The sequence below is a fragment of the Micromonospora sp. NPDC051924 genome (assembly GCF_055586005.1).
Genome location: NZ_JBVJJA010000008.1, coordinates 170,825 through 214,111, shown reverse-complemented (window position 1 = coordinate 214,111; position 43,287 = coordinate 170,825). Strand labels below are relative to the sequence as shown.

Here is a 43,287-nt window from a genome sequence, read left to right as displayed (position 1 = left end):
CCCTCTCCCGGCTCTCCCCCCCCCCCCCCCCCCCCCCCCCCCCCACCCCCCCCCCCCCCCCCCCCCCCCCCCCCCCCCCCCCCCCCCCCCCCCACTACCGCCGTGTTCGAGGACGATCATCCCGTGCGGGCGGCCTCGTCAGCGCGGCGCCGGTTGGTGGCTGGCCAGCAGGGCGCGGACGCCGGCGAGATAGGTGGACCGGTCCGGGGAGCCGGTGAGGATGCGCTGCATGAAGTAGCCCGGAACCAGGCCGAACAGGGCCGTGCCGACCGCCTCCGGGTCGGCGTCCGGGGGCAGCTCGCCCGCGTCCCAGGCGCGGCGGGCGATCGCCACGAAGTGGTTGCGGAAGCGGGTGTACGTCGCCGCGACGAACTCGGCGAGCGCCGGATCCCGCTGTGCCTCGCTCCAGACCTGGATCGCCAACGGCAGGATCCCGTCGGGGCCGGTCTGGGCGTCGATGTACGTCAGCGCCCGGTCCAGTGCCCCGGCCAGCGGCAGGGGCGGCTCGGCGGCGGCCAGCTCGGCGAAGACGCCCTCCGCGCCGCCGATGACGGCCTGGGCGATCGCCGTGATCAGCTCGTTCTTGCTCGGGAAGTAGCGGTAGACCGCGCCGACCGAGAGCCCGGCCTCGGCGATCACGTCCTGCATCGAGGTGTTGTGGAAGCCGTCGCGCAGGAAGCAGCGGCGGGCCGCGTCGAGGATCTGCTGCCGGCGGGCCGCCCGGTGTTCTTCCGATACGCGTGGCACGCCACACATTGTAAAGCGAACGTTCGTTCTTGACTCCAGGCCGCCCGGGGCGCAGTCTCAACCTAAAGAGAACGAGCGTTCGTTTTAGGAGCGATGATGTCGTCCCGGATCCGATCCCCCTGGTCACTCGCCGTCCTGCTGGCCGTCCTGGCGGTCGGTGTGCAAGCGCTGCTCGTGCCGCTCTTCGCGGCCCCGGCGGCCCACCTCGCCCCGCGTGACCTGCCGGTCGCCGTCGCCGGGCCGGCCCCGGTCGCGACCCAGCTCGCCGGTCGGCTCGCCGCCGCCCGCCCCGGCGCGTTCGACGTGCGTACCCTCCCGGACGGCGCGGCCGCCGACCGGGCGTTGCGTGACCGGGAGGTGTACGCCGCCTTCGTCGCCGGCCCGGACGGTGTCGCTCTGCACACCGCCCCCGCGGCCAGCCCGACGGTCGCCGTGCTGCTCACCGAGGCCTCGGCCCAGCTCTCCGCCGGACGTCCGGTGCCGGTGGTGCAGGTCGTCCCGACCGACCCGGACGACCCGCGCGGTGCCGGGTTCGCCGCCGGCTTCCTGCCGCTCGCGCTGACCAGCATGTTGGCCGGGGCGTTGCTCGTCCTGCTGGTCGCCCGCCGGAGCGCCCGGCTGGTCGGGCTGTTCGGCTACGCCGCGCTCGCCGGCCTGGTCGGGGTGGCGGTGCTGCACGGCTGGCTCGGTGTCCTGGACGGTGACCTCTGGCGCGAGGCGGGGGCGATCGGCGTGTTCGCGCTCGCCGCCGCGGGCACGGTGGCCGGCCTCGGGGCGCTGCTCGGCGGCCCCGGCATCGGGCTCGGCGCGCTGCTGGTCTTCCTGGTCGGCAACCCGCTCTCCGCGGTCGGTGCCGCGCCCGAGCTGCTGCCCCAGCCGTGGGGCACGGTGGGACAGTTCCTGCCGGTCGGGGCCGGCGGCACGCTGCTGCGGTCGGCCGCCTTCTTCGACGGGGCCGGCGGCACCCGGTCCCTCGTCGTGCTGGCCGGATACGCGGTGGTCGGGCTGCTGCTGGTGCTGCTGGGGCGGTTCCGGTCGGCGCCGACCGCCGGCCCGACGACGGTCACGGAGCGGCCGGCTGAGATCACGGTATGACGGCAGCTCGGCGGGCCGTCTACTACGAATCGTCGTTGATAGGGGAGGATGGCCGCCATGGAAGCACTTCGGCTGATACTTCTCTACGTCCACCTGATCGGGTTCGCGCTGCTGCTCGGCGGCGGGATCGCCCAGTACGCCAGCGGCCGGCTGCGGATCAACGCGGCCATGCTCTGGGGGGCGATCATCCAGGTGCTCTCCGGGCTCGGGTTGTCCGCCCCGCTGCGCGAGCCGGACGATGAGCCGGCGCCGGCGAAACTTGTTACCAAGTTGGTAATCGCCCTGCTGATCTTCGTCATGGTGTTCTTCGCGCGGAAGCGGGAGTCCGTGAACCGCGGCCACTTCCTTGCGATCATCGGGTTGACCCTGCTCAACGCGGCGGTGGCGGTCTTCTGGCGATAGCTCCGGGAGCAGGGGAGCCGCCCGGCAAAACGGACGTTCGCGGCACCGCTTGAGGAGGGCTGGCGGCACGGAAAGTGACGTGCCCCACGCAAGGGTTACGTAGGGGTAACGGACACTCAACAGTCGTGCACGATTGTCGGCCGGTGGGTGGGCGCGGGCGTACGCTCCCGTCCGTAACGTGGGACGCCGGCGGCACACCGCAGGCCGGCGCAAGGGCTGCCACCGCGCACGACGCGGTGTGCAATGGGAAGGAGACGTCTTGCGCTCTGTGCGTGGGATGCGGATCGCCTCCGCGATCGTGGCGGGTGGCCTCGTGCTGGGTGCCGCCGCTTGTGGCGAGGCCCCCAAGGACGACAAGAACGCCGGCGGCAACGGCGGCAAGAAGTTCAGCGCCTGCATGGTGACCGACGTCGGTGGCATCGACGACAAGTCCTTCAACACCTCGGCCTGGAAGGGCCTCCAGGAGGCGAAGAAGGAGAACGGCAACATCGACATCAAGAACGTCCAGTCGAAGGCTGAGGCGGACTACGAGGTCAACCTGACCGGGTTCGTCAACCAGAAGTGCGACTTCATCCTGGCCGTCGGTGGCCTGATGTCGGACGCCACCAAGAAGGCCGCCCAGGCGAACCCGAACCAGCAGTTCGCCATCGTCGACTCGAACCCGGGTCTGGACAACATCTACCCGATGCAGTTCGACACCGCGCAGGCCGCCTTCCAGGCCGGTTACCTGGCCGCCGGGATGAGCAAGACCGGCAAGGTCGGCACCTACGGTGGTCTGCCGATCCCGCCGGTCACCATCTTCATGGACGGCTTCGCCGACGGTGTGGCGTACTACAACAAGGCCAAGGGCAAGAACGTCCAGGTCCTCGGCTGGGACAAGGCCACCCAGAAGGGCTCCTTCACCAACGACTTCGTCAAGCAGGACGAGGGCAAGAAGGTCTCCGACGCGCTGGTCGCCCAGGGCGCGGACATCATCATGCCGGTCGCCGGTGGCTCCGGCCTCGGCACCACCGCCGCCGCCCAGGCCTCGGGCGGCAAGTACTCGGTGATCTGGGTGGACGTCGACGGCTGCGAGAGCACCCCGAACTGCCCGGCGCTGGTGACCACGGTCGTCAAGAACATCCCGGACGCCGTCAAGGAGGCCGTGCTCAAGGCCGCCGGTGGCGAGAAGCTCCAGGCCAAGCCGGGCTTCGTCGGCACCCTGGCCAACAACGGCGTCTCGATCGCGCCGTACCACGACTTCGACAGCAAGGTCCCGGCGGACCTGAAGGCCGAGGTCGACAAGATCAAGGCGGACATCGCCGCCGGCACCATCACGGTCACCTCGAAGGCCCAGCCGACCAAGTGACCGCTCCGCCGGCCGCCGCGGTGAGATCATCGGCAGCGGGGGCCGGCGGGCACCAGGTCTGACGATCCGGCCGCCTCGGCGTACGCGGGGAACACCCGTGCTGCCGGGGCGGCCGGTCCACCTTCATCCCCCATCGACCCCCACCCGCGCGGTGGCCGGCGCGGCAGCCGCTACGCTGCACCATCGCTCGCACTCCAGGAGGTTGCGCTGAGACTCGAACTGCGCGGCATCACCAAACGGTTCGGTGATCTGGTCGCCAACGACCACATCGACCTGACGGTGGAGCCTGGAGAGATCCATGCCCTGCTCGGCGAGAACGGCGCCGGCAAGTCGACCCTGATGAACGTGCTCTACGGGCTCTACCAGCCCGACGAGGGCGAGATCCTGGTCGACGGCAAGCCGCTGAAGCTGAGGGGTCCGTCCGACGCCATCGCCGCCGGGATCGGCATGGTGCACCAGCACTTCATGCTGGTGCCCGTCTTCACCGTGGCCGAGAACGTCATGCTCGGCGCCGAGCAGGTCAAGGGGAGCTTCACCGGCTTCCTCGACCGGCGGCGGGCCCGACGCGAGGTCGCCGAGGTCTCCGAGCGGTACAACCTGCGGGTCGACCCGGACGCGGTGATCGAGGACCTGCCGGTCGGCATCCAGCAGCGGGTGGAGATCGTCAAGGCGCTCACCCGCGACGTCGACCTGCTGATCCTCGACGAGCCGACGGCCGTGCTGACCCCGCAGGAGACCGAGGAGTTGCTCGCGGTCATGCGGTCGCTCAAGGAAGCCGGCAAGTCGATCGTGTTCATCACCCACAAGCTGGGCGAGGTGAAGGCGATCGCCGACCGGATCACCGTGATCCGACGCGGCAAGACCGTGGGCACCGCCGAGCCGACCGCCAGCCGGGACGAACTGGCCGCGCTGATGGTGGGCCGCAGCGTCCGACTGACCGTCGACAAGAAGGCGGCCAACCCCGGCAAGCCGATCCTGGAGGTCACCGGCCTGGTCGTCGACGACGACCGGCAGGTACGCGCGGTCGACGGCGTCGACCTGACCGTGCACGCCGGTGAGGTGCTCGGCATCGCGGGCGTGCAGGGCAACGGGCAGACCGAGCTGATCGAGGCGATCATGGGCCTGCGCCCGACGCTCGCCGGCACCGTCACCCTCGACGGCGAGGCCGTGCACGGCTGGCCGACCAAGAAGGTGCTCCGCGCCGGGGTCGGCTACGTGCCGGAGGACCGCAGCGTGGACGGCCTGGTCAAGGAGTTCTCCGTGGCGGAGAACCTGGTCCTGGACATCTACGACCGGCCGCCCTTCGCCAAGGGCCTCTCACTCAAGCCGGACGCCATCGCCAAGTCGGCGAAGGAGCGGATCGAGCAGTTCGACGTCCGCACCTCGTCGGCCGACGCGCCGGTCGGCACCCTCTCCGGCGGCAACCAGCAGAAGGTGATCGTGGCCCGGGAGTTGTCCCGGCCGCTGAAGCTCTTCATCGCCGCCCAGCCCACTCGCGGCGTCGACGTCGGCTCGATCGAGTTCATCCACAGCCGGGTCATCCGCGAGCGGGACATCGGCACCGCCGTCATGGTGGTCTCCAGCGAGCTGGACGAGGTCATCGGCCTGGCCGACCGGATCGCCGTGATGTACCGCGGCCGGATCATCGGCATGGTCGGCCCGGACACCCCGCGCGAGGAGATCGGCCTGCTGATGGCCGGTATCACCCCGGACACCGCCACCACGACCCCGGCCGATGGCGGCACCGGTACGCCCGGTGCGGCGGCCCCGGCCCCCGAGGGCCCTGGCAGCGAGGACGACGCATGACGAACCCGAACCCGGTGTCGGGCTCCCCGGACAAGGAGCCGGCGACCGAGGCGCAGGAGGCGCGGAGCGAGGCGCGGGCGACCCCCGCCACGCCCGCCGGCGACACCGAGCGCGCGGTCCCCGCCGCCGCGACGAAGCAGCCCGCGGCCGAGGAGCGCCGCCCCTCGCTGGGCCGGCTGTTCCTGGAGAACCTCTGGGCGGCCAACACGGTCACCGTCACCGTGCTGGCGGTGCTGCTGGCGCTGCTGGTCGGCGCGGTGCTGATCATCGTCTCCGACCCGGAGGTGCTGGCCACCTACAGCTACATCACCGCCCGGCCGACGGACGCGATCAACTCCAGCTGGACCGTCGTCAGCGAGGCGTACGCGAACCTGTTCAAGGGCGCCATCTTCGACCCGGAGGCGACCGGCTTCACCGCCGCGCTCGGCCCGATCTCGGAGACGCTGACGTACGCCGCGCCGCTGGTCTTCACCGGCCTGTCGGTGGCGCTCGCCTTCCGCGGCGGCCTGTTCAACATCGGCTCCCAGGGTCAGGCGACCATCGGTGTCATCCTCTCCGCCCTCGTCGGCTTCGCACTGCCGCTGCCGCCCGGGGTGCACCTGCTGGTCGCGCTGATCGCCGGCGCGGCCGGCGGCGCGCTCTGGGGCTTCATCCCGGGCATCCTCAAGGCGCGGACCGGCGCCCACGAGGTGATCAACACGATCATGCTCAACTACGTCGCGGTCTACTTCCTGTCCTGGATCATCGTGCAGAGCGGGGTGCAGAACCCGAACCGGTCGGACGCGATCAGCAAGCCGGTCGAATCGTCCGCCCAGCTGCCCCGGCTGCTCGGCGACAACCTGCGGGTGCACGCCGGCATCCTGCTCGCGGTGCTGGTCACCTGGTTCATCGCCTGGCTGCTGAACCGCTCGACGCTCGGTTTCGAGCTGCGCGCGGTCGGCGAGAACCCGGACGCCGCCCGGACCGCCGGCATCAGCGTCGCCAAGACGTACGTGCTGGTCATGGTGATCTCGGGGCTGCTGGCCGGTCTCGGCGGGTCGAACATGGTGCTCGGCTCGACCGCGAACGCGCTGACCCCGCTGGTGATCGCGCAGATCGGCTTCGACGGCATCCTGGTCGCGCTGCTCGGCCGGGTCAAGCCGTGGGGCGTGCTGCTGGCCGCGCTGCTGTTCGGCGCGCTCCAGGCCGGTGGCAACCGGATGCAGTCGTACTCCGGGATCTCGCTGGAGCTGGTCACCGTGCTCCAGGCGCTCATCGTCATCTTCATCGCCGCGCCGGCCCTGGTGAAGGCGATCTTCCAGCTCCGGGCGGCCCGCGCGGCCCGGCTGCAGACGAGCCTCGCGAAGGGCTGGTGAGCATGTCCACCACCGCTGTCCCCGAGGTCGCCGTGACCGCGGTCGACGAGGGCTTCTGGACGCGCGTCCGCAAGACCGGAGCCGTCCTGCTGGCGTTGGGCGTGCTCGCGGCGGTGCTGTTCGGTGCGCTCGCCACCGGCCAGCAAGCCCGCTTCACGCTCAGCGAGACCGAGGGCGGCGCCGCCCTCGAGATCAACGGCACGGTCGGCGCGATCCTGTTCGGGGTCATCGCCGCCGCGGCGGGCGCCGCCCTGCTCGCCGGGGTGCCGAAGCGCTGGTTCACGCTGCTGCTCGGCATCGGGCTGGTCGCCTTCGTGCTGAGCTTCCTCTGCTGGCAGGTCTCCGCCGCCCCCGAGGGCCGCAACTTCATGCCGCTGGTGAACATCGTCCGGGGCACGTTCATCCTGGCCCTGCCGCTGATCTTCGGCGCGCTGGCCGGCGTGCTCTGCGAGCGATCCGGCGTCGTCAACGTGGCGATCGAGGGCCAGCTGCTGATGGGCGCCTTCTCCGGCGCGCTCTTCGGCAGCATCACCGGCAGCGTCTGGGTCGGCCTGGTCGCCGCCGCCATCGGCGGCGCCCTGATCTCCCTGCTGCTCGCCGTGTTCGCCATCCGCTACCTGGTCGACCAGGTGGTCATGGGCATCGTGCTCAACCTGCTGGCGGTCGGCGTCACCGGCTTCCTCTACGAGCGGCTGATGCAGACCGACGCGACGAAGTACAACAGCGCGCCGCGGTTCAGCAACTGGGAGATCCCGCTGCTCAAGGACATCCCGCTGATCGGTCCGGCGCTGTTCCGGGGCAACATCTTCCTCTACCTCGGTCTGCTGCTGGTGCTGGTCATCCACCTCGCCCTGTTCCGTACCCGGTGGGGCCTGCGGACCCGTTCGGTGGGCGAGCACCCGACCGCCGCCGACACCCTGGGCGTGAAGGTGCTGCGGCTGCGCTACCGCAACGTGATCATGGCTGGCCTGGTGGCCGGCGTGGGTGGCGCCTCGTACACCCTGGCGCTCTACTCCTTCACCAAGAACATGATCGGCGGTAAGGGCTTCATCGCCCTGGCCGCGCTGATCTTCGGCCGGTGGAGCCCGACCGGCGCGCTGCTCGCGGCGCTCTTCTTCGGCTTCGCCGACCAACTCGCCACCTATCTGGGCGCCATCGGCAGCAGCATCCCCAGCCAGTTCCTGGCGATGCTGCCGTACCTGGCGACCATCCTGGCCGTGGCTGGGCTGGTCGGCAAGGTCCGGGCCCCGGCCGCCGACGGCAAGCCGTACATCAAGGGCTGACCCCGACGTCACCACGCCCGTGCCCGGTGGAGTGATCCACCGGGCACGGGCGTTTCCGGCTGTCCCGGGCCGCCCCGCCCCGCCGGCTCCGGCCAGGCCTCGCCGCACGGGCGGAGCACCCGGAGCCCGGGCGGCGGCCACTGTGCGTGGAAGCGTCGGCGGCTAAGACGCGGATGAATGGAGCGCGGCAGTCGGCGTGGGGCCGGCCGGGGTCACGTACCGTCACCCCCCACCGACGGTTCGGCCACCACCCCTCCGACGTCGGGTCTTGACGGGTCGACGCTGTGCCAGCAGGATATGGCCCAGTTGGTCACACGGGGGAAAAATTGGATTACCGAATTCTCGGACCCGTCAAGGTGCGGGCCCGATACGGCTACTGTTCGGTCTCGGGTTCTCGGCACCGAAAGATCCTGGCGACCATGATTGTCGACGCCAATCGCTTCGTCTCCACTCAGCGTCTGGTCGATGTGCTGTGGGGTGAACTCCCGCCGAGAACGGCGGTGCAACAGGTGCAGAATTGCGTGGGCACGCTCCGCCAACGATTGGCGGAAATTGGTCTGCCCGTGGAACTGAAGCGTTCACCCGGCGATTATCTCCTTCTCGCTCCCGCCGACAAAATTGACGCGAGCGAGTTCACGCGAATGTGCGTGAAGGCGGATTCCTCGGCTCAGCGTGGGCATGTCGAAGAGGCGTCGCGGACGTTGCGGCATGCCCTCGATCTCTGGTTCGGCGAGCCGCTCCAGGACGTTGTCTCGGAAGCGTTGATTCCGGCCGTCGTCGAGCTGCAGGAAGCGCGGGTGCGGGCCGTCGAGCGGCTCGCCCAGGTCGAAATTGCCCGCGGCAACCACTCCGGCGTTCTGGCGGAGTTGTCCCGGTGGGTGTGCCGGTATCCCTACCACGAGGGACTGCACGGTTATCTCGCCGTGGCGCTGCACCGGTCGGGTCGCACCGCGGACGGACTGCAGGTGCTGCACGCCCTGCGTGCGCGGCTCTGGGACGAACTGGGTATCGAGAGTGGCCCGTTCATCGAGAAGACCCAGCGGGAGCTGTTGGGGGTGGACGCGCGCACCGGTGCCCGCGACCCGTACCCCATGACGGACGACGACGTGCTCCACCTCGTCCGATCGGCGCTCGATCAACTGGCGACGGCGGTGGAACTGCTCTCGGCGCGGGGGCAGTTGCCCGGCCCGGCGACGCTCCGCCGTGGCGACGTGCCGTTGGGTGCGGTCCGTCACCATCCGGGCAGTCCGGCCCTCCGGGCCAGCTGACCGCCGCGGACGCGCTGGTCGAGCCCGGTCCCGGCGCCCCGGGCGGTTGAGACAGAATCGGGTGGTGAACATTGACTGGGAGCGGCTGCGGGCCGCCGCCACCGAGGTGATGCGGCACGCGTACGTGCCGTACTCGAAGTTCCCGGTCGGGGCGGCCGCCCTGGTCGACGACGGCCGGGTGGTGGTCGGCTGCAACGTGGAGAACGCCGCGTACGGAGTGGTCCTCTGCGCCGAGTGCGGGGTGGTCTCCTCGCTGCACGCCACCGGCGGCGGCCGGATCGTCGCGCTCTCCTGCGTCGACGCCACCGGCGAGCCGCTGATGCCCTGCGGCCGGTGTCGGCAGCTCCTCTGGGAGCAGGGCGGGCCGGAGTGCCTGATCGAGGCGAAGGGCGGCCCGCTGCGGATGGCCGAGCTGCTGCCGCACGCCTTCGACGTGGCCGACCTGGACGCGGTGACCGGCGAGCACCCGGTGCCGGTGGTGCCGGACCGGCTGGCGGCGTGGCGTGGCCGGGGCACCGTCTTCGTGCACCCGGACCTCTCCGCCGGGCAGCAGGTCTGGACGGCCTACTGGGAGCGGTCGGCCGGGGACACCGAGGGCGCCGAGACCGGCGTGCTGGAGGAGGGCCCGACCTGGGACGACCCGGCCGAGGCGATCAGCTGGGGGTTGGCCCGTACGCCGCGCGTGGTGGTGGTGGACGCGTCGGGCAGCATCTTCTGGGCCGGTGAGGGTGAGCCTCCGCTGGAGATCCCGGTTCGGTGGTCCGGCGCTTGAGCTCGAGGTGATCGGTGGTTGACCTTCGTCGTGAGGGTGCAGCCGGTGCCCGACGCCCGTATTGATCTATGGATAGGAAAACTCAAAGGTGAGTGCTTTCACGGCGGTTGACGTCATCCGGACCAAGCGGGACGGGGGTGTGCTGAGCGACGGGCAGATCGACTGGGTCGTCGACGCGTACACCAAGGGGCTGGTGGCCGACGAGCAGATGTCGGCCCTGGCCATGGCGATCCTGCTGCGCGGCATGAGCGCGCCGGAGATCGCCCGGTGGACCGCGGCGATGATCGCCAGCGGGGAGCGGCTGGACCTCTCCCCGGTGTCCCGGCCGACCGTGGACAAGCACTCCACCGGTGGCGTCGGCGACAAGATCACCCTTCCGCTCACCCCACTCGTCGCCGCCTGCGACGCCGCCGTGCCGCAGCTCTCCGGGCGTGGCCTCGGGCACACCGGCGGCACCCTGGACAAGCTGGAGTCGATCCCGGGCTGGCGGGCGGCGCTGAGCAACGACGAGTTCATCGCCCAGCTCCGTGACGTCGGCGCGGTGATCTGCGCGGCCGGCGAGGGGCTCGCCCCCGCCGACCGCAAGCTGTACGCGCTGCGCGACGTCACCGGCACGGTCGAGGCGATCCCGCTGATCGCCAGCTCGATCATGAGCAAGAAGATCGCCGAGGGGACCGGCGCCCTGGTGCTCGACGTGAAGGTGGGCTCGGGCGCGTTCATGAAGAACGTCGACGACGCCCGCGAGCTGGCCCGGACCATGGTCGAGCTGGGTGGGGCGCACGGTGTGCGGACGGTCGCCCTGCTCACCGACATGTCCACCCCGCTCGGCCTGGCCGTCGGCAACGCGGTCGAGGTGACCGAGTCGCTCGAGGTGCTGGCCGGCGGCGGCCCCGCCGACGTGGTGGAGCTGACCCTGGCGCTGGCCGGGGAGATGCTGGCGGCGGCCGGCCTGCCGGACGCCGACCCGGCGGCGGCGCTGCGGGACGGCCGGGCGATGGACGCCTGGCGGGCGATGATCCGCGCGCAGGGCGGCGACCCGGACGCTCCGATGCCGACCGCCAACGAGGTCGAGGTGGTCCGCGCGACCGAGGACGGTTACGTCGCCGGAATCGACGCGTACGCCATCGGGGTGGCCGCGTGGCGGCTGGGCGCCGGGCGGGCCCGCAAGGAGGACCCGGTGAGCATCCCGGCCGGCGTGGTGCTGCACAAGCGCCCCGGCGACCCGGTGCGCGCCGGCGAGCCCCTGTACGAGCTGCGTGCCGAGCACGCCGAGCGGATCCCGGCCGCGCTCGCCGAGGCGGAGCGGGCGGTGCGGATCGCGCCGGACGCCCCGGCCGGGACGCCGCTGGTCATCGAGCGGATCAGTTGATCTTTCCGCCCGGGTGGGCCATGGTGCCCGGCCCGCCCGGGCCGCTATCCTGCCTGGCCAGGGGGGACGACCGGCGATGAGCCGATGTGAGCAGACAGGGACCTGAGCCGTGCGCGTACCCGCCCCCGACCCCCGGGCCGTCCGTGAGGCGAGCCTCGACGAGCTGTCCCGGCTGGGCCTTCCGCTGCCGCCGCCACAGTTTCCGCTGGTCTGGGAGCCCGGGGACGAGATCGAGCTGCGACCCACCGCCGAGATCGAGGCCCGGATCGCGGTGCTGCACCTGATCCTGGCCCGGTGCTTCGGGATGCCCCCGCAGGCGGCGATGAGCTGGTTGCTGGAGTCGCATCTGGTCGAGACGGTCACCCCGCCGGAGTGGCAGTTCGTGATGGGCGGCAAGGGTGACCACCGCTCCTTCGTGCTGCACCACGACGCGCTCTTCTCGCTGGCCTGGGTGCTCGGGCTGGCCAAGGAGCTGGATCCCACGGTGCCGGTGGACGCGCGGCTGGTCGAGCGGATGCCGAACCTCGTCGCCGGGGAGACCTTCCCGCAGTGGCGGGCCCGCATCCTGGCCGCCCCGCAGCACCCGGGCGACGCCGCTGCCCTGCTCGACCTGCACTACTGCCTGGACTGGGCGTACCTGGAGTCGGAGCAGGCCGGGCGGGCGCTGCCCGGGCTGGTGGACGCGAATGCCATCGGGCAGCGCCGGTGGGCGCTGGAGTGGGCGGTGGTGCTGCGCGGGCCGTACCACGACGAGCCACCGGGCTGGGAAGAGGTCGACCTCTCCACCTAGCTAGTTCGGCCGGTGCACGCCGAGCCGGACGGCGACGGTCACCGGCACCGGCTCGGGCAGCGCGGCGATCCGCTCGGCGAGCCGGGCCGGGTCGGTGTGCCAGGCGCTGGGGCCCATCCCGACCAGGGTGGCCACCTCGGTACGGGTCAGCGCCAGCCGGGCGCGGTGCACGCTGGTCGACTCCTCGGTGAAGTGCCCGCCCAGGCTGCCGGCGACCCGGTCCGCCTTGGCCGGGTCCACCCGCAGCAGGTCGAGTGCGTCGACCAGCTCGGCGAGATGGTCCTCGGCGGGGATGACCACCAGCAGCGCGCCCGCCGGGTCGAGGACCCGGTGGAACTCCGCGCCGTTGCGCGGTGCGAAGACGTTGAGCAGCACGGCGGCGGAGTGGTCGGCCAGCGGGAGGCGTTGCCAGGTGTCGGCCAGGGCCGCCGCCGCGCGCGGGTGGGCCCGGGCCGCGCGGCGCAACGCCGGCTTGGAGACGTCCAGGGCCAGACCGACGGCGTCCGGCAGCGCCGCCAGCACCGCCGCGAGGTACCAGCCGGTGCCCGCGCCGGCGTCCACCACCAGCGGGTACGTCGTGCCCCCGCCGGCTGCCGTCGCGGCGGTGGCGAGGGCGGCGGCGACGGTGGCGTAGTGGCCGGCGGCGAGGAAGTCGGCGCGGGCGGCGACCATCTCGGCGGTGTCCCCGGTGTGCGGGGCACGGCCGGCGAGCAGGTTGACGTACCCCTGACGGGCGATGTCGAAGCTGTGTCGGCGCGGGCAGCGCAGCGCCTGGGCGGTGCCGGCGGTGGCCTCGGCCAGCGGCTCGCCGCAGACCGGGCAGCGCAGCCGGGCCAGGATCCGGGGGTCCATCTCAGCCCGCCGCCCGGCCGCGCCGCCGGTCGTCGCCGGCGAGGTGGTCGACCACCCGGTGGGTCAGCGCGCCGAGCGCCTCGATCTCCTCGGGGGTGAGCAAATCGATCAGGTGTCGGCGGACGGCGGCGACGTGACCGGGGGCGGCCGCCTCGATGGCCCGCCGGCCGGCCGGGGTGAGCGCGACGATCGACCCCCGGCCGTCGGAGGCGCACTCCTCGCGGGTGACCAGGCCGCGCTGCTGCATCCGGGACAGGTGGTGGGACAGCCGGCTGCGCGACCAGAGCATCCGGTCGGCCAGCTCGCTGAGCCGCAGCCGCTGGTCGGGGGTCTCGGAGAGATCGGAGAGCACGTCGTAGTCCGGCTCGGAGAGACCGGCGTCCTGCATCAGCTCCCGGGCCAGCTCCAGGTCGAGCAGGCGGCGCATCCGGCGGTAGCCGCGCCAGGCCCGGTTCTCCCGCTCGTCCAGCCAGCGTGGTGCGTCCATGACCCGATCCTAACCGAGTGGTTGACATGTCATCAAAGCCGCTCTACGGTCGATGACATGTCAACCACATTGCCGGTGCGGCTGGGCCGGCTCTTCGCCGGCCTGGCCCTCTTCGGCGCGAGCGTCGCCCTGATGGTCCGGGCGGATCTCGGGCTCGGGTCGTGGGACGTGCTGCACCAGGGCCTCGCCGCCCGCACCGGGCTGCCGATGGGGGTGCTGGTCAACGGCGTCGCGCTGGTGGTCCTGCTGCTGTGGGTGCCGCTGCGGCAGCGTCCCGGTGTCGGCACGGTGGCCAACGTCGCGCTGGTCGGCCTGGCCCTGGACGCGGTGCTGGCGGTGCTGCCGCCGGTCGGGTCGCTCGCCGTTCGCATCGCCCTGCTGTTCGCCGGGATCCTGCTCAACGGGATCGCCACCGCCCTCTACCTCGGTGCCCGGCTGGGCCCCGGCCCGCGGGACGGCCTGATGACCGGCCTGGCCGCCCTCGGCCTGCCGATCGGCCGCGCCCGCACCCTGATCGAGCTGGGCGTGCTCGCCGTCGGCTGGCTGCTCGGCGGCACCGTCGGCCCCGGCACCGTGCTCTACGCGCTCGCCATCGGGCCGCTCGCCCAGTTCCTCATTCCCCGACTCGCCGTGCCGGCTCCGGCCCGGCCCGCCCCGACAGGAGTGACCCCGCCATGCCCCGCCTGAACGTGATCGTCGCCAGCACCCGTCCCGGCCGGGTGGGCCGGCGGATCGGTGACTGGTTCACCGCGACCGCCGTCCGCCACGGTGGCTTCGACGACGTACGCCTGGTCGACCTCGCCGAGGTCGCGCTCCCGTTCCACGACGAGCCGCACCACCCCTCGGAAGGGAACTACCTGCACCGGCACACCCGGGTGTGGAGCGACACGACCGCCGCCGCGGACGCCTTCGTCTTCGTGATGCCGGAGTACAACTACGGCTTCAGCGCGCCGCTCAAGAACGCGATCGACTACCTCTACCACGAGTGGCGGCACAAGCCGGTCGGGTTCGTCAGCTACGGCATGACCTCCGGTGGCCTGCGCGCGGTGCAGATGATCAAGCAGGTGGTCACCACGCTGAACATGGTCCCGGTCAACGAGGCGGTGACGGTGTTCCTGCGCCAGGCCCTGGCCGAGACCGGCGAGCTGCTGCCGGACCCGGGCCGCGAGGCCGCCGCGGACCTGATGCTCGACCAGCTCGCCCGGCTGGCCGCCGCGCTCGCGCCGCTGCGGGTGGCGGCGTGAGCGAGCGGAGCGAGCGGCTGTGGGAGCTGTTCGGGGCGCGGGGTCGGGGGGTGCTGGTCACCCTGCGCCGGGACGGCCGCCCGCAGCTGTCGAACCTGGACTACCTGGCGGAGCCGGGCCTGATCCGCTGCTCCACCACCGGCGACCGGGCGAAGGTGCGCAACCTGCGCCGCGACCCGCGCGCCAGCCTCCACGTCACCACTCCTGACGGCGGGGCCTACGCGGTGGCCGAGGGCGTGGTGACCCTCACCCCGGCGGCGGCAAGCACCGACGACGCCACGGTCGACGAGCTGGTCGAGGTCTACCAGCGGATCCGCGGCGAGCACCCGGACTGGGCGGACTACCGGGCGGCCATGGTGGCCGACGGCCGGCTCGTCCTCCGCCTCGCGGTCGACCGGGTGTACGGCTGGCGGCCCTGACCGGTCCCGTGCCGCGCCGTGACCGGCGGTGACTAGGGTCTGAGCATGGTCGCAATCTCGTACGAGGACATCGTCAAGGTCCCGAAGGCGTTGCTCCACGATCACCTCGACGGCGGTCTGCGGCCCGCGACGATCGTGGAGCTGGCCGCCGAGGTCGGCCACGACCTGCCCACCACCGACGCGGAGGCGCTGGGCCGGTGGTTCGTCGAGGCGGCGAACTCCGGTTCGCTGGAGCGCTACCTGGAGACCTTCGCGCACACCGTGGCGGTGATGCAGACCGCGCCGGCACTGCGCCGGGTCGCCCGCGAGTGCGCCCTCGACCTGGCCGCCGACGGCGTGGTCTACGCCGAGGTGCGGTTCGCCCCCGAGCAGCACCTGGAGCAGAACCTCACCCTCGACGAGGTGGTCGAGGCGGTGGTCACCGGTTTCCGGGAGGGGAGCGCGTTGGCCGCCGAGGCGGGCAACCCGATCCGGGTCGGCACGCTGCTGACCGCGATGCGGCACGCGGCCCGATCCCAGGAGATCGCCGAGCTGGCCGTCCGGCACCGGGACACCGGAGTGGTCGGCTTCGACATCGCCGGGGCGGAGGCGGGTTTCCCGCCCACCCGCCACCTGGACGCCTTCGAGTACCTGCAGCGGGAGAACTTCCACTTCACCATCCACGCCGGCGAGGCGTTCGGGCTGCCGTCGATCTGGCAGGCGATCCAGTGGTGCGGCGCGGACCGGCTCGGCCACGGCGTCCGCATCGTCGACGACATCACCCCGGGGAACCCGCCCGTGCTGGGCCGGCTGGCCGCGTACGTCCGGGACAAGCGGATCCCGCTGGAGCTGTGCCCGTCGTCGAACGTGCAGACCGGGGCGGCGGCGTCGATCGCCGACCACCCGATCGGGCTGCTCCGCGACCTGCGCTTCCGGGTGACGGTCAACACCGACAACCGGCTGATGAGCGGCACCTCGATGTCCCGCGAGATGGCCCTGCTGGTGGACGCCTTCGGCTACGGCTGGAAGGAACTCCAGTGGTTCACCATCAACGCGATGAAGAGCGCCTTCATCCCGTTCGACGAGCGCCTGCGGATCATCGACGAGGTGATCAAGCCGGCGTACGCCAAGGTGATCGGCTGATCAGGAGTGCGGGTGCGGGTGGCCGGCGAGCAGGGCCGCCACCCGGCGCAGCACCTGGCGGGCCCGGGCCGCCTCCGCGCCCAGCCCGGTCTGCCGGCGCAGCACCGCCGGCTCGGCGCGCAGCAGCGCCACCCCGCGGCGGATCAGCACCCGGGGCGCCTTGCGCTGCTCGGTGAGATCCCGGGCCAGCCGGCGGACGAAGGTCGCCCCGCGCGGCCGGCGCAGCGCGTACGCCCCGGCGAGCAGGCCGCGGCGCCGGCACTCGGCGACGATCTCGGCCGCGAAGATCCCTTCGGCGACGAAAAATGGCGAACCGGCGACATCGAATGGCCGGGTGGCCACCCTCCGGTCTGCGCCGATCGCATAAACCGGCACTTCGGCCTTGCCGTCCCGGGCCAGTCGGGCAATCGTGTCCACCGCCGAGTTCGCGTCCCAGGACAGCGGGGACTCCCAGTCCACCTGTCCGTTTCGGCGCGGACACGTAGGGTCATCGCCGTTCTTGTAGAAGTCGTCCAGACAGAGCACCGGGAGTCCGGTTCGGTGGGCAATGTACGACTTTCCGGAGCCGGAAGGCCCGGCGAGCAGGACGACGCGGTGACGGTGTGCCATTACTTTGAGTGACTCCGGCCAGACGGATTGCTATCAAATTGCATCAACATCTCATCACACCGCTCTCGAGGGACAACCTGGGCTTTCTCTTTGCCGGGCGGCGTGATGGAATCTCGGAGGTCCGACCCGCCGGGTCGGTCGCTCGGCGTTGCCCAGAGGCGACGTCCGTACGCGGTAATGCGAGGGCGGTGACGTGAGCAAACGGCCAACGACGGCGGGCTCCTTCCTGTCGCGTCTACGCCGGCCAGCCAGCCGGCTCCGCGACATGCCGATCTGGTCCAAGCTCGGTCTGATCATGATCGTGCCGACCATCGCCACGGTCGTGGTCGGCACCAGCGGTCTGGTCGACCACCTGCAGACGCTCAACAATGCCAACCGGGCCGGCAATCTGGCCAACCTCATCGGATACTCCGGTGACCTGGTTGACACACTGCAGGACGAGCGGGTCGCGGCGGTGCTGTGGCTGGGTGCCAACAGCGGCACCACCAACGCGCAGAGGACGCAGCAGAACGCCCAGTACCAGGAGGCCTACAGCCGGGCCAACCAGCGGGTGGACCAGGCGAAGACGCCGTACTCCCAGCAGCGGCTCGACCTCGACAACCTGCCGCGAAACTTCGAGGCGCTGCTCGACGAGATCGACCAGAGTCTCTCCGACATGCCGGGCACCCGCAGCCAGGTGCTCAACGGCAAGCTGACGATCAGCGACGCGGAGAAGCTCTACCAGGGTCTGATCAACGACCTGCTCTCGATCCGTGACTCGGCGACCCAGCTGGCCGGCAACAACGACCTGAGCGACCGGATGCGGGCCGCCGCCGCGGTCGCGCGGCAGAAGGAGTACCTCTCCCAGCGCCGGGTGGTCGTCCACCAGGCCCTGGTGCAGAAGAATCTCAATCCGGTCCTGCGCGACGACTTCATCGCCACCGGCACCGGCCAGACCCAGGCGCTGCAGAGCTTCAAGGCGGTCGCCAACCAGACCGACGCCGAGTACTACGACCAGGTCGTCTCCGGCCCGGACCTGCGCGAGTCGACGGCCTACCAGGACGAGATCAAGAACCGGACCAGCATCACCGGCAGCCTGGCCGGGCTGAAGTTCGGCCCGGACCAGTGGGACGCCGCCATGGTGGCCAACGCCAAGCTGATCCGGACGGTCGAGTCGCGGCTGGACGGCAACGTGGTCCGGCATGCCGAGGACCTGCGGAGCGCCACGCAGCGGCAGGTCTTCCTGGAGACCGGCCTGCTGCTGACCATGCTGCTGCTGGCGATCCTCTTCGCGTACCTGGTCGCCCGCTCGATGGCCCGCTCGCTGCGCGACCTGCGCCAGGGCGCCCTCTCGGTGGCCCAGTACGGCCTGCCGCAGGCGGTGGCCCGGCTGCGGGACCCGCAGGTCACCGGTCAGCTCTCCCCGGTGCAGCTGGCCAACCAGATCGCCGAGCCGCTCCCGGTCCGCAGCAAGGACGAGTTCGGCCAGGTGACCGAGGCGTTCAACGCCGTCCACCTGGAGGCGGTCCGGACCGCAGCCGAGCAGGCCGCCCTCCGGGCGTCCGTCGCGACCATGTTCGTCAACCTGGCCCGCCGGTCGCAGATCCTGGTCGACCGCCTGATCGGTCACCTCGACCGGCTGGAGCGCGGCGAGGAGGACCCGGACCGGCTGGCCGAGCTCTTCCAGCTCGACCACCTGGCCACCCGGATGCGCCGCAACGACGAGAACCTGCTGGTCCTCGCCGGTGCGGACTCCACCCGCGTGCAGCGTGAGCCGGCCGCCCTGATCGACGTGCTCCGCGCCGCCCAGTCCGAGGTCGAGCACTACACCCGGATCGAGTTCGGCGTGATCGACCGGGATATCGAGATCGCCGCGCACGCGGTCAACGACCTCGTGCACCTGGTCGCCGAGCTGTTCGACAACGCCACCGCCTTCTCCCCGCCGGACTCGCACGTCATGGTCGAGGCCCGGCGGGTGGGCGACCGCGCCTCCCTCTACGTGGAGGACCGGGGCATCGGTATCGGCCTGGAGCAGCTGCGCGAGTTGAACGAGCGGCTCGCCACGCCGCCGCAGGTGGACGTGGCGGTCTCCCGGATGATGGGTCTGGTCGTGGTCGCCCGGCTGTCGTCCCGGCACGGTGTCAAGGTCGAGCTCCGGCCCGGCGCCGACCGGGGTACGGTCGCCGATGTCACCCTGCCCCCGTCGGTCCTGGTGCCGCGCGCCCTCTCCGGCCGGGGCCCGCAGGCCGCGCCGGCCCTCCCGGCCGCGAACACCGGCCCGCAGCAGGGCGGTCCGGCCCCGACGTTCGGCGCCCTCGCCGCCCTCGGCAACGGCCCGCACAACCCGGGGACGCCGCCGGCCCCGCGCCCCGGCGCGTCCGGCAATCAGGTCACCCTCGGTGGCCGCGCGTTCGACCCGGCGCCGCGCAACGGCTCCGGCACCCCGGCCACGCCGGGCGGCCCGCGCTCGATGCCGGCCTGGTCCGACCTCACCGGGGCCGGCACCCTCGCCGGCGGCGACGGTTTCACCCCGCGGCCGTCGAACGGCCAGCCGATCGACCCGTTGCCGCAGCGGCGCCACCCGGCCGAGGCCGACCCGGCCACCACTGGCCAGCAGCCGCCCATCCCGCGGCAGCTGCCGAGCAGCCCGGAGGCGCGGCCGTACAACCCGCCGCCGGTATCCGCGCCGCCCGTGCCGCCGGTCTCGGCTCCGCCGCTGCCGCCGGTCTCCGGTGCCCCGGTATCCGCCTCGCCGATCTCCGGTCAGCCGGTCTCCAGCCAGCCGTACTCCGGTCAGCCGTACTCCGGTCAGCCCTACTCCGGTCAGCCCTACTCCGGTCAGCCCTACTCCGGTCAGCCCTACTCCGGTCAGCCCTACTCCGGTCAGCCGTACTCCGGTCAGCCGGTGTCGGCCTCGCCCGCCCCGGGACAGCCGGTCTCCGTGCCGCCGGTGAGCCAGGTGCCGCCGCGTCCGGTCCCGCAGGCCGGGCCGCCGAGCGTCGGTGCCCCGCCGGTCTGGCCGCCGGTCGCCTCGCCCGACCCCGCTGCCCCGGCGGTGCCGGAGCGCCTCGCGGCCGGCCTGGACATGACCACCGAGCTGCCGCGGGTGGCCCGGCCGGAAACCCCGCCGGCCGCCATGCCGCCGGCCGTCAGCCGGCCGGCGCCCGCGCCCACGCCGCGGCCGACCCCGCAGCAGGCGGGCAACCGCCAGCGGTACGCGGACGAGACGATGGAGCTGCCGATCTTCCGGGAGCTGGAGTCGAACTGGTTCCGTACCCGCCGGCCGGGGCCGAACGAGGAGGCCACCGCGGCCCAGGCCGCGCCTGCGAGCGGGGCGGCGACCCAGCAGTTCGCCAAGGTCGACGCCACCGGTCGGGCCGTCCAGCAGCCAACACCCGCAACGACAGGTAACACGCCGATGGCACACACCCCGGCGGCCGGCGGAGCGCCGCGCGACAACGGAGCGGCGAACGGGGGTGGCCGTCCCGGCTACGCCGAGGCGCTGCCCAACCGGCGGGCACAGCAGCAGTCGCCCAGCTGGCAGAGCGCCGCCGACGACGGCTGGCGGGCCGCCTCGGCCGCCACCGAGGTCCCGGTCGCCGAGACCACCCAGAAGGGCCTGCCCAAGCGGACCCCGATGGCGCAGCTCGTGCCGGGTGGCATCGACAAGCCTTCCACGTCGGTGCAGCGCCGGACGCCGGAGGGCGTCCGGGGCCTGCTGTCGGCCTACCATCGGGGCGTGCAGCGGGGGCGTAACAACCCGTCCGACAGCAACTCGGCCGGCCCGGAGGCGACTCCGGGCGGTCAGCAGTCCTCGCAGTCTGGCTCAGGCCCGGTGGCCGGGAGCGGGCAGAAGGAGCAAGAAGGATGACAAGTACGCAGGATCTCGGATGGCTGCTCGCCAACTTCGCCGACCGGGTGCCCGGGGTGGCGCACGCGGTCGCGGTCTCCGCCGACGGCCTGCTCCTCGCTTCGTCCCGTGACCTTCCTCGGGACCGCGCGGACCAGCTCGCGGCGATCGCGTCCGGCCTGGTCAGCCTGACCCAGGGCGCGGCCCGCTGCTTCGAGGGCGGGGCGGTGCTGCAGACCGTCGTCGAGATGGACAACGGCTTCCTGTTCCTGATGTCCATCTCGGACGGCTCGTCGTTCGCGGTCCTCGCCGCGCGCAGCTGCGACGTCGGGCAGGTCGGGTACGAGATGGCCCTGCTCGTCGACCGGGTGGGCGACGCCCTTACCCCACAGCCGCGTACGGCTGTGGGGATGATGGGCTGAACGACTCGCTGACCGGTGGGTCAGGAGCGGCAACAACTACGACATCGACGAATGCCACCGGGTCGAGCCGGTGCCGGGTACGAGGGAGGTGAGCGGCGACATGGCCGATCGTGACGAACCGACCGGAGCGTTAGTCCGTCCATACGCCGTGACCCGCGGTCGTACCCGCCCCCGGCTCGAGATCGCCCTGGAGGCACTCGTCGAGACGACGGTGCGCGGCCGCGCCGTTGCCACTGGCAACGGCGGTCAGGGCCGTGAACACCAGTACATCGCCGCGCTGTGTGACGGACGCGTGCAGTCGCTCGCCGAGATCGCGGCGCGCATGCAGCTTCCGCTCGGCGTGGCCCGGGTGCTCATCGCCGACATGGCGACGGACGGCCTGGTCGCGGTCCACGAGCCGACCATCCTGGACGACTCCGACGACGCGGTGGGCACTGAACTGCTGGAGAGGGTGCTGAGTGGACTTCGCAGGCTCTGACATGTCGCACCGGCCGCCGGCCGCGAGCGGGCGCGTGACCTCGGCGAAGATCGTTATCGCCGGTGGATTCGGCGTCGGCAAGACGACGCTGGTCGGCTCGGTCTCGGAGATCACGCCGCTGACCACCGAGGCGATCATGACCTCCGCCGGTGTGGGCGTCGACGACACCCGGCAGGTGCCGGGCAAGACGACGACCACGGTGGCGATGGACTTCGGTCGTATCTCGATCGACCGCGACCTGATCCTGTACCTGTTCGGTACGCCGGGTCAGACCCGGTTCTGGTTCATGTGGGACGAGCTGGTGCGCGGTGCCATCGGCGCCGTCGTGCTGGTCGACACCCGTCGACTGGCGGACTGCTTCGCCGCCATCGACTTCTTCGAGCACCGGCGGCTGCCGTACCTGGTGGCCATCAACTGCTTCGACGGGATGCAGTACCACGACCCGCAGGACGTCCGGGACGCGCTGGCGATCTCGAGCGACATCCCGGTGGTGGCCTGCGACGCCCGGAACCGGGAGTCGACCAAGCACGTGCTGATCTCCCTGGTCGAGTACGTGCTCACCATGCGGCGTTCGCGGGCGGTCGCGCCCGCCTGACCGGCGACGTGAAGCGCCCGGCGGCCACTGGCCACCGGGCGCTTCATTCTGTCCGCATCCCGATCCCGGCGCCCCCGGAACGACGACGGCCGCCCGCAGGCGGGAGTGTTCGCTGCGGACGGCCGGGGTGGACGGTCAGGACCAGGGCGCCCAGCTGCCCCGGTTGACCACGTAGACGCCGAGCGAGTCGGGTTCCATGCCACCGTGCCGGATCGGGGCGAACGCGTACCCGCCGGCGATGCCCTCGGTCACTTGGGTCTGCAGGTACGCCCGCAGCCGTCCACGGTCGACACTGCTCGCCATCCGCGCCGCCGAGGCGAGGAGCTGGAGCGCGTCCGAGGCGTACGGGGCGAAGCCGCTGAACGTGCCGTGGCGCTGGAGGTAGCGGAACGTGAAGTCCCGACGGGCCATCTCCGCCGTGGTGGTGGTGGTCAACGTGGATCCGGCCAGGCACGCCGGGTGCACGGCGTACGCCCCCTCGACCGCGGCGGCGTTCGGCGGGGCGAGGGTGTCCTCGGCGACCGCACCCGAGTCGAAGAAGAGCGGTCCACGGTAGCCGGCGCGGCGCAGCTCCCGGGCCGCGTTGCCCGAGTCCGGTGCGGTGCCCCAGATGATGACCCCGTCCGGCTCGGCGGCCGCCGCCCGCCGGGTGGCGTAGGCGACGCCCCGCCCGCTGACGGAGAGCCGTACCGTCCGCCTCAGCTCCACACCGACGGCGCGCAGCGCGCCCCGTACGGCCCGCACGCCCGAGTCACCGTGCGGGCCCTCGACGGCCAGCAGCGCGACCCGCCGTACCCGCTGCGACTCGATCAGCTGCGCCATCCGGCGGGCCACGTCACCGGCGTCCGGCGTGAGCTTGTAGATGTACGTCCGCTGGGCCAGTGGCAGCACGATGTCGTCGCCGTCGCCCAGGGAGAGGAACGGCACCTGGAGCTTCTGGGCCACCTCGACGATGGCCATGGACGTCTCGGCGAGGGTGCCGCCGACCAGGGCGTGCACCTGGTCCCGCCGGGTCAGCTCGGTGGCCTGCCGGGCGGCCAGCCGAGGGTCGCTGCCGTTGTCCCGGATCTCCAGCCGCACCGTACGCCGCAGGTTGCCGACCGGGAAACCGGAGACGTTCATCGACTCGGCGGTGATCTCCAGGGCACGCCGCTGGAGCACACCCAACGCGGCGCCCCTGCCGGTCAGCTCGAGGCTGACGCCCACCACCAGTTCCTGGCCGCCCGGTGCGGTGGTGCTCACCGCCGCGTCGTCCGGTCGCTGGCCCGGCCGGCCGCACGCGGTCAACAGCAGGGTGCTCGCCGCCGCGGCGAGCACGCCGCGACGGGTCAGCACGGAGGAGTCGAATGCCGGTGTCGCCAATGGAGTCGCCTTCCCACCCCGGCGACGCCCGCCGCCGGCTGTTCCGCCGGGTATGCTCCCGGCCGGCCCGACCCGGCGTCAAATTATCCCGGTGTGGGCAGAAACACGCAGGTGGAAGGGTGAACGACTCCGATCAGGACCGGTAACCGGCGGAACGGAACTCGTACTCGCGGTCGTCGTCGCGGTCGCCGGTGTCCCGGCTGAAGTCCCAGCCGCCGGCCGCTTCCCGGCCGGGGCGGCCGCCGACGGCGAAGCCGCCGATCTCCTGTCCGCGCCGCCAACCCCGGAAGTAGCCGGTGGTGTTCTCGGCGAGGCTGGCCGCGTTCCGGACGATCCGCAGTGGACGCTCCTCGCGCAGCGGCGAGCCCGGCACCAGGTTGGCCTGCGGCACCCGCTTCGGCAGGCCGGCTCTGGTCTCCGAGCCCACCGACGGGCGGGCCGCCTGCGAGGCCGCCTGCCAGCCGCTGTCCGCGGTGCTCGACCACTCGAGGTCGGCGTCCTCGCCGTGCCCGACGAACCAGGCGGACTTCGCCTGCGCGAAGATCAGCAGGTCGCCGTCGCCCTCGTCGGAGACCGGCGGCGGCCGGTGCTCCTTCGGCGCGGGACGTCGCTCCAGCGGGGTGGGCGCCTCGGCGCGGGGCGCGGGCCGGCCGGACCGGTCGACGCCGCCCCGGTCGACCAGCCGCAGCGACCGAGCCTCCAGGCCCGGGTCGGTCGGCGGGTCGAGCTCCTCGCGCAGGGCCCGGTCGGCCAGCGGCGGCGGCTCCACCAGCCGCAGCATCGGCGGCTCCTGCGGCAGGTCGTCCGCGAGCCACGGCGGGGTGACCCGGCCCGGGTCGCTAGGCGCGTCCACGCCGCGGCCGCCGTACCCGTAGCTCGCCGGCGCCTCCGTGGCCCGGTCGTCCTGCTCGTCGGCGTTGTTGACCAGCGGCCAGTTGGCCCGGGAGCCCGGGGGAGCGGACTCCTGGCCGGGCCGGGGCGCCGGCACCGGGATGCTCAGGTCGGTGGCGCTGAAGCCACCGGTCGGCGGCTCCGGCGGGGTGGTCTTGGGCCGCGGCGGGATGATCGTCCGCTGCCGCTCGGCCCGGGCGCTGTTGATCGCGGCCGTGGTGAGCGTGGGGCGGAACGGCTCGCCGGCCTCGGCCGGCGGCACGTTGCCGCGCTGCGCCGGGGCGATCGGGGTGATCCCGGGCGGCGGCGGGGGCGGCGCCGAGATCGGCCGGTTGGTCGGCACGTCCCGTCGCGGCGGCAGCGGGGCGCCGGCCGGCTCGGGACGGCTCGGCGGGGCCGACGTGGGCCGGCCGACGGCCGCCGCCGGGGTCACCGGGGCGGGCGCGACGGGCGGCGGCATGACCGGCGCCGGCGCGACCGGCGGCGGGACAAGGGGCCGGGGCGACGCGGGCGCGGCCGGTCCGGAGACCGGCTCCGGCCGGTTGCGCCGGCCCACCGGCTCCGGCTCGGTCGGCCGGACCGGGCGCAGGCCGGTGCCCGTGTTGTGCAGGTTGGTCAGTTCACCGACCGGCTCGCCGCGGCGGGCGGCGGCCCGTCGGCCCGGGACCGGCGTCGGCGTGGTGACCCGGGAGCTGAGCGCGCCGACCAGTGCGTCGCAGCCGGCGTCGCAGGCCCGGACGGAGGCGACCGCCTGCCGCACGGTCTCGGCGACGGCGGCGGTGAGCGCCCGGTTGACGGCGGCGCGCCGCGGCGTCTCGGAGATGGCGACGCGCAGGGCGGTCACCGCCTCGTCGACCGTGTCGGCGTCGGCGATGCCCTCGGCCGCGAGGTGGGCGGCGACGGCGTCCGCGGCGACCGTGACCTCGCGGCCGCCGGCCACCGTGCCGCTCAGCATGCCGGGCTCCGGCAGCGCGTCCAGCACGGCCAGGGAGACCGGCTCGGCCGGGTCCGGGTACGCCCGGAGCGCGGCCGGGTAGAGCTCGCGGAGCACCTCGCGCAGGGCCACCGCGGCGGAGTGCCGCCCGCTGGCCAGCGCGGCGTGCGCGGCGAGGACCTGCTTGTAGCCCGCGAGATCGCGGGGCGCCGGCAGGGTGACCGCGGAGAGCGCGCCGGCCTGCAGCGCCCGGGCCAGCCCGACCGCCCGGCGCTCGACCGGCGGCGACTGCATCTCCTCCAGCGAGTCGTCGTCGGCGAAGCGCTCGGCGAAGTCGTCGACCGAGTCGTCGTCCGCGATCGCCAGCGGCCGGCCGGCGGCGCTGAGCAGCGAGGTGACGTTGTGGTCGTCGCTGTCGGCGGCGATGGCCGCACCGCTCGGCCCGCCCGACCGCTCTACGAGCAGCGTGACCAGCTGGGCGTAACCGGCCGGGTCGTCACTGATCTCGCAGACATGCAGCAGACGGCCTGCGTCGTCGACCACTGCGGACGTCAGCGTCGAACCGACCGAGGCCGGCCGGTCGGCCGGATCCGCCGAGGCCAGGCCGCAGTAAACGCGCACGAGCGCCACGGCGTCGTCCTCCTCCCGGGACACAGGTCTTTCTCTGCCAGAGACTGATGCTCCCCGGTCGGGGTCAGTCGCGCCAGTCCACAACAGCAGAGATCTTGCCGACAATGGTGCGCCAACCCAAACTTGCGGTTTGTGCCCCGATTTTCTTCAGCCGGCGTCGACCCAGGAATCCACCGATTCCGCCGTTGACAGATGCCCGCAGCGCCTCGTCCAGGTCGTCCAGGCTGGAGCCTGCGGAGAGCATGTCCAGCACGGCCGGTAGCCGCAGGGCGTACGCCAGGTCACGGGCGATCTCGCCGGCCTCGATCAGGAGCGTGGGATCCCACGCGTCATGGCCGCCGCGGAGGTTCTCGACCACCAGGTCGAGCTCGTAGGTGTCCTCGTCCAGCGGGGCGATGTCGGCCGGTTCCACCCGTTCGGACAGTTCATTCCAGCCGTCCAGTTGAGACAGGTCGTTGGGCGCGCCGGAACGGACGAAGCTCACCAAAGATTCCGGGGTCTTGAACAGCAGCAGCTTGCCCCGGTGGCTGAGGAAGGCGGGCACCTCCTCGTCGCCGGTCTCGTCCTCGTCCTCGTCCGCTTCGTCCTCGCCGGCCTCGTCCTCGTCCGCCTCGTCCGCCTCGTCCGCCTCGTCGGCCGCCTCGGCCTTGCCGCGCCGGCGCCCCTCGCGCCGCTCGTCCTCGTCCTCGTCCTTTTCGGCGGTGAGGGCGGCGAACTCCTCGTCGAGGAAGACCACCTCCTCGTCGTCCTCGGTCTCGACGACCTGGCGACGGGCCAGGAAGGGGTCGTCCTGGTCGCGCTCGGCGACGTCGGTCGGAGTCAGCTCCCGGGCCGGCCGGTACGCCCGCAGGGTGTAGCCGGTGCCGGACGGCAGGGCGATCTCGACCGGGTCGATCCGCAGCTCGTCCCAGAGGGCGCGGTCCGCCACTGGGCGGTCGACCTCGACCTCGTCATCTGCGGTCGATTCCGTGGTGTCGTCGAGCTCGGGCTCGTCGGCGTCGGGCCGTTGGGGCGACTGGCGGGCCACGCTGACCTCCGTGTGCTGTCGGTTGCCCACCCGGCGACGCCTCCGGCCGCCGAGTGACTCTGCGCACATACCCTAGTGGGCGCCTCGACGGGAGCGGGAGCCGCACCCCGGTGGCGTCCCGACCGGCGGACAAGTAGCGTTGCTACGTATGAAGGCGCAGGCGCTGCACGGGCATCTGGACGCGCTGCTGCTGGCGGTGCTGGAGCAGGGCGAGCTGCACGGCTACGCGATCATCGAGGCGCTCCGGACCCGCAGCGGCGGCGCTCTCGATCTGCCCACCGGCACCATCTACCCGGCACTGCGCCGACTGGAGCGGGCCGGGTACGTGGCCAGTTCGTGGAGCACCGTCAACGGCCGGGAGCGGCGTACCTACCGGCTGACCGAGGCCGGCGGCCGCGCGCTCGCCGGGGAGCGGGCCGGCTGGCGCGAGTTCAGCGCTACGGTGGGCCGTTTCCTCGCCGCCGAACCGCCGCCCGGCACCCCGGCCTGACCCGCCCGCCGGGCTGGCGCATGGCCACTCGCCCGGCCGGCGTTGATCGTCCGCCGAGCCGGCGTTGATCGTCCGCCGAGCCGGCGTTGATCCACTCGGTTTGCCGCAACCCGGGGCATGCCGGCCCGGGGAGGCGGCGGGCTGCCGCAACCCGTGTCGACGGAACGGCTCGGCGTCAGCAGGTGGCCTGGAGCCAGCAGCGGGCTGCCCGGGCCAACGCGAACCAGCCGACGCTGACCAGCACCGCTCCGATGATCATCGGCGGCCAGCTCAGGGCCGCCTCCCAGAGGCTGATCGACCAGCCGAACAGGGCGCTGCCGGCGATCGCCCCGCCCAGCAGCCCGCCGGTCAGCCCGTAGCCCACCGCCCGGCCGAGCACGGGGAGCCGGGGCGACCGGTAGCGGGCGGCGAGGATCCCGAGCAGCAGCCCGGCCAGTGCCAGCGCGGCGACCAGCCCCCAGATCCCGTTCAGCGAGGCGGACAGGAGCAGGTAGCCCTCCGGCGGTCGGGGCCCCTCGCTCCAGCTCGACCCCCGCCAGGTCAGGTCGCCGCCGGCCATCAGCACCACCGCCACGGCGAGCGCGCGCACCGCCAGCCGGCGCAGCGCGCCGGCCGCCAGCTCGGCCTGGTAGCCCGGGGCGAGCTGAGTGGGACTGCCGAACTCGGCCACCGCCCGCCGCTCGGCCTCCGCCCGGGGCAGGCCGCCCTCCCGGTACGCCTCGACCGCGTCCTGCAACGAGTGCCGCGCCTCGGTCAGCAGGTCGGCCTTGAGGCGGGCCGGGCCACGCAGCCGGCCGGCCAGCTCGCGCAGCCGCTCCTCCACGAGCACGTCCTGGTACGCCGGCATGAGCCCACCCTGCCATCCCGCGCGGTCACCCGCGTCCGGGAATTCCCCTGAGCCCCGGCCCGGCCGGGTGGCCCCGGCGCGGGGGATGGCGGACGGGGAGGCCCGGCCGGGCGGTGATCACGAAGTTGGCGGCGCTGTCCGTCCGATTTGTCGCCGCCAACCTCATGATCGACGCGCGGAGGGGGCACGGCGTGGCCGGGGAGTGGGGGTGGGGGCGCGGCGGGGTGGGGTCAGGTGGCCGGCCCGAGGGCGAGGTAGCCGCGCTCCGCTGCCTCCTGGAGCAGCCACTGGTCGCGGTACCAGCCCGGCTGGGTGACCAGTTCGGCGTGCCGGCCGCGCTGGACCACCCGCCCGGCGTCGAGCACCACGATCTCGTCCAGCTCCGCCAGGCCGCTGAGCCGGTGGCTGATCAGCAGCACCGAGTGGCCGGCCGGGGTGGCGGCCAGCGCCGAGGCGAGCACCGCGTCGGCGGCGGCCGGGTCGAGGCCCTCGGTCGGCTCGTCGAGCACCAGCACCGCCGGGGCGGCCAGCAGGGCGCGGGCCAGCGCGAGGCGCTGCCGTTGACCCCCGGAGAGCTGGCCACCCTGCTCGCCGACCACGGTGTCCCAGCCCTCCGGCTGGTCGCGTACCCAGTCGAGCAGGCCGGCCGCGCGGGTCGCGGCGGTCAACTCCGCCTCGTCGGCCCGCGGCCGGCCGAGCAGCAGGTTCTCCCGGACCGAGGCGTGGAAGACGTACGCCTCGGCGAGCAGGCCGCCGATCACCCGGGGCAACTCCTCGGGCGGGTACGCGGACACCTCCGTGCCGTCCAGGGTGACCCGGCCGGCATCGGGGCGTACCGCGCCGGTGAGCACGCCGGCCAGCGTGCTCTTGCCGGCGCCGCTCGGCCCGACCACGGCGACCCGGCGACCGGCGGGCAGGTCGAGGTCGACACCGTCCAGGGCCGGTGCCGCGCCCGTCCGGTACCGCACGGTCACCCCGTCGAACCGCACGTCGTGCCGGGCCACCACCGCACCGGTCAGCTCGGCGGCGGCGCGCGCGGTGCCGGGCTCGGCGACGGCGGCCTCGGCCGGGGCCGGTTCCGGACCGGTGAGCAGGGCGGCGACCCGGGTCAGGCCGGCCCGGAGCTGGGCACGCTGCCGGGCGGCCCCGACCAGGGCGAGGGCGATCTCGACGGCGGCCAGCGCGCCGACGGCCAGCACGCCGACCAGGACTCCGCCGACGCCGGCGCGGAGCGCCACGACCACCACGGCGGCGGCGGTGAGCCCGCCGACCAGCACCCCGGCCGCGTCGACCGCGAAGCCGGTGGCGGCCAGCCGGCGTTCCAGCCGGGCGAGACGGCGGGCCCGCCCCTCGGCGGCGGCCAGCGCCCTGTCGGTCGCGCCGAACGCGGCCAGGTCGGCGGCGCCGTGGGTCAGGTCGACCGCGTCCACGGCGAGCGCGCCGCGCAGCGGGGCCACCTCGTCGGCGGCCCGGCGGGTTAGCCCGGTGGCCAGCGCGGGCAGGGCCACCCCGGCCACGACCAGCCCGACGGCGAGCACGCCGGCCGCCGGGGGCGAGATCAGCGCGGCCCCGCCGACCGCGAGCACGCTCACCAGCGCGGCGGCCGACCCTGGCACGAGCACCCGCAGCAGCAGGTCCTGCACCGCCTCCACGTCGGAGACCAGGCGGCTCAGCGCGTCCCCGGTGCGCTGGACGGCGCCGTCGCGCCGGGCGGCGAGGGTGGCGAAGACCCGGGCCCGGACATCGGTGATCATCCGGAGCACGGCGTCGTGCCCGGCGAGCCGTTCGGTGTAGCGGAACACGCCCCGGCTGACGGCGAGGGCCCGGACCGCGACGATGGCCACGGTCAGCCGGTCCAGCGTCGGCCGCCCGGCGGCGCTCATCAGCAGCCAGGTGGCGGTCGCCATCAGGGCCAGCCCGGCGAACTCGGTGGCCGCGGCGAGCAGCCCGGCACCCACCAGCCGGCCCAGGTACGGCCGGGCCAGCCGGAGCACCACCCGCTCGGCGCGGGCCCCGGTCGTGGCCCCGGTGTCCGGGACGGTGGCGGTCGGGGCGGGGCCGCCGGGCAGCAGCTCGGCCGGGTTCGCCTCGGCGGCGGTCGGCACCCCCGGGTCGCGGCCGGCCGGGGTCGTCCCGTCCCGGGAGACGCCGCCCGGCACGGCCCGGACCGGTTGGTCCGGCCGCCCGGGTCGGTCGGGTGCGTCGCTCATCGGGGCACCTTCCCCGCCGGCGCCGGGGTCAGCTCGGTGACCCGGCCGTCCTCGACCCGGAGGATCCGGTCGGCGTCCTCCAGCAGCGCGGGCCGGTGCGCGACCAGCAGCGCGGTACGCCCGGCGACCAGCCGGCGGGTGGCGGCCAGCACGACCGCCTCGCTGGCCGTGTCCAGCCGGGCGGTCGGCTCGTCGAGCAGGACCACCGGGGCGTCCCGGAGGAACGCCCGGGCCAGGGCCACCCGCTGCCGCTGCCCGCTGGACAGGCCGTGCCCGCGCTCGCCGAGCACGGTGGCCAGCCCGTCGGGCAGGGCGGCGACCACCTCGTCCAGCGCGGCGTCGGCGACCGCCCGGGCGAGCGCGGCGTCCGGGGCGTCCGGCGTGCCGAGGCGGATGTTGTCGGCCAGCGAGCCGGCGAAGAGGTGGGCGCGCTGCGGCACCCAGGCCAGCTGCCGCCGCCAGGCGTCCGGGTCGACCCCGGCGAGGTCGACGCCGTCGACGGTGACCCGGCCGGTGGTCGGGGCGACGAAGCCGAGGAGCAGGTGGAGCAGGGTGCTCTTGCCGGCGCCGCTGGGCCCGATGACGGCGATTCGCTCGCCGGGCCGGATGGTCAGCGTCACGTCGCGCAGGGCGGTGGTCCGCTCGTACTCGACGGTGACGCCCTCGAAGCGAATCTCTCCGTGGCCGTCCGGGGTCGGCAGCCGGGTGCCGGCGGGTCCGGCGGCCTCCGGGATGGCCGAGAGGGTGAGCGCCTCGTCGAGCGCGGTGAGCCCCTCCATGCTGGCGTGGAAGCGGCTGCCGGCGGCCCGCAGCGGCAGGTACGCCTCCGGGGTGAGCAGCAGCACCAGCAGGGCGGTGGCGAGGGTGATCCCACCGCCGAGCAGCCGGATGCCGACCGGCACCGCCACGAGGGCCACCGACAGGGTGGCGACCAGTTCCAGGACGAGCGCGGAGAGGAACGCGATCCGGAGCGTCCGCATGGTGGCCTGCCGGTGCCCGTCGGCCATCCGGCGCACCACGTCGACCTGGGCCCGGGCCCGACCGAACGCGCGCAGCGTGGGCAGCCCGGCCACCATGTCGAGGAAGTGCCCGCCGAGCAGGGACAGGCGTCGCCACTGCCGCTCGGTGGCGGCCTGCGCCTGCCAGCCGAGCAGCGCCCCGAAGACCGGGATCAGCGGGATGGTCAGCGCGATGATCAGCGCCGAGCTCCAGTCGGCCAGCACGATCCGGGCCAGCACCGCCAACGGCACGGTCACGCTGAGCACCAGCTGCGGCAGGTAGCCGGTGAAGTAGGGGTCGAGCGCGTCCAGGCCGCGCCCGGTGAGGGTGGCGAGCTGCCCGGCCCGCTGGCCGGCGACCCAGGTGGGCCCGTGCCGGCCGACCGCGCGGAGCAGGTCGGCGCGGAGGGCGGCCTTCACGGTGGCCGCCGCCCGGGCCGCCACGGTGCCCTGGGCCCAGCTCACCAGCGCGCGGGCGGCCACCGCCGCGACGAAGCCGGCCAGCGCCGGCCGGTGCAGCCGCCCGTCGATCGCGGTCGCCAGCAGCGTGGCCAGCGCGGTGGCCTGCGCGACCACCAGCAGCGCGGTCAGCCCGCCCAACACCGCGAGCACGGCGAGGTCGCGCCGGGCCGCGGGGACCCGGCGCAGCAGACGCGGGTCGAACGGGCGGCGATTCACCAGTACACCGGTGCCCTGCCGTCAGTCCGTCCCCGGAACACCCACCAGCACATCGCCTGAAAGCCTAGTAGGGCCGGCACCAGCGGCAGCACGAGCCAGCCCAGCAGTGACAGGGTCGGCCCGCTCGCCGCGCCGTCGGCCACGGTCAGCGACGCGGCCGGCTCGACGGTGGAGACCAGCACCCGGGGCCAGAGGGCCGCGCCGACCAGCACGACCGGCAGCGCCAGCGCCGCGCTGGTCGCCGTGAAGGCCACCCCGGACCGGCCCCGACCGAGCGCCGCGCGGGCCACCAGCAGCGCCGCCACCAGCACCAACGGCAGGAGTGCGGCGACCGCCGGGCGTGCCACGGCGGCGCGTACCCGGTCGGAGAGCAGGCCCAGGACGGTGGCCGCGGCGACCGCGACGAGCGCCACCGGCACCAGCCGGCGGGCCACCCGGGCGAGTGAGGCGGCGCCGGCGGCCGGCAGGCGGAGGGTGAGGAACGTCGCACCCTGGACGGCGACCAGGGCCAGCATCGCCAGCGCGACGGCGGCCACGAACGGGGTGAACAGGTGCCCCACCCCGTTGACGTGCCCGTCGGCGTGCAGCGGCAGGCCCTGGAGCAGCCCGCCGAGCAGGGCGCCCCAGCCGAGCGCGGCGAGCACACTGCCGGCCATCACCACCCGGTCCCAGGCGGTACGCGCCGACCCGGCCCGGGGCCGGCTGCGCAACTGCACCCCGGCGGTCACCAGGACCACCCCGACGAGGGCGCCGAACACGGCCGGGTAGAAGCCGGAGAGCAGCTCGCCCTCCAGGGTGGGGAAGGCGCCGAGCAGGGTGCCGGCGGCGGCCACCAGCCACACCTCGTTGCCGAGGAAGAACGGCCCGAGGGCGGTGAGCGCGGCCCGCCGGCGCTCCTCGGTGGCGCCCCGGGCCAGCAGCAGCCCGACGCCGTAGTCGCAGCCGCCGAGGACGAGGTAGGTGGCGAGGAAGAGGCCGAACAGGGCGTACCAGACGAGTTCCACGGCGGGCTCCCTCAGGCGAACACGGGTTGCGGGCGGGTGTCGGTGTCGGGCGCCGGCGGCCGGCCGAGGGCGGGATCGGCTGCGCCCCGGGCGGCGTGCCGGGCCAGCAGCACCCAGTTGGTGACGGCGAGGGCGCCGAGCAGCAGGGTGAAGCCGATCAGCGAGGTGAGCATCAGCCCGGCGCCGACCGGCGAGACGGCCCGGTCGACCGGGAGCAGGCCGTACACCGCCCAGGGCTGCCGGCCGACCTCCCGGGCGATCCAGCCGAGGATCACCGCGACGAAGGGGAACGGCAGGGCGAGCAGGACCAGCCAGAGCGGGAAGCGGAGCCGGATGAGCCAGTCCCGCCAGAGCAGCGGGACGATCAGCAGGCCGAGGAAGAGGCCGAACCCGATGAGGATCATGAAGCCGAGGCCGACGTTGGACAGGGTCGGCGGAACGTAGTCGCCGGGGCCGAACTTCGCCGTCCACTCGGCGACCAGCGCGTCCCGGTCCGGCCCGCCGCCGAACTTCGTCGGCTGGACCTGGCCGGTCGGGCCGAACTGGGCGAAGCCGAAGCCGAGCAGCAGGACCACCGCGACCGCCGTGGTGAGCAGGCCGATCCGCAGGGACTTCCGGAAGAGCGCGAAGTCCGGGGTACGCCGGATCAGGTGGAACGCGCTCACCGCCGACATCAGCATCCCGCCGGTGACCAGGCTGGCCGCGACCACGTGGCCGAAGGCGAAGCCGAGCGTGGGGTTGGTGAGCAGCGCCCCGAAGTCGGTGAGGTGGGCGACGCCGTCGCGGATCTCGTACCCGACCGGGTGTTGCAGCCAGGCGTTGCCGACCATCACCCAGAACGCCGAGGCGTACGCGGTGAGCGCGACGCCCCAGAGCAGGGCGAGGTGCACGCCCTTGCGCAGCCGGTGCCAGCCGAAGATCCACATGCCGAGGAAGGTGGACTCCAGCACGAAGGCGAGCAGCGTCTCGACGGCCAGCGGCGCGCCGAAGACGTTGCCGACGTAGCGCGACAGGCCGCTCCAGTTCAGCCCGAACTGGAACTCCATCACCAGGCCGGTGGCGATGCCGAGCACGTAGTTGATCACGTAGAGCTGGCCCCAGAAGCGGGTCAGCCGCTCGTACACCGGCTTGCCGGTGACGAAGCCGGCGGTCTGCACCCCGACCAGCAGGGTGACCAGCCCGAGGGTGACCGCCACGAACAGGAAGTGGATCGACGTGGTGGCGGCGAACTGAAGGCGGGCGAGGAACAGGGTGTCCATGGCCGTGGCTCCCATGGGTCGGCTCGCTTGACGTAGTGAGCCTACACGTAGAGAGCCTACGCATGGGCCCCTGGGGGGCAGGACCGGGGTCAGCTCAGGAAGAGGGAGATCGGCAGGGCGACCAGGGTGGTCGCCACCGCCAGCGCGGTGCCGCCGAGCAGCCGGGGCGGCCGGTCGGCGATCAGCAGCCGCTGCACCCGTACGTCGAGGTCGCGGTCGCCGACGCCGAGCGCGCCGGCCGGGGTGACCCGGTGGCCGGCGGCGGCGAACCGGCGCAGCGCCCCGGCCAGCGGCGCCTCGGCGTGCAGCTCGCGGGCCTTGTCGTCGGCGCGCATCTCGACCAGCAGCGCCACCTGCTCGTGCGCGTCCCGGACCCAGCCGAACCAGGGCAGCGCCCGGCAGAGCGCGGTGAAGGGCAGCAGCACCAGGTCGTGTCGTTCCTGGGCGTGCGCGCGCTCGTGGGTGAGCACCGCCGCCAGCTCGGCCCGGTCCAGCAGGCTCAGCGTGCCGGCGCTCACCACCACCCGGGGGCGCACCCCCGGCAGGCAGTACGCCGCCGCGCTCGGGTGGTCGAGCACCAGCGCGCCGGGGACGGTCGGATCGCGGCGGGCGACCAGGCTGAGCAGCTCCCGGTGCCGGCGCTGGGCCCGCACCGTGCCGTGGATGCTGCGCACGGTCGTGGTGAGCAGCACCGCCCCGATGCCGAAGCCGATGCCGACCAGGCCCAGGTGCACCGCGCCCAGGCCGGCCGGCAGGGTGCCGTGGGCGAGGTCGTCGGCGAGGGCGACCAGGGCGCTCCCGGTCGGCCGGTTGTACGCGGCCAGCCCGACCGCCATCGGCAGGCCCATCGCGGAGAGGCCGAGCGCCAGCCCCACCGCCTGCCAGCACAGGATGGCCACGCGCGGCGCCCGCCAGGTCCACTTCGAGACGGTGAGGACCTGCGCGGTCAGCCAGCAGGCCAGGATGGTCGCGGCGAAGTGCAGGGCGTACGCCACGGCGGCCGCCTACCGGTCCGTCGCCTCGTCGGCCAGCGCCGGACGCCCCGCCCGCGGGTCCTCGACCCGGTCGGTGAGCCCGGCCTCGGCACCGAGCGCCGCGCGCAGCACCTCGGCCTCGGTCCCGGTCACCGAGCGGGCGAAGCGCACCAGCGCGGCGTCCCGGCTGCCGCCGAGGTCGAGCGCGTCGAGCATGAGCTGGGCGATGTGCGCCTCGCGGCTGGCGGCGGCCCGGTAGCGCCAGGCCCGCCCCTCGCGTTCGCGCTGCACCATGCCCTTGCCGGCGAGCCGGTCGAGCACGGTCATCACCGTCGTGTACGCCAGCTCCCGCCCGGCGAGGGCGTCGGCGACCTCCCGCACGGTCACTCCGTCCGACGTGCCGGGGACCGAGTCCCACAACACGTCCATCACCGCACGTTCGAGATCACCAAGCCGAGTCACCTGTTAATCCTACCTCGCGTAGTAGCTGGCGGCGGAGGTCGCCGTGCTACCCGAGCGCCAGGTCAGCCAGGCCCGTGAGCAGCAGCAGGACGAGGACGGGAGTGCCGATCGCCCAGCCGATGACGCCCGTGGTGAACAGCGGCCCGCTGATCCGCCGCTCCGCGGTTGCGGCGGGCGGGCGCGCCGACGTGCCGGGGCGGCGGGCCCAGGGCAGGCTGAAGTCGAGCGGGTCGTCGCGCCGGGCGGGCCGGACGAAGAGCCCTCCGGCGCAGGAGAGCACGGCCACCGAGAGCAGCACCGCGCTGAGCCAGGTGGGGTACAGGCCGGACGGGTCACCCCGCCCGCCGCCGACGCGGGCCGGTGCCAGTGGGGCCACCGCCCAGGCCAGTGCGGCGACCAGCACCCCGTACGCCAGGAGCAGCCCGACGGTGGCCCACGCCCGGCGGACCGGCAGCCCGGCCGCGGCGGCCGGCGGGGTGTGCAGGAGCGTGCCGATCGGCACCGCGACGAGGAAGAACACGATCTGGACGTACCCGTGCTCGTGCCAGTGCTGCCGTGCCGCCCGGGTCGGGGCGAAGTCACCGGAGAGGTCGACCAGCCACACCGCGAGGGCGGCACCGACCGCGAGAGCCACCAGGCTCAGCACGACGCGCGTGGCACGGCCCTCGGTCGCCGGGAAGGGGTTGATCACGACCAGCAGGGTAGGCCAGTCCCGCACCTGGGCGGAGACGCCGTCGGCCGGCGTCCCGGAACGGGAGCACCGGCCGACGGCAGAAATGGTTCAGACGCCCTTGGGGTGCCAGACCGTCTTCGTCTCCAGCAGCACGGTCATCCGGGTCACCCCGGGATCGGCGAACCAGTCGTGGTCGGCCGGGGCCGGCCGGAGTACCCGCTTGAGGTTCTCCGCCGCCTTGACCTCCAGCTCCGCCGCCAGCTCGGCGTCGGCAACCCCGGTGAGGTCGATCGCGTTGACGTCCATGTGCGCGGCCAGCGTCGGCACGGTCTCGCTGATCTTCCCGGTAAGGATGTTGACCACCCCGCCGGGCAGGTCGGAGGTGGCCAGCACCTCGGCCAGGGTCACCGCGGCCAGCGGCGCGGCCGCCGACGCGGCCACCACCACGGTGTTGCCGGTGACGATCGCCGGAGCGATCACGCTGACCAGGCCGAGCAGCGCCGGGGTCTCGGGGGCCACCGTGGCCACCACGCCCGTCGGCTCGGGCGCCGACAGGTTGAAGTACGGGCCGGCCACCGGGTTCGCCCCGCCGTACACCTGCGGGAGCTTGTCGGACCAGCCGGCGTACCAGACCCAGCGGTCGATCGCCGCGTCGACCTCGTCCGCCGTGGCGCCGAGCGCGATGAACTGGTCGCGCCGGCCCTCCAGCATCTCGGCGACCCGGTAGAGGATCTGCCCCCGGTTGTACGCGGTCGCCCCGGCCCAGCCCTTCACGGCGGCCCGGGCGGCGACCACGGCGTCCCGCGCATCCTTCCGGGAGGCCAGCGACACGTTGGAGTCCTGCACGATGTACGACCGTCCCGACTCGCTGCGCGGGAACTTCCCGCCGATGAAGAGCTTGTACGTCTTGCGTACCGCGACCCGCTCAGACATTGAGGTACGCCTCCAGCCCGTGCCGGCCGCCCTCGCGACCGTAGCCCGACTCCTTGTAGCCGCCGAACGGCGAGGTGGGGTCGAACTTGTTGAACGTGTTGGCCCAGACCACACCGGCCCGGAGCCGGTCGGCCGTCCACAGGATCCGGGAGCCCTTGTCGGTCCAGATCCCGGCCGACAGCCCGTACGGGGTGTTGTTGGCCTTCTCCACCGCCTCGGCCGGGGTGCGGAAGGTCAGCACCGACAGCACCGGGCCGAAGATCTCCTCGCGGGCGATCCGGTGCGCCTGGGTGACCCCGGTGAAGATGGTCGGCGCGAACCAGAAGCCCCGCTCCGGCAGGTCGCAGGCGGGCGACCAGCGCTCGGCGCCCTCGGCCGCGCCGGCGTCGGACAGTTCCCGGATGCGGGCCAGCTGGGCGGCCGAGTTGATCGCGCCGATGTCGGTGTTCTTGTCCAGCGGGTCACCGACCCGGAGCTGGGCCATCCGCCGCTTCAGCGACTCCAGCACCCGGTCCGCGACCGACTCCTGAACCAGCAGCCGGGAGCCGGCGCAGCAGACGTGCCCCTGGTTGAAGAAGATGCCGTTGACGATGCCCTCGACCGCCTGGTCGACCGGGGCGTCGTCGAAGACGATGTTGGCGGCCTTGCCGCCGAGCTCCAGGGTGAGCTTCTTGCGGGTGCCGGCGACCGCGCGGGCGATGGCCTTGCCGACCTCGGTGGAACCGGTGAAGGCGACCTTGTCCACGCCCGGGTGCTCGACCAGCGCCCGGCCGGTGTCGCCGGCGCCGGTGACGATGTTGACCACGCCGGCCGGCAGCTCGGCCTGCTGGCAGATCTCGGCGAAGAGCAGCGCGGTCAGCGGAGTGGTCTCGGCCGGCTTCAGCACCACCGTGTTGCCCGCGGCCAGCGCCGGGGCGATCTTCCACGCCAGCATCAGCAGCGGGAAGTTCCACGGGATGACCTGGGCGGCGACGCCCAGCGGCCGCGGGCTCGGGCCGAAGCCCGCGTAGGGCAGCTTGTCCGCCCAGCCGGCGTAGTAGAAGAAGTGCGCGGCGACCAGGGGCAGGTCGACGTCCCGGGATTCTTTGATCGGCTTGCCGTTGTCCAGCGACTCCAGCACGGCCAGCTCGCGGGAGCGCTCCTGGATCAGCCGGGCGATCCGGAACAGGTACTTGGCCCGGTCGCGGCCCGGCATCGGGCCCCAGACCTTCTCGTACGCCTTCCGGGCGGCGCGGACCGCGCGGTCCACGTCCTCGCTGCCGCCCTCGGCGATCTCGGCGAGGACCTCCTCGGAGGCCGGGTTGATCGACTTGAAGCTGCCGCCGTCGACCGGGTCGACGAACTTGCCGTCGACGAACAGCCCGTACGAGGGCTTGATGTCCACCACCGAGCGCGACTCGGGGGCGGGGGCGTATTCGAACATCGCGCTCAGTCCAGGGTGAAGTAGTCGGGACCGGCGTAGACGCCGGTCTTCAGCTTGGTGCGCTGCATGAGCAGGTCGTTCAGCAGGCTGGACGCGCCGAACCGGAACCAGTCCGGGTCCAGCCAGTCCGCGCCGACGGTCTCGTTGACCATCACCAGGTACTTGATCGCGTCCTTGGTGGTCTTGATGCCGCCGGCCGGCTTCACGCCGACCTGCCGCCCGGTCGCGGCGCGGAAGTCGCGGACCGCCTCCAGCATCACCAGGGTCACCGGCAGGGTGGCCGCGACCGGCACCTTGCCGGTGGAGGTCTTGATGAAGTCGCCGCCGGCCAGCATGGCCAGCCAGGAGGCGCGCCGCACGTTGTCGTAGGTGGCCAGCTCGCCGGTCTCCAGGATCACCTTGAGGTGGGCGTCCCCGCAGGCCTCCTTGGTGGCCACGATCTCGTCGTAGACCTCCTTGTAGTGGCCGGCCAGGAAGGCGCCCCGGTTGATCACCATGTCGATCTCGTCGGCCCCGGCCTCGACGGCGGCCCGGGTGTCGGCCAGCTTGACCTCCAGCGGGGCCTGGCCCGACGGGAAGGCGGTCGCCACGCTGGCCAGGTGCACGCCGGACCCGCGCAGCACCTCGGCCACGTACGGGACCATCGCCGGGTAGACGCAGACCGCGCCGACGTGCGGGCAGGACGGGTCGGCCGGGTCGGGGCGCAGCGCCTTCGCGGCGAGCGCCCGCACCTTGCCGGGGGTGTCGGCCCCTTCGAGGGTGGTCAGGTCGACCATCCGGATCGCCAGGTCGATCGCCTGGGCCTTGGCCGTGGTCTTGATGGAGCGGGTGCCGAGTTGCGCCGCCCGCTGCTCCGCGCCGACCTGGTCCACGCCGGGCAGGCCGTGCAGGAAGGTCCGCAGAGCGGTCTCGGATCGTCCCAGCTCGGAGAGGTCCGACCGGGCCGACGTCGCTGTCGCCGTCATGCCCCGAATACTACGCACCCGCGAGTCGAGTGATCTTGGTCACGCCGCCCGGGACGTGAGCGTCACACGTGAGCGGCGTCGCTGGTCAGCCGGCACCCGCAGTGCGCCCGGCCGGCGCGCGGTAGGTTGAGCGATCGTGGACGTACACGTCATTGACCATCCGCTCGCTCAGGCCCGGCTGACCGCCATGCGGGACGCCCGGACCGACTCGGCGGCCTTCCGGGCCGCGCTGCACGAACTCACCACGATGCTGGTGTACGAGGCCGCGCGCTCGTTCCCGGTCGAGAAGTATTCGATCCAGACGCCGGTCACCGCCGCCGAGGGGACCCGGCTGGCGAACCCGCCGCTGCTGGTTCCGGTGCTGCGGGCCGGTCTCGGTATGGCCGACGCCGCGCTCGGCCTGCTGCCGGAGTCGTCGATGGGCTTCGTCGGCCTGGCCCGCGACGAGGAGACGTACGAACCGCGCGCGTACATGGAGTCGCTGCCCCGGGACCTGACCGGCCTGCCGGTGCTGGTGCTCGACCCGATGCTGGCCACCGGCGGCTCGCTGGAGCACTGCTGCCGGCTGCTCGCCGACCGCGGCTGCACCGACATCACGGTGCTGTGCGTCCTCGCCGCGCCGGTCGGCATCGAGCGGCTGGAGCGGAGCGGCCTGCCGCTGCGCCTGGTCACCGCCTCCATCGACGAGGGCCTGAACGACAAGATGTTCATCGTCCCGGGCCTCGGCGACGCCGGCGACCGCCAGTTCGGCGGCATGCCCCGCTTCTGATCACGCGCACCGCCCGCGCCCCGGTCCGAGGCCGCTGAGCCCCGGCCCGAGGCCGCTGATTCACGGAAGAGGGCTCATTCCGCCTCGGACGGGCCCTCTTTCCGTGAATCAGGCCGGTGCCGAGAGCAGGTGGGCGAGTCCGGTGCGCGGGGGTGCGGGGAGGGGCTACCGTCTCGGGCCATGACTGGTGTTGCGCTCGCCGAAGAGCTGCTGCTCCTCGCGTACGACGACGAAACCGGCAAGGCGACCATGCCCCGGATCAGCCTGGATCTCGGGATGGCCGCCGCGGTGCTGGTCGAACTGGCCCTGGCCGGCCGGATCGCGTACGCCGAGGGTTCCCTGGCGGTGATCGACCCGGCCCCGACCGGCGAGCCCGTCGCCGACGCGGTCCTCGCCAAGATCGCCACCGACACCCCGCACACCCCGTCGTCCTGGGTGCAGCGGCTGCGGCACGGCCTGCGCGACCGGATCCTCGGCGACCTGTGCGGCCGGGGCGTGGTTCGGGACGTCGACGAGACCGAGCTGGGCTTCATCCACGTGCACCGCTACCCGGTCGCCGACGCCTCGGTGGAGGCGGACATCCGGCGCCGGCTGGCCGAGGCGCTGACCAGCGGGCAGCTCCCCGACGAGCGGACCGCCGCGCTCGCCACCCTGGTGGCGGTGCTGCGGATGGAGCCGGCGCTCGGCCTGACCGGGAACGCCGCCGAGGAGGCCGGCAAGCGCCTGGAGGAGATCGCCAGCAGTGCCGGCTTCTCCGGCGACGTGAGCCTGGACGACAGCGTCGTCCGCCCCTCCATCAGCCTGGTCATCGCCGCCCTGGCCCAGGCCGTCGACGCCGCCCTGGGCAAGCGCCCCTGACCTCCCGCCCTGTCGATCATGAAGTTGGCGGCGTCGGAAGTCGCTCTCCCCGCCGCTAACTTCATGATCGACGGGGTGGGTCAGAGGCCGAGGGCCTGGGCGATCTCGGCGCGGAGCGCCGAGACAGCGGCCGCGGCGCGGGTGCGGGCGGCGGGGACGTCGGCGTCCGTGACCGGCTCCACCACCTCGAGGTACGCCTTGAGCTTCGGCTCGGTGCCGGAGGGCCGGATCACCACCCGGGCGGCGTCGGTACGCAGGATCACCACGTCCGCCCCGGGCAGCAGATCGGAGGCCTCGGTGACCGGGTGCCCGAGCAGCGCGGTCGGGGTGGCCGCCCGGATCCGGGTCATCATGTCGGCGATCATCCGGAGGTCGTCCACCCGTACCGAGAGCTGGTCGGTGTGGTGCACGCCGAACTCGGCGGCCAACTCGTCCAGCCGGTCGGAGAGCGTACGGCCCTGGGCCTTGAGACCGGCGGCCAGCTCGGCGACGGTCAGCGCGGCGGTGATGCCGTCCTTGTCCCGGACGTGCTCCGGGGCGACGCAGTAGCCGAGCGCCTCCTCGTAGCCGAAGACCAGCGGTTCCGCCCCGCCACCGGCCCGGACGATCCACTTGAACCCGGTCAGCGTCTCGTCGTACGCCAGGCCCCGGGCGGCGCACATCGCTCGCAGCAGGGACGACGACACGATGGTGGTGGCGTACAGGCCGGTGACCCCGCGCCGCATCAGGTGGTCGGCGAGCAGCACGCCCACCTCGTCCCCGCGCAGCATCCGCCAGCCGCCCGGGGTCGCCTCGTCCGGGACGGCCACCGCGCAGCGGTCCGCGTCCGGGTCGTTGGCGATGGCGAGGTCCGCGCCGGTCGTGCCGGCCAGCGCGACGAGCTTGTCGACCGCGCCCGGCTCCTCCGGGTTGGGGAAGCTCACTGTCGGGAAGGCCGGGTCCGGCTCGGCCTGGTCGGGCACCACGCCCGGCACCGCGAACCCGGCCTGGGCGAAGGCGGCGGTCAGCACGGCGGCCCCGACCCCGTGCAGCGGGGTGTAGGCCACCTTCAGGTCGCGCGGACCGGTCGGGTCGACCACCTGGGCGGCCCGCTGCACGTACGCGACCATCAGGTCGTCGCCGAGCACCTCGCCGGCCGGGCCGAGCGGCACCTGGGCCAGCGGGCCGACCGCCCGGATGGCCGCCTCGATGCCGGCGTCGGCCGGCGGCACGATCTGCGCGCCCGCGCCGAGCACCCCACCGAGGCCGGCGCCCAGATAGACCTTGTAGCCGTTGTCCTGCGGCGGATTGTGGCTGGCGGTGACCATCACGCCGGCCACCGCGCCGAGGTGCCGCACCGCGTACGCGAGCACCGGGGTGGGCAGCGGGCGGGGCAGCAGCAGCGCCGGGCGGCCCGCGCCGGTGGCGACCTGGGCGGTGCGCTCGGCGAAGGCGCGCGAGCCGTGCCGGGCGTCGTACCCGATCACCAGCGGGCCCTCACCGCCCTGGTCGGCGAGCCAGCCGACCAACCCGGCGGCGGCCTGGGTGACCACGGCGAGGTTCATCCCGTTCGGGCCGGCCCGCAGCGGGCCGCGCAGCCCGGCGGTGCCGAAGGTCAGCGGCCCGGCG

The 43,287-nt window shown here is 73.5% G+C and carries 40 protein-coding genes (1 of these 40 running past the window's edge); 21 read left to right on the top strand and 19 right to left on the bottom strand.

The annotated features are described in order from the left end of the window. Nucleotides 1-138: 138 nt before the first annotated feature. Nucleotides 139-747 carry a TetR/AcrR family transcriptional regulator gene (locus ACZ6S5_RS09420; protein WP_465999429.1) on the bottom strand — a complete coding sequence of 203 codons (609 nt, stop codon included), beginning with the start codon at nt 745-747 and terminating at the stop codon, nt 139-141. 96 nt (nt 748-843) lie between these two features. On the opposite strand from ACZ6S5_RS09420, the gene ACZ6S5_RS09415 reads away from it, so the two are divergent. From ACZ6S5_RS09415 to ACZ6S5_RS09370, 10 genes are all read left to right on the top strand, one after another. Beyond that, nucleotides 844-1,842 (top strand): hypothetical protein, encoded by a 999-nt coding sequence (locus tag ACZ6S5_RS09415; protein ID WP_465999427.1) that lies wholly within the window; start codon nt 844-846, stop codon nt 1,840-1,842. A gap of 57 nt (nt 1,843-1,899) precedes the next feature. After that, nucleotides 1,900-2,244: a hypothetical protein gene (locus tag ACZ6S5_RS09410; protein ID WP_465999426.1), complete on the top strand. Its 345-nt coding sequence runs from the start codon at nt 1,900-1,902 to the stop codon at nt 2,242-2,244. Between the two features lie 277 nt (nt 2,245-2,521). Further along, on the top strand, nt 2,522-3,592 hold the full coding sequence (locus ACZ6S5_RS09405; RefSeq protein ID WP_465999449.1) for a BMP family lipoprotein: 1,071 nt from the start codon (nt 2,522-2,524) through the stop codon (nt 3,590-3,592). A gap of 207 nt (nt 3,593-3,799) precedes the next feature. Next, the gene (locus ACZ6S5_RS09400) at nt 3,800-5,398 is read left to right on the top strand and encodes an ABC transporter ATP-binding protein (protein ID WP_465999447.1); all 1,599 of its coding nucleotides are present in this window, start codon (nt 3,800-3,802) and stop codon (nt 5,396-5,398) included. Beyond that, on the top strand, nt 5,395-6,753 hold the full coding sequence (locus ACZ6S5_RS09395) for an ABC transporter permease (RefSeq protein WP_465999424.1): 1,359 nt from the start codon (nt 5,395-5,397) through the stop codon (nt 6,751-6,753). The genes ACZ6S5_RS09400 and ACZ6S5_RS09395 overlap by 4 nt, the downstream gene beginning before the upstream one ends. A gap of 2 nt (nt 6,754-6,755) precedes the next feature. Next, on the top strand, nt 6,756-8,036 hold the full coding sequence (locus ACZ6S5_RS09390) for an ABC transporter permease (protein WP_465999422.1): 1,281 nt from the start codon (nt 6,756-6,758) through the stop codon (nt 8,034-8,036). Between the two features lie 419 nt (nt 8,037-8,455). Beyond that, complete coding sequence (locus ACZ6S5_RS09385) at nt 8,456-9,304, top strand: AfsR/SARP family transcriptional regulator (RefSeq protein ID WP_465999420.1); 849 nt, start codon at nt 8,456-8,458, stop codon at nt 9,302-9,304. A 64-nt stretch (nt 9,305-9,368) separates the two neighbouring features. Next, complete coding sequence (locus ACZ6S5_RS09380; RefSeq protein WP_465999419.1) at nt 9,369-10,076, top strand: cytidine deaminase; 708 nt, start codon at nt 9,369-9,371, stop codon at nt 10,074-10,076. A gap of 88 nt (nt 10,077-10,164) precedes the next feature. Then, nucleotides 10,165-11,445, top strand: coding sequence for a thymidine phosphorylase (locus tag ACZ6S5_RS09375; protein ID WP_465999417.1), 1,281 nt, complete (start codon nt 10,165-10,167; stop codon nt 11,443-11,445). A 109-nt stretch (nt 11,446-11,554) separates the two neighbouring features. Next, nucleotides 11,555-12,235, top strand: coding sequence for a DUF4272 domain-containing protein (locus ACZ6S5_RS09370; protein ID WP_465999415.1), 681 nt, complete (start codon nt 11,555-11,557; stop codon nt 12,233-12,235). On the opposite strand, the gene ACZ6S5_RS09365 is transcribed toward ACZ6S5_RS09370, so the two are convergent. Together ACZ6S5_RS09365 and ACZ6S5_RS09360 are read right to left on the bottom strand one after the other, a co-directional pair. Continuing rightward, the gene (locus tag ACZ6S5_RS09365) at nt 12,236-13,087 is read right to left on the bottom strand and encodes a putative RNA methyltransferase (RefSeq protein ID WP_465999414.1); all 852 of its coding nucleotides are present in this window, start codon (nt 13,085-13,087) and stop codon (nt 12,236-12,238) included. Between the two features lies 1 nt (nt 13,088). Beyond that, complete coding sequence (locus ACZ6S5_RS09360; protein ID WP_465999413.1) at nt 13,089-13,574, bottom strand: MarR family winged helix-turn-helix transcriptional regulator; 486 nt, start codon at nt 13,572-13,574, stop codon at nt 13,089-13,091. 57 nt (nt 13,575-13,631) lie between these two features. Here ACZ6S5_RS09360 and yczE point away from each other — a divergent pair, with 57 nt between their 5' ends. Genes yczE through ACZ6S5_RS09340 form a run of 4 tightly spaced genes read left to right on the top strand, consistent with a single transcriptional unit; the run spans nt 13,632 to nt 16,359 of the window. Next, nucleotides 13,632-14,261, top strand: a complete 630-nt coding sequence (gene yczE / locus ACZ6S5_RS09355; RefSeq protein WP_465999412.1) for a membrane protein YczE — start codon at nt 13,632-13,634, stop codon at nt 14,259-14,261. Next, nucleotides 14,249-14,818: an NADPH-dependent FMN reductase gene (locus ACZ6S5_RS09350; protein ID WP_465999411.1), complete on the top strand. Its 570-nt coding sequence runs from the start codon at nt 14,249-14,251 to the stop codon at nt 14,816-14,818. The genes yczE and ACZ6S5_RS09350 overlap by 13 nt, the downstream gene beginning before the upstream one ends. Continuing rightward, complete coding sequence (locus tag ACZ6S5_RS09345; protein WP_465999410.1) at nt 14,815-15,237, top strand: PPOX class F420-dependent oxidoreductase; 423 nt, start codon at nt 14,815-14,817, stop codon at nt 15,235-15,237. The genes ACZ6S5_RS09350 and ACZ6S5_RS09345 overlap by 4 nt, the downstream gene beginning before the upstream one ends. A 45-nt stretch (nt 15,238-15,282) precedes the next feature. Further along, entirely contained in the window at nt 15,283-16,359 is a 1,077-nt protein-coding gene (locus ACZ6S5_RS09340; protein WP_465999409.1) for an adenosine deaminase, read from the top strand. Here the strand turns inward: ACZ6S5_RS09340 and ACZ6S5_RS09335 are convergent, their stop codons facing one another. Continuing rightward, nucleotides 16,360-16,818, bottom strand: coding sequence for an ATP-binding protein (locus ACZ6S5_RS09335; protein ID WP_465999407.1), 459 nt, complete (start codon nt 16,816-16,818; stop codon nt 16,360-16,362). It lies immediately after the preceding gene. 343 nt (nt 16,819-17,161) lie between these two features. On the opposite strand from ACZ6S5_RS09335, the gene ACZ6S5_RS09330 reads away from it, so the two are divergent. From ACZ6S5_RS09330 to ACZ6S5_RS09315, 4 genes are all read left to right on the top strand, one after another. Continuing rightward, nucleotides 17,162-20,818 carry a sensor histidine kinase gene (locus tag ACZ6S5_RS09330; protein ID WP_465999405.1) on the top strand — a complete coding sequence of 1,219 codons (3,657 nt, stop codon included), beginning with the start codon at nt 17,162-17,164 and terminating at the stop codon, nt 20,816-20,818. Continuing rightward, complete coding sequence (locus ACZ6S5_RS09325) at nt 20,815-21,219, top strand: roadblock/LC7 domain-containing protein (protein WP_013731521.1); 405 nt, start codon at nt 20,815-20,817, stop codon at nt 21,217-21,219. The genes ACZ6S5_RS09330 and ACZ6S5_RS09325 overlap by 4 nt, the downstream gene beginning before the upstream one ends. A gap of 100 nt (nt 21,220-21,319) precedes the next feature. Further along, nucleotides 21,320-21,697 (top strand): DUF742 domain-containing protein, encoded by a 378-nt coding sequence (locus tag ACZ6S5_RS09320; protein WP_123242533.1) that lies wholly within the window; start codon nt 21,320-21,322, stop codon nt 21,695-21,697. A gap of 1 nt (nt 21,698) precedes the next feature. Next, the gene (locus ACZ6S5_RS09315) at nt 21,699-22,292 is read left to right on the top strand and encodes a GTP-binding protein (RefSeq protein ID WP_465999403.1); all 594 of its coding nucleotides are present in this window, start codon (nt 21,699-21,701) and stop codon (nt 22,290-22,292) included. A 135-nt stretch (nt 22,293-22,427) separates the two neighbouring features. Here ACZ6S5_RS09315 and ACZ6S5_RS09310 read toward each other — a convergent pair whose 3' ends face one another. The 3 genes from ACZ6S5_RS09310 to ACZ6S5_RS09300 all read right to left on the bottom strand — a co-directional run bounded on the left by ACZ6S5_RS09310 (nt 22,428) and on the right by ACZ6S5_RS09300 (nt 27,166). Further along, nucleotides 22,428-23,654 (bottom strand): ABC transporter substrate-binding protein, encoded by a 1,227-nt coding sequence (locus ACZ6S5_RS09310; protein ID WP_465999401.1) that lies wholly within the window; start codon nt 23,652-23,654, stop codon nt 22,428-22,430. 133 nt (nt 23,655-23,787) lie between these two features. Beyond that, a complete protein-coding gene (locus ACZ6S5_RS09305; RefSeq protein WP_465999399.1) occupies nt 23,788-26,133 on the bottom strand; it encodes a transposase in 2,346 nt (781 codons plus the stop codon). Nucleotides 26,134-26,173: 40 nt separating this feature from the next. Continuing rightward, on the bottom strand, nt 26,174-27,166 hold the full coding sequence (locus ACZ6S5_RS09300) for a DNA primase (RefSeq protein WP_465999397.1): 993 nt from the start codon (nt 27,164-27,166) through the stop codon (nt 26,174-26,176). Between the two features lie 118 nt (nt 27,167-27,284). Here ACZ6S5_RS09300 and ACZ6S5_RS09295 point away from each other — a divergent pair, with 118 nt between their 5' ends. Continuing rightward, complete coding sequence (locus ACZ6S5_RS09295) at nt 27,285-27,626, top strand: PadR family transcriptional regulator (RefSeq protein WP_465999395.1); 342 nt, start codon at nt 27,285-27,287, stop codon at nt 27,624-27,626. Nucleotides 27,627-27,801: 175 nt separating this feature from the next. On the opposite strand, the gene ACZ6S5_RS09290 is transcribed toward ACZ6S5_RS09295, so the two are convergent. The 11 genes from ACZ6S5_RS09290 to deoC all read right to left on the bottom strand — a co-directional run bounded on the left by ACZ6S5_RS09290 (nt 27,802) and on the right by deoC (nt 40,052). Further along, the gene (locus ACZ6S5_RS09290; RefSeq protein WP_465999393.1) at nt 27,802-28,473 is read right to left on the bottom strand and encodes a permease prefix domain 1-containing protein; all 672 of its coding nucleotides are present in this window, start codon (nt 28,471-28,473) and stop codon (nt 27,802-27,804) included. A 230-nt stretch (nt 28,474-28,703) separates the two neighbouring features. Beyond that, the gene (gene cydC / locus ACZ6S5_RS09285) at nt 28,704-30,683 is read right to left on the bottom strand and encodes a thiol reductant ABC exporter subunit CydC (protein ID WP_465999392.1); all 1,980 of its coding nucleotides are present in this window, start codon (nt 30,681-30,683) and stop codon (nt 28,704-28,706) included. Beyond that, on the bottom strand, nt 30,680-32,359 hold the full coding sequence (cydD, locus tag ACZ6S5_RS09280; protein ID WP_465999390.1) for a thiol reductant ABC exporter subunit CydD: 1,680 nt from the start codon (nt 32,357-32,359) through the stop codon (nt 30,680-30,682). The genes cydC and cydD overlap by 4 nt, the downstream gene beginning before the upstream one ends. Further along, a complete protein-coding gene (locus ACZ6S5_RS09275; protein WP_465999388.1) occupies nt 32,356-33,363 on the bottom strand; it encodes a cytochrome d ubiquinol oxidase subunit II in 1,008 nt (335 codons plus the stop codon). The genes cydD and ACZ6S5_RS09275 overlap by 4 nt, the downstream gene beginning before the upstream one ends. A gap of 11 nt (nt 33,364-33,374) precedes the next feature. After that, nucleotides 33,375-34,622 (bottom strand): cytochrome ubiquinol oxidase subunit I, encoded by a 1,248-nt coding sequence (locus tag ACZ6S5_RS09270; RefSeq protein ID WP_465999386.1) that lies wholly within the window; start codon nt 34,620-34,622, stop codon nt 33,375-33,377. Between the two features lie 89 nt (nt 34,623-34,711). Beyond that, nucleotides 34,712-35,617, bottom strand: coding sequence for a M56 family metallopeptidase (locus ACZ6S5_RS09265; RefSeq protein WP_465999384.1), 906 nt, complete (start codon nt 35,615-35,617; stop codon nt 34,712-34,714). A 9-nt stretch (nt 35,618-35,626) separates the two neighbouring features. Next, nucleotides 35,627-36,058 carry a BlaI/MecI/CopY family transcriptional regulator gene (locus ACZ6S5_RS09260; RefSeq protein WP_465999382.1) on the bottom strand — a complete coding sequence of 144 codons (432 nt, stop codon included), beginning with the start codon at nt 36,056-36,058 and terminating at the stop codon, nt 35,627-35,629. A gap of 46 nt (nt 36,059-36,104) precedes the next feature. Further along, nucleotides 36,105-36,749, bottom strand: coding sequence for a hypothetical protein (locus ACZ6S5_RS09255; RefSeq protein ID WP_465999380.1), 645 nt, complete (start codon nt 36,747-36,749; stop codon nt 36,105-36,107). Nucleotides 36,750-36,839: 90 nt separating this feature from the next. Continuing rightward, complete coding sequence (locus tag ACZ6S5_RS09250) at nt 36,840-37,664, bottom strand: aldehyde dehydrogenase family protein (RefSeq protein ID WP_465999378.1); 825 nt, start codon at nt 37,662-37,664, stop codon at nt 36,840-36,842. Beyond that, on the bottom strand, nt 37,657-39,087 hold the full coding sequence (locus ACZ6S5_RS09245; protein WP_465999376.1) for an aldehyde dehydrogenase family protein: 1,431 nt from the start codon (nt 39,085-39,087) through the stop codon (nt 37,657-37,659). The genes ACZ6S5_RS09250 and ACZ6S5_RS09245 overlap by 8 nt, the downstream gene beginning before the upstream one ends. Before the next feature lie 5 nt (nt 39,088-39,092). After that, nucleotides 39,093-40,052 (bottom strand): deoxyribose-phosphate aldolase, encoded by a 960-nt coding sequence (gene deoC / locus ACZ6S5_RS09240; RefSeq protein WP_465999374.1) that lies wholly within the window; start codon nt 40,050-40,052, stop codon nt 39,093-39,095. Between the two features lie 136 nt (nt 40,053-40,188). Here deoC and upp point away from each other — a divergent pair, with 136 nt between their 5' ends. Together upp and ACZ6S5_RS09230 are read left to right on the top strand one after the other, a co-directional pair. Then, the gene (gene upp / locus ACZ6S5_RS09235) at nt 40,189-40,821 is read left to right on the top strand and encodes a uracil phosphoribosyltransferase (protein WP_465999372.1); all 633 of its coding nucleotides are present in this window, start codon (nt 40,189-40,191) and stop codon (nt 40,819-40,821) included. A gap of 180 nt (nt 40,822-41,001) precedes the next feature. Beyond that, nucleotides 41,002-41,679: a GOLPH3/VPS74 family protein gene (locus tag ACZ6S5_RS09230; protein WP_465999370.1), complete on the top strand. Its 678-nt coding sequence runs from the start codon at nt 41,002-41,004 to the stop codon at nt 41,677-41,679. A gap of 80 nt (nt 41,680-41,759) precedes the next feature. Here the strand turns inward: ACZ6S5_RS09230 and ACZ6S5_RS09225 are convergent, their stop codons facing one another. Beyond that, nucleotides 41,760-43,287: the 3' portion of a phospho-sugar mutase gene (locus ACZ6S5_RS09225; protein WP_465999368.1), read on the bottom strand. It continues 146 nt past the right edge of the window; only the last 1,528 of its 1,674 coding nucleotides appear in the window; its start codon lies off the right edge, out of view — the gene reads right to left on this strand; it ends in the stop codon at nt 41,760-41,762.

Excerpts from the sequence above, each read along its gene's own strand:
- ACZ6S5_RS09325 (WP_013731521.1), top strand. The coding sequence starts at position 20,815 with ATGACAAGTACGCAGGATCTCGGATGGCTGCTCGCCAACTTCGCCGAC.
- yczE (WP_465999412.1), top strand. The coding sequence starts at position 13,632 with ATGTCAACCACATTGCCGGTGCGGCTGGGCCGGCTCTTCGCCGGCCTG.
- ACZ6S5_RS09415 (WP_465999427.1), top strand. The coding sequence starts at position 844 with ATGTCGTCCCGGATCCGATCCCCCTGGTCACTCGCCGTCCTGCTGGCC.
- ACZ6S5_RS09365 (WP_465999414.1), bottom strand. The coding sequence starts at position 13,087 with ATGGACCCCCGGATCCTGGCCCGGCTGCGCTGCCCGGTCTGCGGCGAG.
- ACZ6S5_RS09295 (WP_465999395.1), top strand. The coding sequence starts at position 27,285 with ATGAAGGCGCAGGCGCTGCACGGGCATCTGGACGCGCTGCTGCTGGCG.
- cydC (WP_465999392.1), bottom strand. The coding sequence starts at position 30,683 with ATGAGCGACGCACCCGACCGACCCGGGCGGCCGGACCAACCGGTCCGG.
- ACZ6S5_RS09230 (WP_465999370.1), top strand. The coding sequence starts at position 41,002 with ATGACTGGTGTTGCGCTCGCCGAAGAGCTGCTGCTCCTCGCGTACGAC.
- ACZ6S5_RS09385 (WP_465999420.1), top strand. The coding sequence starts at position 8,456 with ATGATTGTCGACGCCAATCGCTTCGTCTCCACTCAGCGTCTGGTCGAT.
- ACZ6S5_RS09270 (WP_465999386.1), bottom strand. The coding sequence starts at position 34,622 with ATGGACACCCTGTTCCTCGCCCGCCTTCAGTTCGCCGCCACCACGTCG.
- ACZ6S5_RS09405 (WP_465999449.1), top strand. The coding sequence starts at position 2,522 with ATGCGGATCGCCTCCGCGATCGTGGCGGGTGGCCTCGTGCTGGGTGCC.
- ACZ6S5_RS09390 (WP_465999422.1), top strand. The coding sequence starts at position 6,756 with ATGTCCACCACCGCTGTCCCCGAGGTCGCCGTGACCGCGGTCGACGAG.
- ACZ6S5_RS09410 (WP_465999426.1), top strand. The coding sequence starts at position 1,900 with ATGGAAGCACTTCGGCTGATACTTCTCTACGTCCACCTGATCGGGTTC.
- deoC (WP_465999374.1), bottom strand. The coding sequence starts at position 40,052 with ATGACGGCGACAGCGACGTCGGCCCGGTCGGACCTCTCCGAGCTGGGA.
- ACZ6S5_RS09315 (WP_465999403.1), top strand. The coding sequence starts at position 21,699 with ATGTCGCACCGGCCGCCGGCCGCGAGCGGGCGCGTGACCTCGGCGAAG.
- ACZ6S5_RS09395 (WP_465999424.1), top strand. The coding sequence starts at position 5,395 with ATGACGAACCCGAACCCGGTGTCGGGCTCCCCGGACAAGGAGCCGGCG.
- ACZ6S5_RS09250 (WP_465999378.1), bottom strand. The coding sequence starts at position 37,664 with ATGTCTGAGCGGGTCGCGGTACGCAAGACGTACAAGCTCTTCATCGGC.
- ACZ6S5_RS09360 (WP_465999413.1), bottom strand. The coding sequence starts at position 13,574 with ATGGACGCACCACGCTGGCTGGACGAGCGGGAGAACCGGGCCTGGCGC.
- ACZ6S5_RS09245 (WP_465999376.1), bottom strand. The coding sequence starts at position 39,087 with ATGTTCGAATACGCCCCCGCCCCCGAGTCGCGCTCGGTGGTGGACATC.
- ACZ6S5_RS09350 (WP_465999411.1), top strand. The coding sequence starts at position 14,249 with ATGCCCCGCCTGAACGTGATCGTCGCCAGCACCCGTCCCGGCCGGGTG.
- ACZ6S5_RS09340 (WP_465999409.1), top strand. The coding sequence starts at position 15,283 with ATGGTCGCAATCTCGTACGAGGACATCGTCAAGGTCCCGAAGGCGTTG.
- ACZ6S5_RS09320 (WP_123242533.1), top strand. The coding sequence starts at position 21,320 with ATGGCCGATCGTGACGAACCGACCGGAGCGTTAGTCCGTCCATACGCC.
- ACZ6S5_RS09290 (WP_465999393.1), bottom strand. The coding sequence starts at position 28,473 with ATGCCGGCGTACCAGGACGTGCTCGTGGAGGAGCGGCTGCGCGAGCTG.